Genomic DNA, 55011 nt, shown 5'->3' with positions numbered 1-55011 from the left:
AAGTGCTGATCGAGGCATGGCGCGCCTGGGGCGAGGAATGCTTTTCCCGCTTCAACGGCATGTACGCCTTCCTGCTGTGGGACAGCCACACCGGCCGACTGATCGCGGCCCGCGACCCGTTCGGCAAGAAGCCGCTGTTCGTCGCTGCAACGGATAGCGCTCATGTTTTCGCCTCGGAAATCGAACCTCTGCGCAAATTTCCGGGCGTCGATGACCGGCTCGACCTGGATTCGCTGCGCGAATATCTGAGCTACCGCTATGTGCCGGGCCCCTCCACTTTCTTCAAAGGCATTGTCAAGGTGCAGCCCGGCACCTTCATGGTGCTTGCCGGCGACACCGTCTCCAAGACCCGCTATTTCACCACGCCGTTTTCGCGAACTTCGCCGGACGTCACCGATTTCGACGAGGCGCTGCGCCTGTTTTCCGCACAGCTCGACGAGGCCGTGCAACTGCGGCTGCGTTCGGATGCGCCGTTCGGCGCCTATCTGTCGGGCGGGCTCGATTCCTCGATGATCGTGGCGCTGATGAGCCGGCATGTGAGCAAGCCGGTCTCCACCTTCTCGGTCGGCTTCGATGTGCCGGGCTCTTCCGAATTGCCCTATGCCGCGCAGGTTGCCAAAGCCTTCGGCACCGATCATCACGAACTTTCCGTCGGCCTGAACGATTTCACCTCCGTGTGGGAGGAAGCGGTGCTGCGGCGCGGTGCGCCCGTCGCCGAGCCATCCGATCTGCCGGTGCTGCTGCTCTCGAAAATGGCGAGCCGCAGCGTCAAGATGGTGCTGACGGGCGAGGGTGCCGACGAGCTTTTGGGCGGCTATCCGAAGCATCGCGCCGAGCCATGGGTCGCTCTATACCAGCGGCTGATGCCGGGCTTCCTGCATGATGCGATTATCGCCCCCGGCGCGCGCGCCCTGCCCTATTCGCTGAGGCGCGTGAAGACCGTGGCGGGCGTGGCCGGCATTCGCGATTATCAGGCGCGCATGGTGGCATGGTTCGGCGGCGGCGACGCCGATCTGGCGGAAGCGCTCTACCGGGGAGCACCGGCTTCGCGCCTGCCAGATCCCCTGCCCTTCGATGCTGCCGGCGCTGCCAGCCCCCTGAAGCGGATGCTGCATTTCGACCAGACCTCATGGCTGCCCGACAATCTGCTGGAACGTGGCGACCGCATGATGATGGCCGGCTCGATAGAAGGCCGCATGCCGTTCATGGATGTGAAGCTGGCGGAACTCGTCGCCCGTTTCCCCGATGCGCTCCTGACCGGCGCTCCGAAGGGCAAGCGCGTGCTGCGCGTGCTGGCATCCCGGATGCTGCCCGAGGCCATCGTCACCCGCAAGAAGGTTGGCTTCCGCGTGCCGGTGGAACAATGGTTCCGCACCGGCATGGCAGACCAGATGCGCGACCTTCTGCAGTCCGGCAATTCAACCGTGCGGCAGGTCTGCGAAGCGCGCGAAATCGACCGGCTGATGGCCGGGCACATTGGCGGCGTGCAGAACCATGAAAAGATTCTGTGGGCGCTCGCCAATCTCGAACAGTTCTTCCGCATCTTCCGCCCGACGCTCGCCTGATCTATCGATTCGGAACCGGAACAGATGGGTTAATTGTCCGAAGATCGTTATTTTCGACCTTCAAGAGCTTTGGAATAGATGCTCTTCAGCGCGGCAACCATCGATTCGAGCCCGAAACGATCCTTGTAGATCACGCGCGACGCTTTCCGGAACGTTTCCCTGCGCCCGGCATCGGAAATCAGCAGCGCCAGCGCTTCGGCGATGTTTGCCGGATCGTCCGGTCGGATCAGCAGGCCGTTTTCGCTTTCATGCAACACGTCCGGCACGGAGCCGACGGGCGTCGCAACGAGTGCTGCACCCGCGCATGCGCCTTCCAGCAGGCAGACGGGCAGCACCTCGTTGCGGGAGGGCAGCACGACGATGTCGGCCAGCCTGTAGAGCGGCAGGATCGCATCGCGCGCAATCCAGCCGGTGAATTTTGCCTGCTCCGACAGGCCAAGCTTTGAAGCCTCATCACGAAAGCCCTGCACATCGCCGGTGCCCGCAAAGGTCATACGCCAGCCGGGCAGATCGGCCGGCAAAAGCGACAACGCCTGCAGCAGTGCGCCGGCCCCCTTCGCATCGGTCAGATTGCCGGCGAACAGCAGGCGCACGGGCTCGCCCGCCTCGCGAGGCAGTGGCGCATCCGGTGCGAAATCGGCGACCCCGTTGGCGACCACATCGAAGCGTGAGGCGGGCATGCCATAGAAGCGGGCGACGAATTCGCGCCAGTAGTTTCCGAGCACGATGATGGCCGACGCACGCTCGAAAACCTGCCTCAGAACCGGCACCCAGCCGGGCTGTTTCTCGCCCGATTTCGGGAAGGCCGAACCATGGAAATGCACCACCGTCGCCACGCCGAACAGGCGTGCCACGCCCTGCATCATCCATTTGCGCCACGCCGAAGCATTGGTCGCGGCATTGAGGTGGACGATGTCGTAGCGCCGTGTCGCCACCATCCACGCATAGCACAGGAAGGCGAAAGGAAAATGCAGCACCCAGCCGGCACCGGACGCATCCCCGCGTGATGCCAGAAAGTCCATTTCGAGGCCCAGTTCAGGATGCGCCCGCAATTCCTCGTCGACATGCGAGAACAGCGTTTCGATGCCGCCGCGCCCTCTCAGGCCGCGCGGCACGATGCACAGGACGCGGATCGAAGCGGGCATGGTCACCCTGCCCTGCGCAGCCTGTTGCGCATCATCGGCGAAATGCAGTCGATGGCCTCAAGATGCGCGGTGCTGTTGAGGGTATGAACCCGCGGATAGGGGTTTTTTCCAGAAGACAGAACCGGCACCGGCGGCGTGAGGCGGACCTTGCTTTCGTCGAGTTCCACGAGATCGGCCAGACCAAGCGCCCCACCGTAATCATGCGTCCCGTCCTGAAGCGGCAGCACGATCCGGTCGCCCACCTGCACGAAATGCCCTCCGGGCCGGGCTGCGGCGCGATCTATCCTGACCGGATTTGCGACATGCGGAATCCAGGGGCCGTGCAGGGAGATGGAATGGAACACCGCCATCGTATCGGACGCGCTGCCATAGCCGTCGCGCTGGCTTGCGAACAGCCACAGCCGCCCGCCGTGCTTCAGCAAGGTGGCGTCGAAAATCTCGCAGTCGGGCAACAGCACGGAGTGTCGCACCCAGCGGTCCGGAAAATGCTCGGCCCGGTAGAGAACCAGATTGTTTCCGGATCCGCTCTCCGGCAACATCCAGATCTCGCCGTCATGGGAGAACACCTGCGGATAGGAAAGGTGATAGGGCTCGTCGATGACGCATCTGGGAACGGTCGCCGTGCCATCCTCGAATATCTCGGCCACCGACAACACTGCCTTGTCACTGCCATGGGGGCAGTCTTCCACGAAGATGAAATAGCGTCCCTGCCATTCGAAGAGGAACGGGTCGGCATAGAAGCGCTTGCCATCGTCTGGCAGGGTTATCCACGGCTCTCCGGCCAGAAGACCGGTGTCGGCGACCCGCCTGCCCTTGTGGAACCTGTAGCTGACGTTCCAGCGATGCAGGTGGAAACCAAGCCGCATGAACGCGCCCCGCGCCTGCCTCGGCATCATCGACAGGATGTAGGAGCCGACAATATCGGCACTCGTCGGAGACGGTTCAGCCTGAGCGCCTGGCGGCACGAAGCCCAGCCGTTCGCCGGAAACATAGCGATGCGCCGTATCGACCATCAGCGTTGCCACCCGCGCAAGCACATCGTTGATTCCACGGAAGACAGAAAGGCGGCTATCGACCATCGGTGCGGCGTGGGCGACAGACCGGCCCTCGTCGAGCACGATGTCCACGTCCGGAAGGCGCCCCATCATCAGGAGCCTGGCCGCCTGAGCGATCGAATTGCAGCCGGCGAATTTAGGCGTGAGCACCGGGGATGTGAATTGTTCGCCGCTTCCCGAAAGGTTGATGCGCAGGGCTGCTTCGGGTCGTGCCGGATGAAGCTGCACATCGCGGATGCGCTCCATCAGCTTGTGCGAACGGATGCAAAGCATCCTGCGCTCCAGAAACAATATGTTCTCGAGCACGCCCGGCACGCCCGGCGCGTCCACGCCGACAAGCGCCACATCGTGACCCTTTTCGCGAAGCCGTTCTGCGATCATCAGATGTATACGACATACCGCCTGTGCGGGCACCAAGACATCAATCGTGCTCATAGCAAGACTATCATCGCCCCTCAGAGCCCCGCACGCCCTCCTGGACACGCAAAAACATGCTCCAATACCTTTTTGTTAAGCATCGAACCGTCCAATGTCCGGACTGTTCCAATGCTCCCAACCCCGGTCGATAGTAATGGGCTTCAAATGCTAAGGCCGGCTTAATGCTCACGAGCGGCGCAACCCACCTTTATCTGCTCAGCACGGGCAAGCTGCCCGCATGTAGCGAGCCCGCGACAGACATGAGCCGCTCTGGCCCGACCCGTCTTTGCCGACAATAAAGCCGCCGATAACGGCTGCCTCATAAATTGCTGATAAAAAGCTGGCGCGGGGACCTGAAACGGGGAAGATATCTTGATGCGCCCAATACGGACACTGATCAGCCAGTCGGCCGATCTGCGCAGATTCAGCTTCGGCTTTGTCTGGTCCGTACTCGGCACCGTGGCCGTGCGGCTGACCCCGATGATCACGACCATTCTGATCTCGCACTGGTTCGGCATCGAAGCGGTCGGCAAATTCGGCGTCACCTATGGTACGCTGGTTTCGGCGAGCATGCTGGCAGCCACCGGTGTCAGCCTGATGGCGACCCGCAATGTCGCCGCCTATGCCACGACCGACCCGGAAACGGCCGGGCGGCTGGCCGGCATGGCCCTCATTCTGGTCGCCGCGACCAGCGCGCTTCTGGGACTGGTGATCTTCTGCTTCGCAGACGATATCGCCAACCGCCTGCTCAGGCAGCCGCAGCTCGGCTTCTACCTGAGGGTCATCTCTCCCATCATCGTGGTCAGCGCGCTGAACAGCGTCCAGACGGCCATACTGAGTGGCCTTCAGGAATTTCGGGCGATCGCCCGCCTCAACATCATCATGGGCGCGCTGATGATAGCTGCGGTGCCGGCCGGCCTCTATCTGCATGGCCTGACCGGCGCATTCATCGCGCTTGGCTGCGCCTATCTCGCCGGCTGCTTCATCACCATGCCGACTATGATGCGGGCGCTGAAAGCCCATGGCGTCCCGCTCGCCTTCCGGGGGGCGCTGTCGCAATGGCGGATGATCACGCGCTACGCCATACCGGCCTTGCTGGCCAGCATCCTGTATGAGCCGGTGAACTGGATCTGCACCACCATCGTGGTCAACAAGCCGGACGGGCTGGAGCAGGTCGGCCTCTATTTCATCGCCATGCAACTGGAGACGCTGCTGCTGTTTGCCCCGCAGATCGTGGTGCAGGTGCTGATCCCGATGCTGTCCACCGGCTTCGGCGAGGGCAATCGCCGGCGCGTCCTCAACATACTGGCGATGAGCATCGGCACCAACCTTGTCATCGCCCTCGGCTTCGTGTCGGTGATGATGCTGTTCGGCGACTGGTTCCTCCTGGTGTTCAAGCTCGATCCCGCGCGCGACTGGCCCGTTTTCGTGATCGTGGTCTTCGCCTCGGCGATGATCGCCTGCGCCCTGCCGCTCGGACAGGTTCCCGTCTCATCCGGCCATATGTGGACGGGCCTGACCATCACCGCCGGATGGGCGGCGACCTTCATCATCGGCACGTGGCTTTTGCAGGATCAGGGCGCGAAAGGCATCGTCATCGCCCGCGTTATCGCGTGGCTGATGTCGTTCATTGCCTATGTTGCGTTCGCCGCATTCTCGATCAGAAGGCTGCGGAGCAAAGAATCCTGAAACAGCGAATGGCAAAAGTGGCCATGCTTATGAAATTCGTAAAGCCCGGAGCCTATAGGTGCTCATAACATGGGCCAACAATTTGATTTGCGGGGAGATCAGTTTTTGAAACGCGATCTGGTGTTCGATTTCGGGCTGCACAAGGGCGAAGATACGGCATTTTATCTGGAAAAAGGCTTCCGGGTGGTCTCGTTCGAAGCAAACCCGGAACTGGCTCAGGCATGCCGCAATCGCTTTTCCGCGCAGATCGAGACCGGCAAGCTCATCATCATGGAAGGCGCGGTGGCGCCTGCGTCGGCAGGCGATACGCTGACATTCTTTGTCAACGAACGCTCGGTCTGGGGCACAATCGACAGGGACTGGGTCGAACGCAACGAGAAAGCCGGAGCCGCGTCAAAAAAGATCATCGCGCGACGTATCGATGTTGAGGAAGTCATTCGCGAATTCGGGATGCCTTTTTACATGAAGATCGACATCGAAGGTGCGGATCAGTACGTGCTGGAGGTTCTGGCCAGTTTTCCTGACAGGCCGAAATACATTTCCATCGAATCTTCGAAGGAAGATCTTGGCGAGGTTATCGCAGAATGCGACCGGCTGCGGGCATTGGGCTACAGCCGTTTCAAGGCCGTCCAGCAGGAATACATCCCCGGCAGGCAAGGTGTGTTCACCCGGAGAAACGGCGAGCAGTTTTCATACACGTTCCCCGCAGACTCGTCCGGTCCCTTTGGCGACGATATCAGGCAAAGCTGGGTCAGCTACGAAGGAATTCTGGACGACTATCGAACCATTTTCAGGAAATATCGGTGGCTTGGCAGCGATTCACCGCTGATGCAGCTTCCCGGTCTGCACAAGCTTCTGTGGCATGCTGGCAAGCTGGCGAACATCGGCTTTCCGGGATGGTATGACACCCATGCCGCGCTCGACGACGAGTGAACAATCTGCACATTGCTGCGAGCAGTGTCCGCTTGCTCGCGGGGATGGACGAAATCACCACGGCATGAACCCCGTGGCATCACATCCTTAAGCTAGGCATCAGCCGGGAGGCCGGATCAGGCCACCTTGTCGAGGCGGCTGGCTTCACCGCGGGCCACCAGCGAGACAGTCACGGCACCATCATTTGACAATGCCTCGACCATGCGCTGTTCGCGTGCATCGACGCGTCCGGGATTGACCACAAGAGCCGCGTTGCGGGTCAGTTCGGCAACGGTTCGGGCAGGCAGGCCGTGCTCGGTTTCGAGCTCACCGATATTGACCACGACGTCGTCATATTCGGCTGTGACGGCTTCGATAACGTTGGAAACCTCACGACGGGAAAGACGTTCGACGGCGCGCGAGCGCCCGATGTTGAGGACATGGAGCCCACTGTCCTGATCGGCTTCCACCGCACCGAAAGCGGAAATTTCTCCGAGTGCGATGTCGGCCAGCCCGGGAACCGTTCTGGGTGCGTCTTCGGCCAGATCGATGAAGATCGTGCGCCGGCCACGCGATGCGGCTCCCTGCGCAAGGTCCAGCGCACCCTGACGGGCCGTGACCGGATCATGCAGCGTCGTCACCAGAACGAGGCCGTTGAGCTGAACTTCCGCGCCGGGTCTCGGCATCAGCGCTGCGCTGTTTGCGCGCCGTCCCAGAAGACCCGCGAAAAAGTCGAGCAGGATCGCCATCAGTATGCCGGTGAACAGCCCCATCAAGACGGCGGCAATCAGAAGTGGCATGCGGGGCGGGAACGAGGGAGCGGCTGGCACTGCCGCTTCCGCGATCACGCGGGCGGTGCGCGCGGCAATGCCTTCCTGCTGCGCTGTTTCCTGCGCGCGTACGAGGAAGGATTCGTAGACAAGCCTGATCGACTGCGCCTCGCGTTCAAGCTCGCGCAGCCTGATCAGATCCTGATTGGTCGAGAACGATGCAGTGGTGGCGCTCTGAAGTTCTGCGTTGATCTTGTTCAGCGCATCGACTGCAATCCGCTGATCGTCACGCGCGCTTGCCACCAGCCTGCCGCTTTCTTCGCGAATGGCGGTTTCGGCCTGCGTCACCTCCTGGATGGCGGCGGTGACACGTGGATGACGTGGCCCCAGAACATTCTGAAGATCGGCCAGCCGCTGCCTTGCATCCGCCAGACGGGTGCGCAGCGCGCCCATGGCACTGCCGGCATCGGAAACCGTCGCGCCCACATACCCACGGGTGCGCAGGCTCTCTTCAAGAACCTGAAGGCGGGAATTGGCTTCATTGACGCGTGCCAGCGCTTCCGACTGCCGGGCGGAAAGATCGGTCAGCCGGCGATCGCCGAGGGTCTGGCCTTCGGTAAGCGAGATGTTGTGCTCGCGCTTGAAGGTTTCTATCCCTTCCTCGGCATCGTTCAGCTGCTTCTGCAGCTCGGCAAGCCGGCTGCGGATGGCAGCGCTGATATCGCGTGCGGAATTGGCGGCCGACGAAATCTGATCGGCGACATAAGCAGCCGCAATCGCATTGGCAAGGCGCGCGGACTTGGCCGCCTCACGGGTGGTGACACTGATCTCGATCACATAGGTGTTGTCGCGGCGCGTCACCTCGGTGGCCCGGGCAAGCCCTTCCATCGCGATGTCGGCAGCCGTGCGCCCTCCACCGGGCTGCCCGCCGAACTGGGGATCGTCCGCGAGGTTCATGCTTTCCACGACGCGGCCAAGCACGGCCTCGGAGGTGATCACCTCGATCTGGCTGTCGACCAGCGCCATATCGCCGCCCAGCCCCTGCTGGACGATTTCGTTCTGCACCACGCGCTGCTCGCGCGGATCAATGAGAATGCGCGCCGTGGCGGAATAGCGGGGCGCTATCGTGCTCAGCGCAGCAAAGGCCAGACCGGTCACAGCCACCACGCAAAAGAGTATCGTCCAGCGCCGGCGCAGGAGCGTCCTGCCCAGATCGTAGAGATCGACGGTGGAATCGATCTGTCTGCCGGGTCTGTTGCCCGAAAGAGATGCCATGCGCACGAGCCCCGAAAAGCGATGACGGCAATTTGCCAGATGGTAAACAACCTATGCGCAAACAGACTTAAAATCGCGTTAAGTCGGCGTTTCAGGCACCGGATGCCCCGTCATCCTTTTCAGGAACGATATCGTCAGCCGCGCACCGAATTCATGGTCTGAAGCCGGCGTTCCCAGGAGAGCGCATCGGAAACGATCTGCCCGAGGTCGTCATGCTGCGGCGCCCAGCCAAGTTCGCTGCGCGCCAGATCCGCGTTGGCGACGACCGAGGCCGCATCGCCGGGACGGCGATCGCCATTGCGCACTTCAAAATCGCCACCAAAGGCGCGCCTGACCGCCTGGATGACTTCCAGAACCGAGTAGCCGTGACCATAGCCGCAATTGGCGATGATGCTGTCTCCGCCCGCCCGCAACCGTTGCAGGGCAAGCCGGTGCGCCCGCGCCAGATCGCTGACATGAATATAGTCCCGCACACAGGTTCCGTCGGCTGTCGGGTAATCCGTACCGTAAACCTGCATGAAGGGGCGTTTGCCAAGCGCCGTCTCGCAGGCAATCTTGATCAGATGCGTGGCGCCCGGCGTGGACTGGCCCGTGCGCCCCTGCGGGTCGGCACCGGCAACGTTGAAATAGCGCAGCGCCGTGAACCGCAGATCATGCGCAGCGGCCGCGTCACGCAACATCCATTCGCTCATCAGCTTGGAGCGGCCATAAGGCGATTCAGGGTTGAGACGCGCCTCTTCTCTGACCGGCTCGATGCCAGCATCGCCATAGACGGCGGCGGTCGAGGAAAAGATGAAATTGCCGACACCCGCCTGCACAGCGGTTTCGATGAGGGTGCGCGTCTTGCAGGTGTTGTTCTGGTAATAAGCGAGCGGATCCGCCACGGATTCCGGAACAACGATCGATCCGGCAAAATGAATGACGGAATCCACGCCGTGCTCGCGAATGAGACCGCCAACCAGCGCGGAATCGGCGACGTCGCCCTGTACCAGCAGCGCCTCGGGCGCCACAACCCAGTCGAAACCCTTCGACAGATTGTCGATGACGACGACCTTTTCGCCGGAATCCAGCAGTTCCCACACCATATGGCTGCCGATGTAGCCAGCACCACCCGTCACCAAAACCGTCATACGAGCGCTCTCATCCTCTTGTCTGTAGTGGCATCTCATATCGGTTCCGGCGGATGCTGGAAAGGCCGCGCTCCCAAACCTTGCAATCGTGCTTAGCGCGGACAGACGGAAACAGCGATAAGCCTCTGTTTAACGATAGATGCTACAAGCCATTTACCCGTTGCTGGTAGCCCTGCTGCCGGCAGTACAGGAAAAAGCGCACTTGGGGGATCAATGTCAGGACACCGGCCAGTTTCCGGCCCCTGCATGACGCGGGTGAACTTGCAGGAACAGGTGCGTGCGCAACGGAAATTTGCGTTGCGCGGCGCTTTGGGAGATCGGCATTGAGCACTATCCGTGCATTGACTGAGCAGGATCTTCCCGTCGTGGCAAACATGCTGCAGCAGGTTCTGCGCCACAAGAACAGTCCGGCGCCCGCCTCGCTCGTCGACTACATGCGCAGTTTCTACCTGAGCGCGCCCGGTTGCGGTGATGACATCACCTCACTCGTCCACGTCACGGATGCGGGTGAAGTTTCGGGGTTCATTGGCGTGCATGTGTTGCCGATGGCATGGAACGACCGGAAACTGCGCGCCGCCATATGCAGCTCGTTCATGGTCGCGGAGGGAAACCGCGATCCCATGGCAGGCGCCCGCCTCATGAAGGCATTCATGGACGGGCCGCAGGACCTCTCGTTCAGCGAAACGGCCAATCACATATCCACCCATATGTGGACAAGGTTGCGCGGCATAACCCTGCCCCAGTACAGCCTCGACTGGATCCGCATCATCCGCCCCTGCTCATTTGCGGTGAGCATGATCGGCCAGCGCTTCTCTCCCGCCCGGATTTTCAATCCGCTGGCATTCGCAACAGACAACGTCTGGCGCAAAAGGCTCAAGGCGGGAGAGGCACGCTGGACGGCCACCGCCCTTAGCGGCATGGCTCCGGGTGCGCTGCGCACCCGGGAAATCAGCCGGGCCGAATTTGCGGAGCTGGTGGAGCCTCTGACAGCCCACTTTGCACTGAAACCGCACTGGCCGGCCGTCGCTCTGGACAGGGTTCTTTCGGATGCCGCCGAAAAGCCGGACTGGGGCCAGTTCGTCATGGCCAGCGTGACCACCGCGAGCGGCGCAAGTGTCGGCGCCTTCGCATATCATGCCCTGAAAGGCGGCATAGGGCGTGTTCTGCAGATCATGTCCCGCCCTGGGCAGGCCGGCGCGGTGATCGACTGTCTGGTCGAACATGCAGCAAATCGTGGCGTCGCGGCGCTGCGCGGGCGCACCCAGCCGGAACTGCTGGCCGCAATGCTGACGCGGCGCACGGCCTTTCTGCCAGCAACCGCCACCATTGCCCATTCGCGCGACCCCGCCCTGCTGAACGCCATGGCACACGGCGAGGCGTTTCTGAACGGACTGGCCGGCGAAGAATGGAGCCGCCTGATCGGCGGCCGCTTCACCTGAAGCCTGCCTCCCAAAGGGGGAGCAGACTTTGGGAAGGCGACATACATAAGAATAAGACCTTAAAGCGCGTCGCCTGTTTCTGAATAAAAGCAAAGTGCTTTGGACAAAAATGAGACGGCTCGCTGTGGCGCTTCTGCTGCCTTTGCCGGAAGCCTTCACCGTGGAAGCCGTAGTTGCAGCTTTCGAGGAAGGGAGGCGGTGTCCCAATGACCTCACCTGCGGCGAGGCAGCCAAGCCGGTCATGGGGTATTCGATCGGCGGCTGTATTCAGCATGTCGCGATCGTGGCGGGCGCAATGACATCACAGGCGCTGCATGAATGGCCCGATGAGATCGGGCAGCGGATCGATCCGCTTTTAAAGCTGCGCGTTGCAGCGGCTGCGTGATGTAGTTCCGTGTGGGGCGAGGTCAAATGTTCTCGTCTGGAACATTTGCAAAAGCGCTCCAGACAGAAACGCTTTACCCCTGCTCATATATGGGCAGGGGGGGCGGCTTTGCTGGCAGGAACTATGTATAATCCATGGGGTTGTAATCCACAGCCGAATATCCAGTTTGATTTCCTGCCTCGATTTGGTTTTGCCGTTTGGTATCGCCATCGGGCAACCGCACCGGGACGCTAAAACTTATTCGATTAGCGCTCCCCGCGATATGTTCTGCGCCGCCTCCTACGCCAACGCCGAAGACGGTCAGTTTAGCACCCGCGCCACCTTTGGTTTCTGCCGATACTGACACATCAAAGTCGACACGAGTGGCAACACCATAGTCTCCTACGTTTACTAAGCTCCCACCGAATGTTGCATGGCCCATTGCCGCATTCACGTTTGAGCCGTCTTCGCGCTTCTGCGCTATCCGAACACCTTCTATAATTTGCGACAGCGTTTCCGCGACAAATTCTTTCAATTCCATCTGGTGACCCTCCTCCTCACATCCAAATCGGCTTTGACTTCCCAAGTCAAACCGTTCCGATCTGGAACGGTTTGACCGCCTCCTGAAGGTTTATCGGCAGGAGATCATGAGTCAGATTGATTGGTAATCGCCAATGGAGCGTCCGCAGTTGGCGCTTTCTGCACCGCCAGTTGTGCCTGCTTGTCCTTGGCGATGGATTGGATTCTGGATAGGCGCTCCTGCCTATGATGACGCGCGACATACCACTCTTTGAACAACATCTCGATCAGTTCGATGAGGGTCTGTGCCTCTCCGGGGTCGACTTCAACGATGAGGCTGATGTCCTTCTCCATGTGGGCGCCGATGTTCCCCACACCCCGAATCGCATCAATCGCATCAATCGTTTCAGCTTCAACACCTTTGGGGGCTATTCCCTTTTCAATTCGATCTCGTAGCGTGTTGATCTCGTCAATCAGCCGGTTTTTCGAGATGCCGCAGAAATCGCGGATCATTCCCTGTAGGCATCGGCGTGCGAGTGTGGCTGATGCCTTGGGGCTTTGATCGCGAATAAGGCACGCTTCAATGTAATCTTCTCGTAGAGGCGCCGGAATGTACAACGGTTGCGGTTTGGCTGATGATTGTGGTCGAAGAGGCCAACTTTCTAGCGGGTCTTTATCTCTATTAACTTGCCACTCAGTATAAGGGGAGTAGACCGCGCTCACTAGTCGCGCTGAAAGCGTCAATTCATTGCAATTTGGGTTTGTGCATCTGATTCCCGTGACAATTGCACCAACTTCGCCATCCTTTGTTGCTCCCACCTCAAGAGGTGAAAACTTTTGATCAAAATTGCTGCTAGTCACAACTTGATCGCGGTCACAGTACCGGCAAGTCCATTCAAATGGTTTGATTGACAAATCGCCTCCCACAAATTTACAGCCTGTAGCTGGCTTCATATCAGATCGAAGCTGAAATTTGAATCAATCGGAATGGTTCTTCCTCAACCTCACGCCCGGACCTTCGCCATTCTCCGCAACAAAGATCACGCCGGCTTCTTCCATGGCCTTGCGCATGGCTTCGAGCGTTGATTGCTTCGCATCAGCGCCGTTCTCGATCCGCGTCACAGTGTTGGCAGTTATTCCCGCCTTCTCGGCCAGATCTCTTACGCCCCAACCGAGCGCAGCTCGTGCCATCCGAATTTGAACTGGCTTCATTTGTACAGTGTCCCAATTGGAGTTGACAGATTTACATTCTGTCACTATCCGTAGGGACGTTGTACAAATAAACCGTTACCGGAGCAACCCATGCCGAAACAAGCGTTTCCGGCTGCCGCCGAAGGCATGCCAAGAATCAACCGCCGCGCCATCCTTGGCGGCATCGCCTCTGCGCCTGTCGTGGCGCTGCCTGCTGTCGCGAGTGCGGCATCGGAAAACCCTCGCGAGCGTATTCTGCGCCTTGCGAACGAACTCTCTATGGCGCTGGGCGAGATGGAGGGTGAATATTGGGAATTCAAGGTGCGACCGCCGCATGACGGTGCGCCAAACATTCACGTCGAGTACGGCAACAAGAAACCTCGCCGCATTCTGTTTGAAACCCAATGGGCCATGATCAATGCCTTGCAGGATTTCCATGGCGGGAAGTGGCTTTTCAGGGGCGAGGAAGGGGGCTTCATGTTGTTCTACAACGCTACGGAACTGGCGCGTGTCACGGCGGAACGCGGGGGCAGACCGTCATGAACGCGATTAAGCCGCATATCGTGCACGACAGGCTTAATGATGCCACCCGCATCCTCGACTGCGCATACATGGCGGTCGGTGACGTCGATGATCCTGAACAAGTCGCAGCCATCCAAACGGTGATGGACATAGCTATCACCAATATCAAAATTCTGATGGATGAGATTCACGCCTCAAACAACCTTGGAAAAATTATCGTGCAGGAGGCGGAATGAGCCGGATCGTGCCCCACGGCGACATGACCGCCGCCGAAATCATCCAGTGCAGCTACGACGCCATGGCTATAGTCGCGCTTTGTGAGAACACGGCTTGGGATATCGCAGAGCGCGGCCCAAACGGGACACTCTCTGGCAACATCAGCATAGCATTAAAGCTGGCCCTTGAACTCATGGGCCCAGTGCATGACGCGCTGGAGAGCCATGAAGGGCTTTGAACAGCGACCATCCACAGCAATAAAAAGTTCGCAGCGCAGAATGATTGTCAAAACGCATTTATGCGTGCTACACAGAATAAAGCGAAAACGGTTCTTGTAGCATGGCACGTTCCACGGAACTCATTCACACTCTCTCAGAAGCGGTCGCGGTTGTTCAGCCTGCGACCGTTCTGCTGCATGATCGTGCATTGATGGAAGCTGGTATCCGCACCAAGACCAAGCGTGGTCGCGGCGCTGCGGACATGACCGCGCGGGATGCCGCCAATCTTCTGATTTCCGTGCTGGCTTCACCGATAGCGGGACCGAACGTCAAAGGATCTGTCGATCGCTGGAGGCAGTATGCCGAGCTGCGTAGCGATGGTGGGTGGATGCGCACAGAGGCCGGTACCAAAGAGCTTGATTCGCGCTGGCATTTGCCTGGCTGCGAGATCGGCCACCTGACTGCGCTGCCCGCCGGTCACACGGCGTCGGAGGCACTTACAGCAATCATCGCGTCGATCGCTGACGGCTCTTTTCATCACGCAATCGGCGTCGAGGAGGGAGATAATTTGTTTACGTGGCCATCGGCGTTGCGAGTGCAATTCCGATTCCCTGTGCCGCTTATCGACATCACGTTTCGCACTGTTGTCGCAGGGCGTCCGAAGGTCATCGAGGATCATTCCTATTATTTCGGCGGATCCTCTGACGTGCAGGGTGATGAAGCATTCCGCCGCGCAGAATCCGGGGACATGAGCTGGAGCGGCGACCTGACGGAAACCCGTACGATTACGCTCGAAACACTGCGCCGATTAGGGTTCCTGATCGGAGGCAAGTCATGACTCATCCGAAGTTTGTCCACACCGTGACGGTCATGATGCATGTTTCCCGCATGCTGCTCGTGCTCGTCAAAACTCCGGAGGGTGTTCGCTGATGGCAAAGCGTGAAGCCCTCATTCCCCAGTCTGATGCAACGCGTCTGTTCAAGGCTGCAAGGGCTGCCGGGTATTCGCGCGCGCGCCTGATCAGGCACCCGGACGGGCGCATTGAAGTCGTTGGGGAGGATTCTCTGGACATCGCGGCAGCGGCCGAGATGTCGCCTTTCGAGAAGTGGAAGGCCGAAAATGCGCGCTAGGTTGAAGGGAATAAACCCCGTCAAGCGCACGCTGGCGAGCGGCAAGGAGGTCATCTACTACTACCACCGCGCTACCGGCTCGCGTCTACATGGTGAACCGGGCTCGCCGGAGTTTCTGGCCTCCATTGCCGCTGCCGAAGCAAAATCCCGCACTCGGTCACACGGAACGTTGTCCGGCGTGATTCGGGAATTCGAGGCGACCGCGAAATGGCGTAAACTGGCCGAGAGCACACGCACAGAATACCGGCGCGTCATGACCTTCTGGGAAGACCTCTACGGCACCTGTCCGCATGTGGCGCTTGAAGACAAGGCGTTCCGCCGCGACGTGCTCAAGTGGCACGACGAGTATTCAGCGAATCATCCGCGTGAGGCCGACAACCGAGTGACCATCCTTGCCCGCATCCTTTCGTGGGCCGCGAAGGATGGGCCCCTTGACCGCAACGTGCTCGACAGCTTCGACCGCGCCTATCAGGGCGACCGTTCGGACAAGATTTGGCTGCCGGAGCACGTCGAGGCATTCATGGCGATTGCCGAGCCGGAAATGAAGCTTGCGCTAGTTCTAGCGCTTCACACAGGACAGCGGCAGGGCGATATTCTCCGGTTGGCCTGGTCGAACTACAGCGGCACGCATTTGTCGCTGCGGCAAGGCAAGAGCCAGCGGGCCGACAAGCCCGGACGCCTCGTGACCATCCGCTGCACGAAGGCTCTCAAGGCCACGCTGGACGGACTGGATAAGCGTTCGACACTGATCCTGACCACAAAGACCGGCCGCGCCTTCAAGAAGCGATACTTTGCTGACCAGTGGGAAAAGACCTGCAAGGCGGCAGGTATCGAGGATCTACACTTCCATGACATTCGCGGCACGACCGTGACGATGCTGTTTCAGGCTGGCTGCAACCTCGGTGAGATCGTCTCCATCACCGGCCATTCACTGCGCCGGGCGCAGGAGATTTTGGACAAGTATCTCGCTCGCACGAGTACCATGGCCGACAATGCCATCGCCAAACTTGAGAACGTACTGGAAACGGATTTTGCAAAACGGTCTGCAAAACAGGAGGGTGCGAAACATGCTAAGTAGTGGCGCGCCACGCCGGGCGATGATGATAACTACGTCTACGCTATAGCCCTCTAAAGCCCCTCTTTCGGGGAAAGCTGATCGGCGGCGGTCTTACGACTGGAGGGTGGCGTCTGGCATAAATTTAGGTGACCTGGATATGTGCTTACAAACATCCAGGGACGATGCGTCGGGCTACATCTGCTTCGGCAGAAAATCGGTCGAGGTAGTCGAGGGCCGCGTTGCGCCTTGCACCGATGTGGTGCAAGGTGGTGCAAAGGCAAATCACTTTAGAGCCGCTATGCAAAACGCACCACATGTCCACGATGACAAGTCGGCCCATCGCCTGTCAGTCAGCCTGACAGCGGAGCAGCATAGGGAGCTAAACGAGATAGCCCGCAAGAATCGAGTATCAGTAGCATGGGTCGTCCGCGAAGCGGTTGACCGTCTCCTCAAGGAAGACATGCCTCTGCTTCATATGGGGAAAGAATGACTTCCGCTCGCACCACCAAACCCCGCGCTCCTAAATCAAAGGTTGCCGCCTCTACAGTGTCACCGCGCGGTCGCTTTGCTGACCTAGACAAAGACAAGTTGCGAGGTGGCTACTACACGTCTGCACAGGTCGCAGCGTGGCTTTGTGAATGGGCGATCCAGTCTGCTGATGACACCGTACTGGAGCCGAGCTGTGGTGATGGCGCTTTCTTGGAAGCAGCCGCCCAGAGACTTTTGTCGTTGGGCGTGACACCTGCGAAGATTCCACATCACCTCACCGGTGTTGAGATCGTCACCGCAGAAGCGCGCGCGGCGACGGAACGCCTGCGCCCCGATCTCGGAAAAGCCGCGGACAAAATCGTTTGCAACTCGGATTTCTTCGGTTGGTGGCAGGGAACCGATCAACCCGCTTTCGACGTGATCGTGGGCAATCCTCCCTTTATTCGTTATCAGTCTTTCCCCGAACCGCACCGCGCCCGCGCCATGGCGATCATGGGCGATCAGGGGCTGAAACCGAACCGTCTGACCAACATCTGGGTGCCGTTCGTCGTTGCGGCGACGGCCAGCCTAAAACCGGGTGGCCGCTTGGCGCTCGTCCTGCCGGCGGAAATTCTACAAGTCACCTATGCTGCTCAACTCCGGTCGTACCTGACAGATCATTTCGAGCGTATCGACGTTATCGCCTGCAACGAGCTGTTCTTTGAGAACGCTGAACAGGAGGTTGTGCTGCTGCTGGCAGATGGCGCACTGGCCGCCGCAACCGAAGACAACACCTGCCGGGTCGCGCTGACGGCGGCGGAGACGGTGGCCGACATCACCGACATCCGGCCCGCCCTGCTGCTCGATCGGGCCGAACCGAAGATCATTTGCCATGACAGTGAGAAGTGGCTGAAATACTTCCTAGACAACCGGCAGATTTCTTTCATGCGTGAGCTACGCGATGCGGAAATCACCTCCTCCATGTCCACACACGCAAGTATCGACGTGGGCGTGGTCACGGGTAAGAATGAGTTTTTCGTACTTTCAACTGATCAGGTCAAAGACTTCGGCCTTGAAGGCTACACGACACCTTTAGTGTCGCGTTCCGTGCAGCTCAAAGGAAGCCAGCTCGGCAAGGCCGATTGGATATCCCTTGCCGCCGATGGAAACCGCGTGCATCTGCTCAATATCAGCGCGGCACAGGCCAGCGAATTGAGTGCTAAGTTACGGCAATACATTGAGGATGGCGAACGGAAGGAGTTCCACAAGGGATACAAATGCTCAATCCGCAAACCGTGGTATCTGGTACCTTCTGTTTGGGTGCCGGATGGCTTTGCCTTCCGGCAAATTTATGACTTTCCGCGCATGGTGTTGAATGCTTCAGGGGCGACCTCCACCGACACAATCCACCGGATGCGCAGCCATGGTGCGAAGCCGGAGCGGGTGATCGCCAATACCTATACATGGCTTACAGCCGCTTCGGCCGAGATCGAGGGGCGTAGCTATGGCGGCGGCGTATTAGAGCTGGAGCCGACCGAAGCCGAGCGGCTATTGATGCCGGCGAAGCTCAACGGCGCCATGCCACTTAAAGACGTCGATCAACTTGTCCGCGCCGGACGTTTGGACGCGGTGCTTGAGGAAAACGCGAAAATTATCTTACGCGAGCATATGGGCCTGAGCGCCGCAGACTGCGACCTTCTGAAAAGCGTTTGGACACAGATGAGGGACCGTCGCAATTCGCGCCGGCGCGGTACGCGGAAACAGGCGATATGACCGGTCCAGACCTGAAGGCAGCCGCGCGCGCTCGGGTCGGCGAGCTGGTTCAGAGCTTCAGGCGCAACGAAGCAGACTATCTGCGCGCCGTCTATAACGAGACGCAGGCCCGCACCGACTTCATCACGCCATTACTCGCGGCGTTCGGATGGGACGTGCACAATGCGGCTGGCCAGCCTCTTGGCCTGCGGGAAGTCATTGAAGAGGCCACGGTTGAGGTTGGCGAAGAGCGGCTCTCCAAGAAGCCGGACTATGAACTGCGCCTTGCCCGCCAACGCAAGCTGTTCGTCGAAGCCAAAAAGCCGAGCATCCATATCGACCGCAACCGGGACGCGGCGTTTCAGACGCGGCGTTACGGATATTCCGCCAGCCTGCCGATCGCGGTGCTGACCAACTTCCATCAACTTGCGGTCTATGACTGTAAGCCCAAGCCCGACCTGACCGACGAAGCGAATGTCGCGCGCATTCTGCTGGTGCGCTACGACGAGCTCGAGGCTCGCTTTGACGAGCTGTGGCCGCTGCTCTCCCGCGCGGCGGTCTATTCGGGTGATTTCGACCGGCGTTTCTCCGTCGATGTGACGCGCCATGGGGCGGAACAGTTCGACGATTTCTTCCTCCGCCAGGTGCGTTCGTGGCGCGAGCGGCTGGCGCAGGACATTCACTGCAACACGCCCGGCCTCTCGCCGGAAGAACTTACCTATGCGGTGCAGCTTTTTCTTTTGCGGATCGTATTCCTGCGCATCTGTGAAGACCGCGACATTGAACGCTATGAAACCCTGCGCGACCTCGCTGCCGGCGACGGCAGTTTCAATGCCTTACTGGCGGAGCTGCGGCGAGCGGATGCCTTCTACGATTCCGGCCTGTTCCGGCTTCTCGATGACGCCCGGCTGGGCGTCCGCGTAAGCGATGATGTGCTGAGCGGGATCATCAACGAGCTATATTATCCGCAGAGTCCATATACCTTCGCCGTGGTCGAAACCGAAGTGCTTGGTGAAATTTACGAGCAGTTCCTGGGCGAGATCATCACGATCGACGCTGCCGGCGCGGTCGAGATCTCCAGCAAGCCGGAAGTCCGGGAAAGCGGTGGCGTGGTGCCGACGCCCCGCTACATCGTTGACGCCATCGTTCAGCGCACGCTTGGCCCGCGCCTCGCCGGCAAGGCCCCGACCGATCTGGCGGTGTTCACGGTTGCCGACATTTGCTGCGGCTCCGGCATCTTCCTGCTCTCGGTGTTCGAGTTCCTGACCGACCATTATCTGGCTTGGTATCAGGCCAACGACCGCGCGGCGCATGTCGGTCGGACGATCTACGAAGCCGGGGCAGGACTGTGGCGGCTCACCTTCGAGGAAAAGCGCCGCATTCTGCTTGCCCATGTCCGAGGCGTGGACATTGATGCCAATGCCGTAGAGGTGGCCCGCTTCAGCCTTCTCCTGAAGCTGATCGAGGACGAAGGCGCGGCCGGTCTCCGCGATTACGTTGGGCGCACTGGCACGCCGGCCCTTCCGGAGCTGGACGGAACGCTGCGGGCGGGCAACAGCCTCGTCAGTCAAGCGGAATGGACGGCCGCGCGGGGTGCGCTGCCGGCCCAGTTGCTGGAGAAGGTCAACCCATTCTCGTGGGCCGACGAGTTCCCCGCCGAAACGGCGCGGGGCGGGTTTGACGTGATCGTGGGGAACCCGCCCTATATCCGCATCCAGAACATGCAGGCGTATTCCCCGGAAGAAGCCGCTTTCTATCAAAACGCCGCCTCGCCCTACACGACAGCGCGGCAGGACAATTTCGACAAGTATGCGCTGTTTATCGAGCGGTCCTTGTCTCTTGTCCGACCGGACGGGCGGCTTGGCGTCATCATCCCGCACAAATTCATGACGATTCAGGCAGGGCGTGCGCTCCGCCATCTAGTGACGGCCAACCATATCCTTGAAGAGATCGTGCATTTCGGCGTGCAGCAGGTCTTCGGGCGGCAGGCGGCGAATTACACCTGCCTGCTGATCCTCGACCGGCAGGGCAAGGCCGATGTGATGGTGGAGCGCGTCGAGGCTCTGGAGCCGTGGCGCTACGGGACGCCGGGCCCCCGGAATGTGCTGCCGGCGGCCGAACTGACGGATGATCCTTGGCAGTTCGCGGACGACGACACGCGCGCGCTGTTCGCGCGTGTGCGGGCGGCCTGCGGCCGCGAGCTGGGGAACGCGGCGGAAATCTTCGTCGGCGTCCAGACCAGCGCCGATCCGATCTATATTTTCCGCGCGGCGGCCGAGACGGCCGACACGGTAACGCTACGATGGGACGGCAGGGACTGGCCGATCGAGCGCGGCATTCTCCGGCCCTGCCTGCATGATGCCAAGCTCTATCCCTTTACACGGGCCGAAGCGAACGCATGGATGATCTTCCCTTATGAGATCGTCCATGCTGCCCGCACCACGGCCCGGCTGATCCAACCGGCAGACATGGCGCGGCGCTTCCCCGTGTGCTTCGCGTATCTGACGGCGCGGAAGGCCGAACTGGAGCGCCGCAATGTCGTCGGCGGCACCGCCGCCGATCGGCAATTCTACCAATTTGGCCGCTCCCAAAGCCTGACGAAGTTCGACAGCCCGAAGATCATCCTTCCCATTCTCTCGCTCGAAGCCCGCTATGCTTACGACGAAAGCAACATCATGATGACTGGCGGCGGGAACGGCCCGTATTACATGATCCGCCCGCAGGACGGCGCACCGGAAAGCAATTTCTTCCTGCTGGCGGTGCTGCATCATCCCCTGAGCGAAGCGATGGTCAGGACGCACACAAGCCCCTTCCGGGGCGGTTACTATTCTCACGGCAAGCAGTTCATCGAGCATCTGCCGATTCCGCCGGCGACGCTGGTGCAGCGCACCGAGATTGAAACGCTGGTTCGTCAGCTGATCGACGCCAACGATGCCATACTGGCGGCACGCACACCGCGCCAGAAAACGCTCCATGAGCGCAACGCGGTCGCGCTGCGCGAACGTATTGAAGCCCGTGTCAGCGCGTTGTTTTTACTGTCGGCGACAGATATGGCTCTGGCCAAGGCAGTGCCTGTACCTTCATGATTACAAATCAGCCGTTTCGAGATTGCCCCCGCAGGCATTCGATAGCCGACGCGATGGCCGCATCATCCGGTTTGGCAGATCCCCATTCCTTCCAGAAATCCCGCGTAGCGCTATCGGGTGCCACTTTGGGCATATCGAGCTTGATCCGCGTTGGTAGAAGAACCGCATCACCCAACAACAGCGCCTCACCCGTATCAAGTAACGGCAAAATGCTCGTCAGCCCCGCCAGCGAATCCGGCATCAGGCGCTTGATGACGCCCTGATCGGTTTCATTCGTCAGGCGCAGAGCCAAGAAATTATTGCACTGGCTCAGGATCGTCCGGCTGACATCCGACGGGCGCTGACTCACCACCAACAACGAGAAGCCATATTTACGGCCTTCCTTGGCGATTCGCTCGAATGAGCCGAGGGCTTGACGCTGGACCGCGTCAGCGTCATCGCGAACCGGAAGATAAAGATGCGCCTCGTCGCAGAGCAGCGTAACCGGCGTCCGGGTCTTCCCGCTCATCCAGAACTGAACATCATAAAGTAGCCTCGCCAGCGTCCCCGTCACCACGGGGAGTACGTCGGCGGGCACTTCGGAGAAGTCGATAACCTTGATGCCTGTGTCATCGCCAGATTGCAGCAGTTTGAGCATCTGCGCTGAAAGCCAGTCGTATTTCATCGCAGCAGGTGGCGGTGCGAACATGAAACCGTAGCGACGATCGTCCAGCTTTGCTTCGAGGCGCGACAGGAACCGCGTCAGCTTGTCCTCCCATTCCCCCTTCACCGGTCCAGTCTTACCAACGCCTTTTGTGGTGTTGTCTGTGTTCAGAAGCCCGACCAATTGTTTCACATCGTAGGGTATCGGTGAATCGACGGTGTATGTTTTCTTGATGTTTGCCTTACCCTCGGCGTCGAGGGTCTGTCCTTTTAGAGAGCGGACATGCAGAGTGAACCGTGACGCCTGATTGGGGGCGTTCTGGTCGCTGCGATCGAGGATCATCGACAGCATTTCATCGCGATTAAGCAGCCAGTACGGCAGGAATAGCGTGTCGTCGCCCGGATTTTCCAGATCGCCGGGACCAGCAATGCGGAAGCGCGTGGCAAATCCTCCATTCGCTTTGTCCGCCAAGGGGGCATATTCGCCATGCATGTCGAACACGATGATGTTCGGAAATTTTAGCTTCGCGGCCCGTTCAAGGATCAGCGCAACCGCCCAGCTTTTACCTGATCCAGTACTACCGAGAATTGCTGCGTGGCGCTGGAAGAACTTGTCGCCACTGGCAATCGCGTCGGCCGTGCGATCCGCGACGAACGTGCCGAGCTTGAGCCTTTCATCGGCGGAGAAACCGGCTCCGAGGATGCCCATGAAGCGTTGAAGGTTCCCGCCTTCGATGACGAAGCAGTCTCTATCGATTTGCGGAAAGCTATCGGCACCGCGCTTGAAGGTATTCCTACGATCACCCTCCACCGTTCTGAATGTCCCAATCAACACGCCTTGGATCAGGTCGGTCGGCACCGCCGCCAAAAGCCCGCCATCGGCATCTTCATCGTCCGGGCCGGGCAATTCCTCCCTGACGCTGCGGGTGACGCGCTCGGTCATGGCGATGAGATATTCGCGCTCCGTCGCGCCGCGAATGGCGATGAGCTGTCCGATGCCGATCCGCGTGAGCAGAACGGAGTTCGTCACATCGATCGCAACACGGCTGGTATCGACCGACGCGACGCGTCCGATTTTATCCTCGTCAGCAAATTGGAGAGCGGCTTCAGTCATGGTTCAAGCACCTCTGCAACGAATGAGCCCAGATCCCACAGGTCTAGACCGGGAAAGAATGTCTCGACGCCGGCGACAAAGACGCCAGAGCCGGAAACGCCTGCTTGTTCGGCGCGCTGAATCGCGATGACATTGCCGCACTCGTTTACGAGCTTCACGGCGTTATCCGAGAGTCCGTAGGTCAAAAGGAGCGTGGGCACGCCACTGCGGATACGGGGCGTAAGGTGAGTTTCCAGGTGATCGTCGTTAAAGCCATAGCCGATCACGAGAAAGCGGCTGGCACGGTCGATCGCCGAATTTGCCCGTTCCCGATGGCGGTCGAACGGACTTTCGTAGCCGTTGCGAAACTTGTTCAACCCCGGCGTGATGATGAGCCGCGGTAGATCGAGATCGCCAGAGTAGCGTACGGGCTTCCCGTCGCGGTGATACCAATCGAGACTGCCATGAGGTTTGAAGATATTGGCGCGCGGACGATAACGATATTGTGCTCGTCCGCCTTTCAGCGTCACCTCCCGGCAGAAGCTCAAGCGGCTTTCCTGCTCGTTCAACTCACCTGCAAAATGGCCGACGAACAACGTATCGACGCCGAGGCCTGCTTCTTCCACGGCGACCTCAACCAAACGATCATAGTTGGTGGTAACGACCGGAAGCCCCGTATGAGGTTTTAACAAGTGCTTGACAAGCCCGGTAAAACGAAGCGTGCGGGTCCGCGAGAAAACTCCAGCAACGATTTGGCGCTCACGCATAGCGATCAGTTCAGCCGTGCGCGCAACGATTGCGACTTCCAGTCCTGTCGTCGGTGGCACTTCCAGTAGAGCCGCTTCGAGGCCCTTGGTCGGCAGAAGCGGTGAAATGTCGTTCCACCGATCTACCTCCGCTGCCGCCAAGCCTGCTGTCACAGTCGCATCGAGATGGGTAGCTAATTCGCCCATACCCGGCAGCCCTTCCGCACATGACAGACCCGAGCCGACAACCGTTACTAGGCCGTCTGTAAGATGCTGTTGCAACAGCAGTTTAAGCTCATGAATGTCCAAGCGCGCCCTCTCGCCAGTCTCTTTGGGGACCGATTCGGTTAGTATGGCTGATGATCAATTCCTAAGCGATACCAACGATATCGCGACATAATAACAAAAACGGCGATCAGGATGCTCGGATTCTAGGTTCAGCGGCTTTGCACATCCTGGTCCAGCTTTCTGCCCGCCTCCCGCTACAGCTCACACCGGGCGAGTTGCTTGGGGTGCTGCCCCCCGCGCGGCGCAAGGGATCGCTAACGCTCGGCCGGGACGGTCTCCCCAGCCTTCCTCCACATCGTTCCTCCGTTTCGTGCAGGCCGGGTGATCCCCCTCCGTCCCGGCCGCCCCTGCGCCTTGCACCCCCCAGTCTCGGCGACGGCCAGAAGATCAGGCGCGGCGTTCCGCTTCGCTGACCTTCAGACCCGAGGATCAGAGACATGACCAACATATCCGACAGCAATCTCCGCATCTATGTCGCCTGCCTTGCCGCCTACAACAATGGCTATCTGCATGGGGCTTGGATCGACGCGGATCAGGACGTCGACCAGATCAGGGACCAGATTGCCGCGATGCTTGCCCGTTCACCTGCCACGGAGGCGGAGGAATACGCCATTCACGACTATGAGGGCTTCGAGGGCGTCAGCATCTCCGAGTATGCCGGCATCGACAGCGTGGCGCGGATGGCCGCTGTAATCGCAGAGCATGGCGCACTCGGCGCGGGCCTATTGGAGCAGTTCAGCGGCGACATAGACCAAGCCGAAACCGCCTTGCAGGACTGCTATCATGGTCAGTTTGCCAGTCTCGCCGATTATATGGAGGAACTGACCAACGAGAGCATCACTATTCCCGAGGCGCTGCGCTACTATGTCGATTGGCAGGCGATGGCGCACGACGCCGAGTTGAGCGGCGACCTTTTCACCATCGAAACCGGGCACGGCGAGGTGCATGTGTTTTCCAGCAGATGAGAACATGACTGCCTGTCCGTGCTCATAGGGACAGGCATCGCGGAATCACCGGCTGTCGCCAAGCCAAAAACACCAAAAATGATCGGCTTAGCCGCTCAAGGTATCTGCTTTGAGCGGCTTCTATATTTCCAGTGACCCTTGAACCTCTTTTCGCCGGGCGCTGCCCAGCATCCCGGCTTGGGGAGGTGACGCCATGCTCAGCATCGATTGGCGATCTCCGGCGGCATACGGGCATACAAAGCACATCCCTGCCGCTGGTTTCGCTTGGGAATATTTGCGCCGCAACGATGAATATCGTCAGGACTGCCAAACCATCGCATTGACCGGAGGGACGGCCACCCGCGACCTCGAAGCATTCGGGCATCGCTGGGGTTTGCGATTTCCCGTGCGATCCCGACGCGCCGCATGACCAGCAATCGCCCATCTGGAGTCCGCGCCTTCAACCGCAAGCCGTGATGTTGTCGCCGCTCGACCACAAGAACGACGACACCGAACCCATACTGACGTTGGCGCATCTCGAAGGTCTCGACCTGCGCCGCGCCGCCGATGGCTGGCACGGCATCTGGCAGGTGGATGGCGTCGCGCATCAATTCTGGCTGCCCGAGGCCGCGCCGGACGCCGCCGGCTTCTATGCCGTCACCCTGCCGATGGATTCCTTTCTTGAGTTGCGCGCGCACGCCGCACGCCGTCTTTGGCGGTCCCTCAACGGCCGCGCGCCCGGTCCCGACTTTCGTGCCGTTCCCGCCCAGCTACGGCAATGGCATATTCTGTCCCTGCGCGCGCTTGACGCCCGGCTGCGAGGTGAGAGCTATCGCACCATCGCCAAAGTCCTGCTCGGCTTTCGCGGCACCAAGGAAGACTTTGAGAACGATCGGCGCAAGAACAAGGCCCGCCGCCTGGTCGCGCACGGTATCAAGATGATGCGCGGCGGCTATCGCTTGCTGCTTCATTACCCGATCAAGCCCGGCAAACGTTGATCGTGCGAGTGTTGTCCTCACGCCTTGTTGGCTGCCGCCTGCTCCAGAATCTTGCGATAGCCTTCACGCGATAGCCATTGCGCGCGTTGGAGATGGCTTTGCCAGCAACGGCGGGTGCGAAATTCATCGGCTGCCGGATCGCGGTGCAGCACGATCCGGGCGACTTCCTTCCAGTCTGCGCCCTCAGCCTTCGCATCGAGAAGACGCAGATAGGTGACGTAGTGGCGTTCGTCATAGGCGGTTATGGCGTCGCCGGCTGGTGCTTCGTCATCCACATCGGGATCGAGTTCGACGGGAACCCGCATGGTCATTCCCCGTATCCGGGAGAGCTTTGTCTGCGGTGCGCCCCCGCAAACGATTCTCTCTGACTCTTGGTGATCGGGGAGTTCGAAACCGTCACGAAACGGCCCCATGGCCTTTAGCTCGGAAAGCCTGTTGTATACGCCACAGGCTCCCCGACCATAGGTCAAGGAGTTGGTGCCGTTCTGGCCAGCACCAGCCATTCGTGAGGGGTTTCGACGCCCCAGAGCAGCGCGTCTGCTCCACTCACATTCTTAGACGAACTGCTTGCGAATGTCTTCGCCTATTCAGCGCGACAGGCAACGAGCCGCTGAAATCCCTCATCTATTGGCCTCGCACCGCCCCGAAGGGGGTGCCGCCAGCGCATAGGCGCAAATGCGGCACGCTACGCGCCGCCGATCCCTCGCCATGTTTCGCCACAGTCCGCTGCCGCCCCGGCAGCCCAATCCCGACTGGAGGTGATCCATGCTCAACCCGCTTGCGGGCCTGCCGCCGCGCCTGTTGCGCACCAAGGAAGCCGCACGCTTCCTCGGCATATCCATCCGTACCCTTGAGAAACATCGCACCTACGGCACCGGCCCGACCTATCGCAAGGTCGGCGGTCGCGTCCTCTACACCGTCCGCGATCTGGAAGACTGGAGCGCGGTCGGCGAACGCAAATCCACCCGCGACAAGACCGCCGGGACGGTCTTTCCCGCGCGTCCGCTTACGCCCGAAGAACGGGGCGACTGCTAGATGCTGCGCGAGGACGACCACGACCCCGCACAGCCGACCGAGGACAGCGAGCGCAGCCGCCTAGACCCCTTCGTGGTCGCAACCGGCGACGCGCCGCCGCGCGACCAGCGCGACTTGATGGAACGGCCGTTCTTCTCGCTGGCGAAGACCCCGCGCACCAAGCCGATTCTTTACAAGGCCGCCGACATAGAGGTGCAGGTGTTCGGGATGCCCGAGCACGGCATGGCGACCATATGGGACGCCGATGTGCTGATATGGGCGGCCTCGCAGATCGTTGCGGCCGAGAATGACGGCCTCGCTACATCGCGCTTCGTCCGGTTCACACCCTACCACCTGTTGCGCGCCATCGGGCGGCCGACCGGCAATCATCAATACCGGCTTTTGAAAGCCGCGCTGGCGCGGCTGCAATCGACCGTCATCGCCACCACCATCCGCAACGGCCCGCATTGGCGTCGCCGGCAGTTCTCATGGATCAACGAGTGGGAGGAAATGACGACGCGCGCCGGCCACGTCGAGGGCATGGAGTTCGTCCTGCCCGAATGGTTCTACAACAGCGTCATCGACCGTTCGCTGGTCCTGACCATCGACCCGGCCTACTTCCGCCTGACTGGCGGCATAGAGCGATGGCTTTACCGCGTCGCCAGAAAGCACGCCGGACACCAGCGCCATGGCTGGATTTTCGAGGTCGCGCACCTTCACCAGAAATCCGGCAGCCTCGCGCGGCCGTCCGACTTCGCGCTCGACCTGCGCCGGATCGCGGCCCGCCAGCAACTCCCCGGCTACCGCCTCCAGATCGAGCGGGAAGACGGCCGCGAGCTGCTGCGCATCCGCCCCGAAAACCTGTCAACAGGCACTGTTGATAACCCTGTTAAAGCCATCGGCAGATCAGGCGCACGGGGTATCGGCACATCAGGCGCACGACTATCGGCAGATCAGGCGCACGAACCGCAGCTAACGCTTTGGCCTGAAAAGCGGAATCCGACCGCTAACTTATCTAACAGAGAATCTAACTCTTTTTCTTTGACGCGCGCGCAGGCGAAGCGTGGTGCCGGTTCTGCCGGGAACGGCGAGCCATGACGCCTGCCGTTGACACACCGCACGCGCGCAATCCCCACCAGCACATCGCCGGAGACGCACAATGATCCGTCGCGCCCATCGCAGCGCGCACGGCCGTCCGCTGCCGGACGGGCCTGCGCCCTTCACCACATTGGTCGAGCTGACTTTCGAGACACGCCGCATCGAGCATTGGATCAGGTTCGGCCGCAAGAGCTACGAACAGATCATCGACCGCCGCCGCAGCGTCGTCGGCTTCGCGCCGGGCAGCGTCTTCGCCTTCGTCCGATGGGCGAACGGCGACCATGGCACTGTCGTTTCCCGCATCGACATTGTGCGGGCCATCGGCCGAGGCGAGCCGTTCCAGACATTGCCTTTCGTGCGCCCTGGCGGCGAAATCCTGTTGCGCCTCGATAGCTGGCCCAAGGTGCAGCGCGCGCTTGCAGCCATCGACGCCGTGGATGCGCTCGGCCTCGATCCGGCCGACGCTGCACCGGAACACTGGCGGCACGTCCACAACCGTTTGGCCGCCAATCTGGAGCCGCACGCCTACACGCCCGAGCGACATGCCGCGTGGCTTCACCGCCGAAGGATCGACCCATGACGCGCCGCCGCACCCTCACGGTGACGGCGCTCGCCGTCATCGGCATCGCCGCCGCAAGCGCGATCCAGACGCCGACGAAACTCATCTGGAACGCCACGGCCAGCGCGCCGGTCGGGTTCTACACCGTCGAGCCGGCCGACCGGATCGACGTGCCCGAGCTGGTCGCCATCATGCCGCCCGAACCGCTCGCCGCCTTCATGGCCGAGCGCGGCTATATCGCGCGCAGTGTCCCGCTGTTGAAGCGCGTCCTCGGCCTGCCGGGACAGCGGGTTTGCCGCGCCGGCCGCACGATCACGGTGAACGGGATCGAGATGGGCGAGGCGCTGGAGCGCGACAGCCTCGGCCGCGATCTCCCCATCTGGCAAGGCTGCCGTGTCATCGGCGACGGCCAGCTTTTCCTCATGAATTGGGAAGTCCGCGACAGCCTCGACGGCCGCTACTTCGGACTCACCCCCGCAGCTTCCGTCATCGGCCGGGCGGTCCCGCTTTGGACCGATGAGGAAGGCGTCGGCCGCTACAAGTGGCGCGCGCCGACGCACTGAAACCATCCCCGAAATCCAACCACAGGAGATTTCCCATGGCAGAAATAGGCACCTTCACCCGCACCGAAACCGGCTATGCCGGGGAGCTTCATTCGTTCGGCCTCCACGAAAAGCTGTTCATCGTCCCGGCCAAAGCGAGCGACGTGAAAAACGCGCCCGACTATCGCGTGCGTCTCGATAGCGAGGACGGCCCGGACGCCGGCCCCGCATGGAAAGACTCCAGCGAGAACGCTGGCGAGTTCGTGTCGATGCGATTGGAGGGGCCAATCTTCCCGTTCCCGATCCGCGCCAAGCTGTTCCAGTCCAACGATGATCCATCGGTCTGGACCCTGCGTTGGAAGCACGCCCGGAAGATCGAGGATGAGGAATGACGGCCGCGCGCGTCCGGCCCGCCACCCGGTCAAAGATCGGCATCCCTTTGTTCGCGGAAAAGCCGTCGCATCCCTTCGTCCCGCTCGGCGACCAGACGGCCGGCGCGCGCAGCGAAGGTCAGGGGCGGCCATCGGCCGGCGCTTGCGCCTTGCCCTTGACCGCAGCGAGCACGCTGGCAGGCTGGCGGCGAAGCGGAGACAGGCCGGCATGGCATTGTGCCATCCTGCTGCTGGCGGGGGCGCTTTCAGTCTGCATCGGATTGGGCGTCGCTGTCGCGCAGTCCGTGCCGGTCGAGCGCCCGGCCGCAGCCCATCCCTTTGCGGCGCACATCTCCGAGGCGTCGCAGCGTTTCGGCATCCCCGAGCACTGGATTCGCGCCGTGCTGCGCGCCGAGAGCGCGGGCGACGTGCGTGCGATTTCGTCGGCCGGGGCGATGGGATTGATGCAGGTCATGCCCGACACATGGGCGGGCCTGCGCGTCCGCCATGGCCTCGGCCGCGATCCCTACGACCCGCGCGACAATATCCTCGCAGGCACGGCCTACCTGCGCGAGATGTTCGACCGCTACGGCAATGTCGCGGCGATGCTTGCGGCCTATAACGCCGGCCCCGGCCGCTATGACGAGCACCGCGCGACGGGCCGCCCGCTTCCCGCCGAGACACGCGCCTATGTCGCCGCGCTTGCCCCGATCCTTGGCGGCGCGGCTCCATCGGATGCGCCGTTGCAACCACCGGCACCGCAGCCCGACTGGCGCGAGGCACCGCTGTTCGTCATGCGGCCGGACGACACGCGAGCTGCCGCCGCGCCCCCGTCCGTGGTGCAAACAGGCGACGGCCGCGCTGCCGTTCCGGCGCGCGACCACGCCCGTGCGGAGTCGCAGGACGGCAGCATTTTCGTGGCGAGCGCCAGCGATGGAGAAACGCCATGAGGGCGGCGTTCCCGCGCTCGGCGGCGCTGATTTCGGCATCCAGTCCGGCAGGTTTGCGCCCGGCTGGATTCCCGGCGGGAAGGGCAGAAAAGACAGAAAGGGCGGAGGGCAAGATTAAAGAAGACGGCACCATGTCGGGCCGCTTCTGGAAATTGTTGTTGTCTGCACACTGGTTAGGTTGCCGGTTCCGGCACCATGGTTTTGAGGGGCCGCGCGCCGCGATTTCGCGCAAAGCCTTGGCTTTGCAGGGTTTCGAGCGGCACCATAGGCCCATATCGGCCTGTTTTCGGGGGTTTTGGCTGGAGTCGCGCCCTTGAGCGCCGACGACGAAAACCGCTTCCGCCCGAAGCCCGGCCGCATCCGATCCGACACGCCGAAGGCCGGGAGACCCAAGAGCTTTTTCACGCAGGTCAAGAAGATCACCCGGCAGCATCAGGCGGCAACCTCCCGCGACCCTTCCATGCCGTCATCCACCCGCCCGTCATCGCCGGGGCGGTCCCGTGCCGTGGTCGCCAGCGGCAAGGGCGTGAAGCGCGGCCGAGGCGCGAGCTTCGTGCGCGCCCGCAACATCTCCGGCCAATGGCATCATCGCCAGCCCGGCAGCCGCCGCGTGATCGTCAAGCAGCGCAGCGTCCGGGCCGCGTGGAAGGGCGGACGCGCCCGCGCGCATCTGCGCTATGTGCAGCGCGACGGCACGTCACGCGACGGCGAGCGCGGCCGGCTCTATTCGGCAACCGAGGACCGCGCCGATGGCGACGCCTTCCTTGATCGCGGCAAGGACGACCGCCACCAATTCAGATTCATCGTCTCGCCCGAGGACGGCGCGGAGCTGTCGGACCTCACGGCCTACACCCGCGATTTCATGAAACAGGTGGAAGCGGACCTTGGCACGAAACTCGATTGGGTTGCCGTCAATCACTACAAAACCGGCCATCCCCATGTGCATATCGTCGTCAACGGCCGCGACGATACCGGCGGGGATCTAGTCATCAACGGCGACTATCTTTCGGCCGGCTTGCGCGAGCGCGCCAGCGAGCTTGCCAGTCTGGAACTCGGCCCCGTTACCGAGATCGAGCAGACCCGCAAGCTGTCCGCCGAAATCGACCAAGACCGTTTCACCCGCATCGACCGCGCCATGGCCGAGGAAGCCGATGCCCGTTTCCTCGACCTGCGCCATGAACCGGCAGAGCCAAGGCGGCAGTTCGAGCGGACGCTGCGTTTGCGCCGTCTCGGCAAGCTGGAGAAGATGGGGCTGGCGACCGAACACGCGCCCGCCGTTTGGGAATTGAGCAAGGACATGGAGCCGGCCCTGCGCGAGTTGGGCGAGCGCGGCGACATTATCCGCACCATGCAGAAGGCCCTCGGCCCGCAGGGCGGCGAACGCGATCCCATGAGTTTCCAAATCCATGACGGGGTGCCCGAGACGCCGATCTTTGGCCGCGTCATGGACAAACACCTATCTGACGAGCTGGGCGAGAACCTGACAATCGTAGTGGACGGGATCGACGGCCGCACGCACCACATCGCCGGCATCGCGCTCGAGCGGCTGGAGGATGCCCGCATTGGCGGCATCATCGAGATCGGCCCGGCCGAGGCGGCAGCCCGACCGTCCGACCGCGCCATCACGGCCATCGCCGAGGACGGCATCTATCGGCCGAGCCGCCATCTGGAGCAGGCGAAATTCGAGGGCCGCGTTCCGGGCGGCGACTATGAGGGCTATGTCGATGCCCATGTCCGCCGACTGGAGGCGCTGCGCCGGGCCGGGATCGTCGAGCGGATCGACACCGACCAATGGCGCATCCCCGATGATCTGGTCAGCCGCGCCGCCGTCTATGACGCCGGCCGCGACAGGCAGGCCAGCGTGCGCGTGCTTTCCCCGGTCGATCTGCAAAGGCAGATCGGTTCGGATGGCGCGACCTGGTTGGACCGGCGGCTGATCCATGGCGAAACGGCCGACCTTGCTCCGGTCGGTTTCGGCCAGCAGGTGCGCGACGCCATGGACCAGCGGCGCGAGCATCACATCGAACAGGGCGACGCCACCCGAGCGCGGAACGGCCGCATCTTCTACCGCCGCAGCCTTCTCGCCACCCTGCGCGAGCGCGAGGTTGCCCGCGTCGGCGCAGAGATGGCCGAGAGCAAGGGGCTGCCGTTCCGCGCCGCCACGGACGGCGAGAACGTCAGCGGCAAGTTCACCGGCACTGTGCAGCTATCAAGCGGCAAGTTCGCCGTGGTCGAGCAATCCCATGAATTTACGCTAGTCCCGTGGCGGCCGGTCATCGACCGCCAACTCGGCCGCGAGGTCATGGGCGTCGTGCAGGGCGGATCGGTGTCGTGGCAGTTGGGGCGGCAAAGGGGGTTGGGACTTTAGAGCACCTGAAACGGCGTTGCGACACCGACGCTATTCGGATAGGAGATAGATACTCGTATTGCCAAGTGTGGAGCTATCAGCATGGGAACCGCTAAGTCAGCAGACAAGTAAGCCGCAACAACAAACACTGTTGTTGCGGCGTTCTGTAAGACCAATCCCAATCTGATTGTTGACGAGCAGACGCCGCCCGGAATCCTTAATCGAGCGGTTTATTCGTCATGACTATCACACGCCCCGCGTGGGCCTATACGTTGCCGGCAGCCCTGCTGCTGATGGCTCCCTTCGACATCCTCGCGTCACTGGCGATGGATATTTATCTCCCCGTCGTTCCAGCGATGCCTGGCATCCTGAACACGACGCCATCCATGATCCAACTCACGTTGAGCCTCTACATGGTTATGCTCGGCGTGGGGCAGGTGATCTTTGGCCCAATGTCGGATCGCATCGGGCGACGGCCGATCTTGCTTGCGGGCGGGGCGCTTTTCATCGTTGCTTCTCTCGGAGCGGCATGGTCGTCAACGGCCGCAACCTTCGTCGCGTTTCGCTTGCTACAAGCGGTCGGCGCGTCGGCGGCGTTGGTGGCGACGTTCGCGACGGTTCGCGACGTTTATGCCAGCCGCCCCGAGGGTGTCGTCATCTACGGTCTTTTCAGTTCGATGCTGGCCTTCGTCCCCGCCCTTGGTCCCATCGCTGGAGCGTTGATCGGCGAGTTTTTCGGATGGCGAGCGATATTCGTCACGCTGGCCGCACTGGCTTTGCCCGCACTCTTGAATGCTGGTTTGAGGTGGCACGAAACCCGCCCGTTTGATGAAGCGAAGACTCGCCGGTCCGTTTTGCCTATCTTCGCCAGCCCGGCCTTTTGGGTTTACACGGTCGGCTTTAGCGCGGGCATGGGCACCTTCTTCGTCTTCTTCTCGACAGCCCCCCGTGTGCTCATAGGCCAAGCGGGCTATTCGGAGATCGGATTCAGCTTGGCCTTTGCCACTGTCGCGTTCGTCATGATCGTGACAACCCGTTTTGCGAAGTCCTTTGTCGCCAGATGGGGCATTGCGGGATGCGTAGCGCGCGGGATGACGTTGCTCGTTTGCGGGGCGGCTCTGTTGGGGATGGGTGAATTTTTCGGCTCGCCGTCATTCCTCAGCTTCATCCTGCCGATGTGGGTTATAGCGGTCGGAATTGTCTTCACAGTGTCCGTTACCGCCAACGGCGCACTTGCACAGTTTGATGACATCGCGGGATCAGCGGTCGCGTTCTACTTCTGCATCCAAAGCCTGATCGTCAGCATCGTCGGGACATTGGCGGTAACGCTAATAAACGGTGACACAGCATGGCCCGTGATCTGTTACGCGACGACGATGGCGGTGTTGGTATTGACGGGTCTGGTGCTACTTCGCTCCCGTAACGTTCCTGCCGAGAGATCGCCAGTCGCCTGACCGGCGAGCGGCAGGACGGCTAGAACCCATACAGCGCACTCGCCATCGCGGCCTTACGAATGGCGGTATCCTGTCTGGCAGGATACCGCTAATTATGCCCTGCGCCGGCGAGTCAGAGCCGGTCGCCTTCTCGGTTGTCTGAACTATCGTCATATCGCCACCGAGACGAAGCACGACTTTTCCAGCCCATTTCTGCAATGCCGCCAGCGTTCTTGCCGACCTCACTGGGGTCGCGCATAAGCCTTTAATCTATTGCGGATGAACGCAGCCGCTCGAAACCGGTGATGAGGCTGTCGAGTCCGAAGTTGAACGCAGCATCCATGCCATCTGTTTCCAACTCGTGGAACAGATCGTGCAGGAAGGACGACAGTGCTTGCTCGGACACATCTGGCCTGTCCGAGATTCGCTCATCGGTATCAGATGCCTGCTGTTCGAGAACGGAACCGACCACATAGTGACTGACCGCCCGGAGCGCCCAAACGGCGCGCTTCGGACCAAAACCCGCCGCGCAGAGAAAGCGTATTTGTGTCTCGGCAATGCCAAAATTTGGTTCTGTCGGTCGAGTGCCGGCATGGATACGAGCGCCATCGCGATAAGAGAGCAACGCCGTTCTGAAACTCTGGGCGTTCTCTTTCAGGAATAGCCGCCAGTCTTCGTTCTCTTCGGGTAGCGGGCGGGTGTGGCGTTCCGTCAGCATCGCCTCCGCAAGTGCGTCAAGCAGCGCGCGCTTGCTCTGAAAATGCCAGTAAAGCGCAGGCTGCTGAACCTTGAGGCGTTCAGCGAGCTTTCGCGTCGTCAGGTTGTCCATGCCAACCTCGTTCAGCAGCTCCAGCGCCGCAGCGATCACGGTGCCCTTGTCCAGTTTGGTCATTCACGTTCCTTCGCTAGTGCTTGACAATTTATCATCGATAAGTTCTATGTCCACATCCTTATCGTTGATAAAGTCGCTCGCGCTTGAGCGGCACTGGAGTTTCAGGTGCGCAGCTCTGCCATCATTGCCCTGCTGATCGTGGGTCTCGACGCCATGGGTCTCGGCCTCATCATGCCCGTCCTTCCGACGCTTCTGCGCGAGCTTGTGCCGGCGGAGCAGGTCGCTGGTCACTATGGTGCTTTGCTGTCGCTCTATGCGTTGATGCAGGTCATCTTCGCGCCCGTGCTTGGACAATTTTCAGATGCTTACGGTCGGCGTCCGGTGCTTCTGGCTTCTCTTGCGGGGGCCGCAGTCGATTACACGATTATGGCATTAGCGCCGGTCTTATGGGTTCTCTATATCGGCCGACTCGTTTCTGGCGTCACGGGAGCAACCGGGGCCGTAGCTGCCTCAACCATTGCCGATTCGACAGGGGAAGGTTCTCGCGCACGCTGGTTCGGCTACATGGGGGCCTGTTATGGAGCAGGCATGATTGCCGGGCCAGCACTTGGTGGCATGCTCGGTGGTATTTCTGCCCATGCTCCGTTTATCGCCGCTGCCCTTCTCAACGGCTTCGCGTTCCTGCTTGCCTGCCTCTTTCTCAAGGAGACTCATCACAGCCATGGCGGGACCGGAAAGCCGGTTCGCATCAAACCATTCGTTCTGTTCCGGCTGGATGATGCATTGCGCGGGCTAGCTGCGCTTTTCGCAGTTTTCTTCATTATTCAACTGATCGGCCAGGTGCCTGCGGCCCTATGGGTCATCTATGGCGAGGACCGTTTTCAGTGGAACACCACGACCGTTGGCTTGTCGCTCGCGGCGTTTGGAGCAACACATGCGATTTTTCAAGCGTTTGTTACCGGCCCTCTTTCAAGCCGACTTGGGGAACGGCGCACGCTGCTGTTTGGCATGGCTGCGGATGCGACTGGCTTCATTCTTCTGGCTTTTGTCACACAGGGATGGATGGTGTTTCCGGTTCTGTTGCTGCTTGCCGCCGGGGGGGTCGGCATGCCGGCCTTGCAGGCAATGCTTTCGAATAATGTCAGCAACAATAAGCAGGGAGCCTTGCAGGGAACGCTTACGAGCCTCACCAATTTAAGCGCCATCGCGGGACCGCTTAGCTTCACGGCACTCTATTCTGCCACCGCCGGAGCATGGAACGGTTGGGTTTGGGTTGTCGGTGCGTTTCTTTATGTAATGTGCTTGCCAATACTGCGCAGACCTTTCGCAACGTCACTGTGATTAAGTCACAGCGAGTTGGCATGCGTAGAATTGGGCGAAATCCCTTGCAGATTCCTCGCCGAATTGATCGCGCAATAGTGGTTGCGAAGCTCCGTCCGAGATGAATACGGTTACTGCCATCGCCGGAAAGCGACACTTGCATTAACGCCGCCAAAGCCGAATCCGTTGGAAATGGCATGTTCCATGAGAATGGGCCGCGCAGATTGGTGAACTAGGTCGATACCTGCGGCAACAGGATCGGGGTTTTCTAAATTCCTCGTTGGGGGAGCGACTTGATCCCGTAGGGCGAGTATCGTGAAAATTGCCTCAATGCCGCCTGCGGCACCAAGTAAGTGTCCGGTCGCCGATTTCGTGGCGCTTACCGCCACATCATGATTGCCAAAAACGGATTTTATCGCCGCTATTTCTCCACGATCCCCTACGGGGGTGGAGGTCGAATGAGCGTTCAAATGCTGAATATCGACTGGCTTCAACCCGGCACTCTGGAGCGCGATTTTCATCGCACGGGCCGCGCCTCGACCGTCCTCTGGACCGGCAGTCATATGGTATGCATCAGCGGTAGTGCCGTATCCTACCAGTTCGGCTATGGGCTTGGCACCCCGAGCGAGGGCATGTTCCAGTTCCTCTATGACGATCAGACCCGCCCCTTCGGACATTACGAAACCATCACGCCCGGCGTCGAACGGTCTCGACGCCAGTTTCGGGGTAGTATTGTAGCCGGTGGATAGTGCTCGCGCGGCAGCAAATGCCCCAAGACTAACCTTGTCAATGCATGCCTCTGCCCCGCCGCACAGAGCGATATCGGCCTCGTTGGAGCGTATCAGCCGCGCAGCGTCTCCGATGGCCTGAACGCTGGCAGCGCAGGCGGTTACAGGCGTGCCAATAGGACCTGTAAATCCATGCCTGATGGTAACCTGTCCTGCCGCGAGGTTGGCAAGAAACGATGGCACGGTAAAGGGTGAAAGCCTCCGTGCTCCCCGTGTATCCGTTATGCGAACTGCCGAAGCGATAGCAGGAAACCCGCCTATACCAGAGGCGATAACTGTCGCCGTGCGCTCACGTTCGTAGTCGCTCGCGGGATGCCATCCCGCCGTTTCAAGAGCCTCCTTCGCGGCCGCAAGTGCAAACAGAATGAAGCGATCCATTTTTCGTTGATCCTTTGTGTCAACGATCAAGTCGGGATCAAAACCGGCTTCGGAATCTTCAATCAGGCTAGGAACGATTCCCCCGATCTTCACCGGTAGATCGTTGGAAATTTCATCGGGCAAACTCCTGATTCCCGATTTCCCGTCGAGAAGTCTTTTCCAGCTTGTTTCGATGCCAGAACCAAGAGGGCCAACTAAACCCATGCCGGTTACAACAATTCGGCGCATTGGATTATTCCGTTTCTTTTTCTGAGCTTATTCGCTTCACGCGATTTATGACGCGCATCGTTTCCTCTGTTGCGGCGGGGCCTGCCAGAAGAACGGTGTTTTCAGGAGTGATTGCTTCTCCTGTATTCGCGTCGATGATAACGGCGGTCCTCTCCTGTCCGGTTTTCCTGTCTCCAAGGCGCATGGCTATTTCATTGGGCGCAAGGTTCCGGTTCCCCCATGCGAACAGGGCGATTGCTACCGGATAGAAATCTCGCCCCTTGTCGGTAAGGACGTATTCAAATCGAGGCGGATGATCATTGTATCGTCGCCTTTCAAACAGTCCTTCCGCCGTGAGGTGTTTCAATCGCCTCGCCAAAATGTTCGCGGAAATACCGAGATTCTTCTCGAATTCATCGAATTTGCTCAACCCTTGGAAGGCGTCTCGCAGGATCAAGATGCTCCACCAGTCACCGACGCTTTCCAGCGCTCGGGCTGCGGGACACTCTAGTGACAGAAAGCTTGTTCGTTGCATGACACATCAATAATGGTGTAACTTCCATCATGCAAGTCACTTGTGCGTGGTAGGCGACATAGAGGGAGGGGGCAATCCAATGCGTCATTCTAAGGAGGCCAAGCAACTGCATCCGCTACGGCGTGCCATGAAGCACTGTAGTGGCGTTTGAGCGATGCGACGGCGGCGATCAGCACCGATGAATGGTTGCCCATGGGGCGTGCCGACCACGCTCGGATCGCGTATCCCCCTAGCATCGCTGATCCAGACGCTTGCCGTTGCCGAATATCTGAACTTCCGCCACGCGGCCAATGCGCTCGGCGTGGCGCAATCCAGCGTCAGCGCCCGCGTGAAGGCGTTGGAAGAGGACCTTGGCATCCTCCTGTTCGAGCGTCACGCGCGCGGCGTCCGACTGACCGAGGCCGGACACCACTTCGTCGAGCGGATCGCGGCCGGCGTCGATCAACTCGACCATGCGGTGAAGACCGCAGGCATGGCGGCGGCGGGAGAATGCGGCCGCCTGCGCATCGGTATCCATGCCCTGATTCCGGGCAGCTTCCCCGCCGAATTGATCGGGCAGTATCGGGAAGGCCATCCCGGCATTGAGGTTGAGATTGCCGAGGGCACGGCCCGCGATGCGGTCATGCAGCTTCGCGCCGACCGGCTCGATGTGGCGTTCGTAGCAGGTGCGCCCGAACTGCCGGACTGCCACACCCGCCTGATTTGGACCGAAACGTTGATGGTCGCATTGCCGGAGGGGCATTGCCTTTCCGGGCAGCAGGCAATCACTTGGTCCGATCTGACGGGCGAAACGTTCCTTGTCCGTCATGGTGGCACCGGCCCGCAGGTTCATGACCATATCGTGATGCGCTTTGCCGGGCGCTGGCCTTCGCCGTCGATCCAGCGTTTCGATGTGGGGCGCGGCACGCTGTTATCCATGGTTGGACAGGGCTTCGGCATCACCATCGTCAGCGCGGCCACGGCGTTGCTGCCGACTACCGGCATCGTCTTCCTGCCCTTTGCCGATGAGCCAGAGCCGGTTGCCTTTAGCGCCGTCTGGTCGCCATTCAGTCGCAGCACCGCGCTGAAAAACCTGCTCAACCTTGCAAACACTATAAGGCGTTTCGGCGATTCGCTCGGCCAGTCGCGCGATGGCGCGCGGCCGGCACGATAACAGCAAAGGCAACCCGTCCTATTTGCCGCCGATAGTATCCGGCAGCCCTCCCGCGTCCCCTTTCCTGTTGCCCATCCCGATTCTGACTACTCTCTGATCGGCTCCGTCTCTTTTACCGACTGGAGCCTGAATGCGCGGAGGACGAATCCTTTGGGGTCAAATCGCTGTCGTCTTCACCATCGTTCTGGTGATGGTGTGGGCAGCGACGCAATGGACGGCGTTCCGCCTCGGCTTCCAGCCGCAGCTTGGAGCACCATGGTTCGAGCTAGCGGGCCTGCCGGTCTATTATCCGCCCGCGTTTTTCTGGTGGTGGTTTTCCTTCGACGCCTACGCGCCCGCGATCTTCGTCGAGGGCGGCATCATCGCTGTATCGGGCGGCTTCCTCGCCATCGCCGCCGCCATCTTCATGTCGATCATCAGGGCGCGGGAAGCGCGCAACGTCGCCACATACGGATCGGCGCGATGGGCCGAGGACAAGGAAATCCGCGCAGCCGGATTGCTCGGCCCCGATGGCGTCCTGCTCGGCCGATACGACCGCGACTATCTCCGGCATGACGGTCCCGAGCATGTCTTATGCTTCGCCCCGACGCGCAGCGGCAAAGGTGTCGGGCTGGTGGTGCCGACGCTGCTGACGTGGCCCGCATCCGCCATCGTCCACGACATAAAGGGCGAGAACTGGACGCTGACAGCGGGCTTCCGCGCGAAGCATGGCCGCGTGCTGCTGTTCGATCCGACCAACGCCAGATCGTCGGCCTACAACCCGCTGCTGGAGGTCCGGCAGGGGGAATGGGAAGTCCGCGACGTGCAGAACATCGCCGATATTTTGGTCGATCCCGAAGGTTCGCTCGACAAGCGGAACCATTGGGAAAAGACCAGCCACAGCCTGCTTGTCGGCGCGATCCTGCATGTTCTCTATGCGGAGAAGGACAAGACGCTGGCGGGCGTCGCCAATTTCCTCTCCGATCCGAAGCGCCCCGTCGAGGCGACCTTGCGGGCGATGATGGACACGCCGCACCTGGGCGAAGCCGGGGTTCACCCGGTCATCGCGTCCTCGGCGCGCGAGTTGCTGAACAAGTCCGAGAACGAGCGGTCGGGCGTTCTCAGCACTGCCATGTCCTATCTCGGCCTCTACCGCGACCCCGTGGTGGCGCGCGTCACGGCACGATGCGACTGGCGCATTGCCGATCTGGTCGGCAGCCGCCAGCCGGTCAGCCTCTACCTTGTCGTGCCGCCATCCGACATCAACCGGACGAAACCGTTGATCCGCCTGATCCTCAACCAGATCGGCAGGCGGTTGACCGAGGACTTGAACACGTCCGGCAAGCGCCATCGCCTGCTGTTGATGCTGGACGAGTTCCCGGCGCTCGGCCGGCTCGACTTCTTTGAATCGGCGCTCGCCTTCATGGCGGGGTATGGCCTCAAAGGCTTCCTGATTGCGCAGAGCCTCAACCAGATCGAGCGCGCCTATGGCCCGAACAACGCGATCCTCGACAATTGCCATGTCCGCGTCAGCTTCGCCACGAACGACGAAAGGACCGCCAAGCGCGTTTCAGACGCACTAGGCACCGCGACCGAGCTGCGCGACTCCACCAACTACGCAGGGCACCGCCTAGCCCCGTGGTTAGGTCACTTGATGGTTTCCCGGCAGGAGACGGCCCGGCCGCTGCTCACGCCGGGCGAAATCATGCAGCTTCCGCCCACCGATGAAATCGTCATGGTTGCGGGCACGCCGCCGATCCGCGCGACCAAGGCCCGCTATTTCGAGGATGCACGGTTTCAGGAACGCATCCTGACCCCGCCCGATCTGGTCGCCGCTCCGCTGGCGCCCAGCCCATCCACCGATGACTGGTCCGGCCGCGTGGTCGCGGCGGAAAGCCGTTCCGCGCCGGCCGCCGCAGACGGGGCCGAGGGCGATCCGGCCAATGCCGGCATCCGCCGCGAGCCGGAATTGCCCGAGCATGAGGAAATCGTCGCCCCGCCGCCATCCCCCGAACAGGAGTTCGAGTTTGTGGACGACGAGCCGGACGTTGACGCGGCCAAGGCCCGCGCCATACGCCGGCGCATGAGGATGGTAGCGCGGCAGGTGGCGATGAACCCCGATGATGGAATCGACCTTTGAGGACACGCTTATGGCAACCAGAACCCGCTTGAATCTCTATTTCGACCCCGCGCTCATTCCGCAGATCGAGGCGATGGCGCTGCGTCGCTCGGTGGCGCTGCGCCGCAATGTCTCGAAATCCGCCATCGTGGAGGCGGCGGTCATGTCCTACCTGTCCGGCGATGCCGACGACCAGCTTGAAGCCGCCATGTCTCGCCGCTTGGACAAGCTCGGCCGCCAGATCGACACGCTTGACCTAGATCTCGCCGTCCTCGGCGAGACGGTCGCGCAGTTCATCCATTTCTGGATGACCATCACACCGCCGCTTACGGGAGCCGCACAATCCGCAGCCCGTGCAAAAGGTGCGGAGCGGTTCGAGGGCTTCATGCAGAATCTCGGCCGGCGTCTGGCGACGGGCGACAGGTTCCTCAAGGAGCTGTCGCGCGACCTCGACTCACTTCCCGGCGATCCGTTGCCGGACGAGTCCGAGAACAACGGCGATCAAGAGTAAGTATTCGGACCCGTCCTATTTACCGCCGTTCGCCGCCGATTGCCGCCGCCGCTTAGATACTTGTTGAACCGGCCCAATTCCGGGCTTTCTTAATCGACCCCGTTGCGGGGACCGTCTGTTGCGCCTCGCCAGAAGCCGGGGCCGACATGACAACCAACCACCAAAGACAGGAAGCGATCCAGCGCGGCGCGCGCATGTTGCGCACGGCATTGGGGCCGGCAATCGCGCGACTGCTCGAAGACCCGGCCGTGGTCGAAGTGATGTTGAACCCGGACGGGCGGTTGTGGATCGACCGCCTGTCCGAAGGGCTTTCCGATACGGGCGAGCGCCTGTCTGCCGCCGATGGCGAACGCATCGTTCGGCTGGTCGCGCATCATGTCGGTGCGGAGGTTCATGCCCGCAGCCCCCGTGTCTCGGCCGAGCTGCCGGAGTCGGGCGAAAGATTCGAGGGCCTGCTGCCGCCCGTGGTCGCCGCCCCGACCTTCGCAATCCGCAAGCCCGCCGTCGCCGTGTTCAGCCTCGACGACTATGTGGCGGCGGGCATCATGTCCGCCGATCAGGCTGCGACGCTACGCGCGGCCGTCTCTTCCCGCGCCAACATCCTCGTGGCGGGCGGCACCAGCACCGGCAAGACCACGCTGACCAACGCGCTGCTCGCCGAGGTGGCGAAGACGGAAGATCGCGTCGTCATCATCGAGGACACGCGCGAGCTACAATGCGCCGCGCCCAATCTTGTCGCCATGCGGACGAAAGACGGCGTGGCCACACTTTCCGATCTGGTCCGGTCCTCGCTGCGCTTGCGCCCCGACCGTATCCCCATTGGTGAGGTTCGTGGTCCCGAAGCCCTCGATCTGCTCAAGGCTTGGGGAACCGGCCATCCGGGCGGGATCGGCACCATCCATGCCGGCACCGGCATCGGCGCGCTCCGTCGCCTTGAACAGCTCATCCAAGAGGCTGTCGTCACGGTCCCGCGCGCCCTGATCGCCGAGACTATCGACCTTGTTGCCGTCCTTTCCGGGCGCGGTTCCGCGCGCCGGCTGGCCGAGCTTGCCCGCGTCGAGGGGCTGGGGCCGGACGGCGACTACCGCATCACGCATCCCATCCCTTTGGCAACCCCCACCAGCACAGGAGAATCTTCATGATCCGCACGCTTACGCGCGGCTATCGCTTCGCCGCGACCGCCGCATCCACCCTTGCCATCAGCCTCATGCTCGCCCCGGCCGCCCATGCGTCCGGTTCGTCGATGCCGTGGGAGCAGCCCTTGCAGCAAATCCTCCAGTCCATCGAGGGGCCGGTCGCCAAGATCATCGCCGTCATCATCATCATCGTGACGGGCCTGACCCTCGCGTTCGGCGATACCAGCGGCGGCTTCCGTCGCCTGATCCAGATCGTTTTCGGCCTCAGCATCGCGTTCGCCGCGTCGAGCTTCTTCCTGTCGTTCTTCTCGTTCGGCGGCGGGGCGCTCGTTTGATGGCGGGCGGCCTCGAACAGCTCGACGGGGTGCCGGGATTCTCGATCCCGGTCCACCGGGCGTTGACCGAGCATATTCTGCTCGGCGGCGCACCCCGCTCCATCGCCATCATGAACGGGACGCTTGCCGGGGCCGTTGGCCTCGGCCTGCGCCTATGGCTGGTTGGCATCGCCATTTGGGCCATCGGCCATTTCGCCGCCGTATGGGCGACGAAGCGCGATCCCCAATTCGTCGAGGTCGGGCGCAGGCATCTGCGCGTCCCCGGCCATCTGGCGGTGTGAGGGCGCGGCCATGATGAACCTTGCCGAATATCGCCGCACCGCCGCCCGGCTCGCCGACTATCTGCCATGGGCCGCGTTGCTCGGCTCCGGCGTCGTCTTGAACAAGGACGGCAGTTTTCAGAGGACGGCGAAGTTTCGCGGTCCCGATCTGGATTCCGCTGTCGCCGCCGAACTGGTCGCCGTCGCCGGCCGCATCAACAACGCCGTGCGCCGTCTCGGCTCCGGCTGGAGCATCTTCGTCGAGGCACAGCGCAGCGAGGCCGCGACCTATCCCGACAGCACGTTTCCCGATGCCGCATCGGCGCTGGTCGATGCCGAGCGCAAGGCCGGTTTCGAGGAAGCAGGCACGCATTTCGTGTCGGGCTATTTCCTGACCTTCCTCTGGCTGCCCCCGGCCGAGGAAGTCGCACGCGCCGAAACATGGCTCTACGAGGGCCGCGAGAAAACCGGCGTGGACCCTTGGGAGCTGCTGCGCGCCTTCATCGACCGCACCGACCGCGTGCTGGCGCTGCTCGACGGCTTCATGCCCGAGTGCCGTTGGACGGATGACGGCGCGACGCTGACCTATCTCCATTCCACCATTTCGACCAATCGGCATCGCGTGCGCGTGCCCGAGGTGCCGATGCACCTCGACGCGCTGCTCGCCGACCAGCCGTTGACCGGCGGGCTGGAGCCGCGCCTTGGCGATGCACACCTGCGCGTCCTGACCATCGTGGGATTCCCCACCGCGACGACGCCGGGCCTGCTCGATGAAATGAACCGCCTGCCGTTCCCCTACAGGTGGAACACCCGCGCCATCCTGCTCGACAAGACGGACGCAACCCGACTGCTCACCAAGATCAGGCGGCAATGGTTCGCCAAGCGCAAGAGCATCGCGGCGATTCTCAAAGAGGTAATGACCAACGAGGCGTCCGCTCTTGTGGACACCGACGCGGCGAACAAGGCGCTCGACGCGGACATGGCCTTGCAGGAGCTTGGCGCGGACGTGGCGGGCATGGCCTATGTCACGGCCACCGTCACCGTTTGGGATGCCGACCCGCGCCTAGCCGACGAGAAGCTGCGCCTGGTCGAGAAGATCGTTCAGGGACGCGACTTCACCGCCATGCCCGAGAGCGTCAACGCGGTTGACGCTTGGCTCGGCAGCCTGCCCGGACACGCCTACGCCAATGTCCGCCAGCCACCCATCAGCACTTTGAATCTCGCCCACATGATCCCGCTTTCGGCGGTGTGGGCGGGGCCGGAACGGGACGAGCATTTCGGTGCGCCCCCTTTGCTCTTTGGAAAGACCGAAGGCTCAACCCCGTTCCGGTTGTCTTTGCATGTCGGCGACGTAGGGCACACCCTTGTCGTCGGCCCCACGGGCGCGGGCAAGAGCGTGCTGCTCGCCCTCATGGCCTTGCAGTTCCGGCGCTATGAGGCCAGCCAAGTCTTTGCCTTCGACTTCGGCGGTTCGATCCGCGCCGCCGCGCTCGCCATGGGCGGCGACTGGCACGATTTGGGCGGTGGCCTCACGAAAGGGGACGAGGCGTCCGTTTCGCTCCAGCCGCTTGCCCGCATCCACGACACCTATGAACGCGCATGGGCGGCGGACTGGATCGCCGCCATCCTCATGCGCGAAGGCATCGCCATCACGCCCGAGGTGAAGGAATATCTTTGGACGGCGCTGACTTCGCTCGCCTCCGCGCCGGTCGAGGAACGCACCATCACCGGCCTTGCCGTGCTGCTCCAGTCGAACGACTTGAAGCAGGCATTGCGCCCGTTCTGCGTCGGCGGTGCTTATGGCCGGCTGCTGGACGCCGAAGCCGAACACCTCGGCTCGGCCGATGTGCAAGCCTTCGAGATCGAGGGCCTTGTCGGGACCGGCGCGGCCCCGGCCGTGCTCGCCTATCTGTTCCATCGTATCGGCGACCGGCTCGACGGGAGACCAACGCTGCTCATCATAGATGAAGGCTGGCTTGCGCTCGACGATGAAGGTTTCGCCGGCCAGCTCCGCGAATGGCTGAAAACGCTGCGCAAGAAAAACGCATCGGTCATCTTCGCCACGCAAAGCCTGTCCGACATTGACGGAAGCAACATCGCGCCCGCCATCATCGAGAGTTGTCCGACGCGGCTCTTGCTGCCGAACGAGCGCGCCATCGAGCCGCAGATCACCGAGATTTATCGGCGTTTCGGGTTGAATGACCGCCAGATCGAAATCCTCGCAAGGGCCACGCCCAAACGGGATTATTACTGCCAAAGCCGCAGGGGCAATCGCCTGTTCGAGCTTGGCCTGTCCGAAGTCGGCCTCGCGCTCTGCGCCGCATCCGCCAAATCCGACCAGACCCTCATTGCGCAGATCGTCGCCGAACACGGCCGCGACGGCTTCCTCGCCGGATGGCTGCGCGAGCGCGGCGTCGAGTGGGCGGCCGAGCTGATCCCCAACCTCACCAATCTTGCCGACCGGCCGGAATCCGCCGCACCGGCCCAGCTCGATACCCACCCCACACAGGAGATTCTTCCATGACCTATCCCAAGATCGTCGGGGCCTCGGCCCTCGCGCTGGCGCTTGCCGTGCCCGTCGCGCTTTCGCCCATGCTGGCAACCCCGGCCCATGCGCAATTCGGCTTCGGCCGCATCGTCTATGATCCGAGCAACTATGCGCAGAACGTGCTCACGGCCGCGCGCACACTGGAGCAGATCAACAACCAGATCACCAGCCTCCAGAACGAGGCGCAGATGCTCATCAATCAGGCCCGAAATCTGGCGAGCCTGCCGTATTCCTCGCTCCAGCAGCTCCAGCAGAACGTCCAGCGCACCCAGCAGCTTCTGGGACAGGCGCAGAATATCGCGTTCGAGGTCGGGCAGATCGACCAAGCGTTCCAGCAGCAATACGGCAATGTCTCGCTTTCGACGACCGACGCCCAGCTTGTCGCCGATGCGCGCAGCCGATGGGAGAACACGGTCGGCGGCTTGCAGGATGCCATGCGCGTTCAGGCCGGTGCGGTCGGCAACATCGACAGCAACCGCGCCGAGATGGCCGCGCTTGTCGGCCAGAGCCAAGGCGCGACCGGCGCGCTGCAAGCCACACAAGCCGGCAACCAGCTACTCGCGCTCCAGTCGCAGCAGCTTTCCGACCTGATCGCGGTCATCTCGGCGAACGGCCGCGCCGATGCGCTGACCGAGGCCGAGCGCGCGACCGCCGCCGAGCAGGGCCGCATCCAGCGCGAACGGTTCCTGACGCCGGGCAGCGGATACCAGCCCGGCAACGCGCAGATGTTCAACGGCAACAACTGACCGGGAGGCTCGCCATGGACGGCAAGATGCTGGCACGGCTTGCGGCCGTTGTGTTCATCGCTATCGCCGTCACGGCGACCGCAATCGACATGGCGCGGAAGGATGAACCTTCCGCGCCGCCCCCGGCCTCGGCCTTCCAGCCCCCGGCCGATCCCCTGCGCGAAACCCTGCGCCGTTGCCAGCAGCTCGGCGAGGCGGCGGCGAGCGACGCCGGCTGCCTCGCCGCATGGGCTGAATCCCGCGACCGTTTCCTCGGCCGTGATCGCAGCGAGGCGCGCTGACCATGGGCAACACGGGCGTCATCGACAATTTCCTTGGGGTCTTCACCTCCTACATCGACAGCGGTTTCGGGCTGCTCGGCGGCGAGGTCGCCTTCATCGCCACGACGCTCATCGTCATCGACGTGACGCTTGCCGCGCTGTTTTGGGCATGGGGTGCGGATGACGACATTATCGCGCGGCTGGTGAAAAAGACCCTGTTTGTCGGCGTCTTCGCCTACATCATCAGCAATTGGAACAACCTCGCGCGCATCGTCTTCGAGAGCTTCGCCGGCCTCGGCCTCATGGCGTCGGGCACCGGCTTTTCCGTCACCGATCTGATGCGGCCGGGCCGCGTCGCGCAGACCGGCCTCGATGCCGGCCGTCCGCTGCTCGATTCCATTTCCGACCTGATGGGCTGGATCGCGTTCTTCGAGAACTTCATCCAGATCGCCTGTCTGCTGTTCGCATGGGCGTTGGTGGTGCTCGCCTTCTTCATCCTCGCCATCCAGCTTTTCGTGACGCTGATCGAGTTCAAACTGACCACGCTCGCCGGCTTCGTGCTGATCCCCTTCGGCCTGTTCGGCAAGACCGCGTTCATGGCCGAGAAGGTCTTGGGCAACGTGGTGTCGTCCGGCATCAAGGTTCTGGTGCTAGCCGTCATCATCGGTATCGGCTCGACGCTGTTCTCGCAGTTCACGGCCGGTTTCGGCGGGGCGACCCCCACCGTGGACGACGCCATGGCGATTGTGCTGGCAGCCCTGTCGCTGCTTGGCCTCGGCATCTTCGGTCCCGGTATCGCCAACGGCATCGTTTCGGGCGGCCCGCAGCTTGGCGCGGGTGCTGCCGTGGGAACCGGGCTTGCGGTCGCAGGCGCAGCCGTCGCCGCTGGCGGCGGGACCATGCTCGCCGCCAAAGGCGGTGCCGCTGCCCTGTCCGGTGGAGCCGCTGCCGTTCGCGGCGGCGCGGCAACCGCAGGCGCTGCCTCCGCTGCCTATAGCGTCGGCTCGCTCGGCCAGTCCGGTGCGGCCGGTGTCGCCTCCGGCCTCGGCGGCGTCGCGCGAGCCGCAGGATCGGCGGCCATCTCGCCCCTCAAACGCGCCGCCGCGCGTGCCAGCGAATCCGTCAAATCCAGCTTCTCTGCTGGTGCGAAAGCCGGTTTCGGCGCGTCGGGCGGCAGCTCGACCATGGGCACGGTCGGCGGCGCGAGCGCCGACCCCGCCGCCGCAGCATCCGGCCCGGCCGGCAGCCCGCCCGCATGGGCGCAGCAGATGCGCCGCTCGCAGGCAATGAACCACGGCACCACCATGGCCGCCCATGCGGTGCGGTCTGGCGACAGCCACGGTTCCGGTTCCTCCGTCAACCTTTCCGAAAGTGACCGCTCATGAGCATCTTCAAACGACCAGCAACCCATTACGGCAAGACGCCGGAACCCGAGACACCCTATCAGCGCGCTGCGCAAGTCTGGGACGAGCGTATCGGCTCGGCCCGCGTGCAGGCGCGCAACTGGCGGCTCATGGCCTTCGGCTCGCTGATCCTGTCTGTCGGCTTCGCTTCGGCATTGGTCTGGCAATCGGCGCGCGGCACCGTGGTGCCTTGGGTTGTTCAGGTGGACAATCTCGGTCAGGCGCAAACCGTCGCGCCCGCCAATGCCGACTATCGCCCGACCGATCCGCAGATCGCTTTCCATCTCGGCCGCTTCATCGAGCAGGTCCGCGCGATCCCGGCCGACGCGATCATTGTCCGCCAGAACTGGCTTCGGGCCTATGAGTGGACCACCGACAGGGGCGCGGCGGCGCTGAACGATTATGCCCGCGCCAATGACCCCTTCACCAAGGTTGGCCGCCAACAGGTCGCCATCGAAGTGTCATCGGTCATCCGGGCATCGCCGGATTCCTTCCGCGTTTCGTGGGTGGAGCGGCACTACGAGAACGGCCAGCTCTCCACTACGGAACGATGGACCGCCATCCTGACCATCGTGATCCAGACCCCGCGCGATGCCGAGCGACTGCGCGCCAATCCGCTCGGCATCTACGTCAATGCAATTTCGTGGTCGCGGGAGATGAGCCAATGAAAACCTCAGCTTGCATCAATCACCTCGCTGATCTTTCCCTCGGAGATCATGAAGAACGAGGTGCCCGTCATCTCGACCTCCTGTCCAGCCTTCCAGCCATTGGGCAGGTCGGTTTTGACCTTGGCGCGATAGCCGATGCGCACGGCTGCACGGTCGTCTATCGCGATACAGTCGAGGATCGTCTGTTCTCTTTCAGCAAACAACTGGACGCCCTGTTCCGCCAGCGCGCGAAATGCCTCGATCCCGTGCGTTTCGTTCGTCGTCTCTCCGTTCGATCTGTTGATAAACCGAACGTCGCCCGACAGGCAGTCGAGCATCGCCTGAACATTCATCCTGTTGTAGGCGTCGATATACCGGGCAACAATCGTCGGCACAGAATCCATTCTGTCGGTTCCTCCTTACTGATCCTGAAGTCGCTAACCTATGCGATTTTTGCGACGGCGTTTGCAATTACTTTGGCAGGCTGCGCCACCAACCAGACGCCGCAATTCAGCTACGACGCCAGCGTGCCGCCGCTGCCGACCGTGCAGGCGGCGGCAACCGACAACACGCCCCGGCCGCTGCATGTGCCTCCGGCATGGACCGTGGCGCGCGGCGGCACCGCCGCAGGCACGCCGACCGGCCGCGTCGAGAACGCCAACGCAGCCGCCCGCGTCGAGCCGCGCCGGGAAGGCTACTACAACGCCATTCAGATTTATCCGTGGTCGGAAGGCGCGCTCTATCAGGTCTATGCCGCAGTCGGGCAGATCACGACCATTGCGCTGGAGCCGGGCGAGAGCCTGACAGGCGCGGGGCCGATCGCGGCGGGCGATACGACGAGGTGGATTATCGGCGACACCGAGAGCGGCAGCGGCGCAAGCCGCCGTGTCCTTATCCTCGTGAAGCCCACGCGGCCGGACATTTCCACCAACCTTGTCGTCACCACCGACCGGCGCACCTACATGATCGAGCTGCGCGCGCGGGAATCGCTCTACATGCCGGCCGTGGCATGGGCCTATCCGGCACCGCCTGCCGGCCAGCGCCATACGGTTCCGGCCGCGCCGATCATTCCGGCCGAGGCAGCGCGAAACTATCGCTACGCCTTGCAGGTGCAGGGCGACAGCCCGCCATGGCGGCCGGTTTCCGTCTTTGACGATGGCAGGCGCATCTATGTCGTCTTCCCGGCCGGAATCGTGCAGGGCGAAATGCCGCCGATCTTCGTGCTTGGATCGAACGGCGAGCCGCAGATCGTCAACAGCCGTATCCATCAAAACGTCCTGATCGTGGATCGCCTGTTCGGCGCGGCCGAGTTGCGCCTTGGCAGCGGCAATCGCCAGCAGGTCATCAGGATCGTCCGCACCAACCCGACGCAGGCCGCCGCCGCGCAGCCCGCCAGCGCGACCGGAGACACCCCGTCATGAGCGAGAACACCATCACCGACACCGCCGCACCCATGCGCCTGCGCGCCGAACCGCCCCGCATCACCCGCCTGTCCCGCAAGATGCTGGCAGGCGTCGGAGCCGTCGCGCTGCTCGGCATCGGCGGGGCGCTGATTTACGCGCTCCAGACCCGCGATGCAGGACCGGGCGGCGACGAACTCTATTCGACCGAGAACCGCCCCACGGCGGACGGCTTGTCCGGCCTGCCGCGCGACTACACCGGCCCCGTCTTGGGGCCGGCATTGCCCGGCGACCTCGGCCGTCCGATCCTCGACGCGCAGAACCGGGGGCAGCCGGTTGCGCCGCCCGTTATGGCGACACCCGCCGTCGATCCCGAAGAAGAACGCCGCCGCGCCGAGGAAGAAGCCGCGCGCTTGAGCAACGTGTTTTTCCAGTCCGGCCCGCGCGCGGGAGCGCCGGCAGGAACGGCCATACCCGGCCTTGCCGGGCTTGGCCTCGGCGGGCAGCCAGCTACACAGGACCGCCATGCGGCGTTTCTCAACGGGCCGGTGGACCGGCAGACCGTTGCGCCGGATCGCGTCGCGCCGCCGGCCTCGCCCTACATCCTTCAGGCCGGGGCCGTGATCCCGGCCGCGCTTATCACCGGCATCCGTTCCGATCTGCCCGGCCAGATCACCGCACAGGTGACGGAGAACGTCTATGACAGCCCGACCGGCTCGCTGCTCCTGATCCCGCAGGGCACGCGCATCATCGGCCAATACGATGACGGCGTGACCTTCGGCCAGCGCCGCGTGTTGCTGGTGTGGAACCGCCTGATCCTGCCGGGCGGCCGCTCCATCGTTCTGGAGCGCCTGCCGGGCGCGGACGCGAGCGGCTATGCCGGCCTTGAGGATGGCGTCGATTATCACTGGTGGGATCTGATGAAGGCCGCAGGGTTGTCCACGCTGCTCGCGGTCGGCTCGGAACTGGCGACGAGCGACGAGGACCGGCTGATCCGCGCCATCCGCGACGGGGCGCAGGATACCGTCAATCAGGCCGGCCAGCAGATCGTCCAGCGCCAGTTGCAGGTTGCGCCGACGCTCACCATCCGGCCGGGCTTCCCGGTCAGGATCATCGTAACCCGCGATCTTGTGTTCGAGCCGGCAGGAGGTTGACCATGACCAAGCTGAAACTCGGCCCGCTGCCCGACGAAAAGCCCGTCAAGGTCATGCTGGAGCTGCCCGCGACCCTCAACCGCGATCTGATCGCCTATGCCGAGGTGCTGGCCCGCCAGAGCGACCAGCCCGTCGCCGATCCCGCCAAGCTCATCGTGCCGATGCTTCAACACTTCATCGCTACGGATCGCGGTTTCGCCAAGGCGGCGGAGCACAAGCTAAGCCTATCCGTCAGGGGTGCCGCCAGCGCATAGGCGCAAATGCGGCACGCTACAGGCCGCCGACTGCCCTCCATGGTTCGCCTAATTCCGGGGCCAATAGCGCCCCGGAATCCGCCAAAACCAAGGAGGATTCCATGTGCGCAGAGCGCCGCCGCGCCCGCAAAGGGCGACCGCGACAGTCGATCCCCGAACCACTTCCCGACGATCTGTTCGACTACGCCGACGATCCTACGCCGGACGACCGGACGCGAGCCGGCAACACGCCACTTCTCGGCCCGAACGGCCAGAGGATGCGCGTTACCGACGATTGGCCGGAGGACATTCCTGTTACCGAGGCCGAGATTGACGTGTTCGAGCGTTGGTTCGGCGATGTGTTCGACGAACTCTTGAGCCCGAGAAAGCCGGAAAGCAGCTTGCAATTCCTATCTCAAACTGATAGGAAAAAGACATGAGCGCGGATCGTGATCCGGGCCTTGACACGCTTCTGGACCTCGACGGACAGATGCTCTTTGTCGATCCAGAGGGCGGCCATTGGGTGAAATTCGTCGTCACCCGCGTTCCGGCCTCGCCGGAGAAGCCGCACGGCCTCGATTACTCGCTCACGCTTCACGGGCCTTCGGGCGAACGGCTGGTCGGCTTCGACAATGCCCATCCGGTCGGCCGAGGCAGACGCGGCGAGCCGATGGACCATCGGCACCGCTTTCAGACCGTGAAGCCTTACGCCTACGAGGACGCGGCCACGCTACTGGCCGACTTCTGGCAGGCGGTGGACGCGGTATTGAAGGAACGAGGTGCCCTATGACCACATTGAAAGTCGGGATTGCCGACTATGAAGAAATGAAGGCCCGCACCATGCGGATCGCGCGCGGCGAGGAAAAACCTGCGCCCACCGATCCGAAGGTGTGGTTCACCTCGACCGAATCCTTCGCCAAGGTGCTGTCGGCCGGCAACCGCGAACTGCTGCGCATCATCGCCGAGAAAGCCCCGGCATCGCTGGAGGAACTGGCGGAAATCACCGGCCGGGCCGGCTCCAATCTGTCACGCACCCTGAAAACCATGGAGAACTACGGTCTTGTGCGGCTTGAACCGGGGCATGGACGCAAACTCGCGCCCAAGGTGATGCATGACCGGGTGGAGCTGGCGTTGCCCCTGATCGACCGCCCCAAGGCGAAGAAAGCTATGGGAGGTCGAGCATGAACATACACAGCCCAACCATTACCGCCCGCGCTGCTCTGTATCTGCGCGTCTCGACTGCCCGGCAGGCCGAGCATGATATTTCTATTCCCGACCAGAAGCGGCAGGGCGAAGCCTATTGCGAGCAACGCGGCTATCAGCTCGTTGAGACTTATGTGGAACCGGGCGCAACCGCCACCAACGACAAGCGCCCCGAGTTCCAGCGCATGATCGAGGCGGGCACTTCCAAGCCCGCGCCCTTCGATATTGTCGTGGTCCACTCGTTCAGCCGGTTTTTCCGCGATCACTTCGAGATGGAGTTCTACGTCAGGAAACTGGCGAAGAACGGCGTCAAGCTCGTGTCCATCACGCAGGAGATGGGCGACGATCCCATGCACCAGATGATGCGGCAGATCATGGCGCTGTTCGACGAATACCAGTCGAAGGAGAACGCCAAGCACGTCCTGCGTGCCATGAACGAGAACGCCCGGCAAGGCTTCTGGAACGGCGCACGGCCGCCTATCGGCTATCGCATCGTCGCGGCCGAGCAGCGGGGATCGAAGACCAAGAAGAAGCTGGAGATCGACCCGCTGCACGCCGACACCGTGCGGCTGATCTATCGCCTGTTCCTTGAGGGCGACGGCACGTCCGGCGCGATGGGCGTCAAGGCCATCGCCACTTATCTCAACGAGCGCCGCTTCTTCACCCGTGACGGCGGGCGCTGGGGTCTGGCGCAAATCCACGCCATCCTGACCCGCACCACCTATATCGGCGAGCACAGGTTCAACACCCGCTCGCACAAGGACCGGGAGAAGAAGCCGGAGAGCGAGGTCGCCATCATGGCGGTGCCGCCCCTGATCGAGCGCGAAGTGTTCGACGCGGTGCAAGCCCGCCTGAAAGCCCGCAACCCCATGGTGACGCCCGCGCGTGTCTCCAGCGGCCCCACGCTCCTGACCGGCAT

At 62.0% G+C, this 55011-nt stretch carries 59 protein-coding genes (2 of these 59 only partly in view); 45 read left to right on the top strand and 14 right to left on the bottom strand.

Features of this window, described 5'->3' with window-relative positions:
* A protein-coding gene (gene asnB / locus MIC97_RS13790; RefSeq protein ID WP_239800476.1) for an asparagine synthase (glutamine-hydrolyzing) crosses the window boundary here: on the top strand, positions 1-1565 show its 3' portion. Its footprint begins 316 nt before the window's first position; 1565 of the gene's 1881 nt are visible here — the last part of the coding sequence; its start codon lies off the left edge, out of view; the stop codon is at positions 1563-1565.
* 47 nt (positions 1566-1612) lie between these two features.
* Here the strand turns inward: asnB and MIC97_RS13785 are convergent, their stop codons facing one another.
* Together MIC97_RS13785 and MIC97_RS13780 are read right to left on the bottom strand one after the other, a co-directional pair.
* A complete protein-coding gene (locus MIC97_RS13785; RefSeq protein WP_239800475.1) occupies positions 1613-2710 on the bottom strand; it encodes a glycosyltransferase family 4 protein in 1098 nt (365 codons plus the stop codon).
* A gap of 2 nt (positions 2711-2712) precedes the next feature.
* Positions 2713-4200 carry a hypothetical protein gene (locus MIC97_RS13780; protein WP_239800474.1) on the bottom strand — a complete coding sequence of 496 codons (1488 nt, stop codon included), beginning with the start codon at positions 4198-4200 and terminating at the stop codon, positions 2713-2715.
* 357 nt (positions 4201-4557) lie between these two features.
* Here MIC97_RS13780 and MIC97_RS13775 point away from each other — a divergent pair, with 357 nt between their 5' ends.
* Positions 4558-5871, top strand: a complete 1314-nt coding sequence (locus MIC97_RS13775; RefSeq protein WP_239800473.1) for an oligosaccharide flippase family protein — start codon at positions 4558-4560, stop codon at positions 5869-5871.
* Positions 5872-5976: 105 nt separating this feature from the next.
* The gene (locus MIC97_RS13770; RefSeq protein ID WP_239800472.1) at positions 5977-6804 is read left to right on the top strand and encodes an FkbM family methyltransferase; all 828 of its coding nucleotides are present in this window, start codon (positions 5977-5979) and stop codon (positions 6802-6804) included.
* A 116-nt stretch (positions 6805-6920) separates the two neighbouring features.
* Here MIC97_RS13770 and MIC97_RS13765 read toward each other — a convergent pair whose 3' ends face one another.
* Together MIC97_RS13765 and galE are read right to left on the bottom strand one after the other, a co-directional pair.
* A complete protein-coding gene (locus tag MIC97_RS13765) occupies positions 6921-8828 on the bottom strand; it encodes a GumC family protein (protein ID WP_239800471.1) in 1908 nt (635 codons plus the stop codon).
* A gap of 134 nt (positions 8829-8962) precedes the next feature.
* Positions 8963-9958, bottom strand: coding sequence for a UDP-glucose 4-epimerase GalE (gene galE, locus MIC97_RS13760; protein WP_239800470.1), 996 nt, complete (start codon positions 9956-9958; stop codon positions 8963-8965).
* Positions 9959-10281: 323 nt separating this feature from the next.
* Between galE and MIC97_RS13755 the strand changes: the two genes are divergently transcribed.
* Together MIC97_RS13755 and MIC97_RS13750 are read left to right on the top strand one after the other, a co-directional pair.
* The gene (locus MIC97_RS13755; RefSeq protein ID WP_239800469.1) at positions 10282-11397 is read left to right on the top strand and encodes a hypothetical protein; all 1116 of its coding nucleotides are present in this window, start codon (positions 10282-10284) and stop codon (positions 11395-11397) included.
* Positions 11398-11506: 109 nt separating this feature from the next.
* A complete protein-coding gene (locus tag MIC97_RS13750; RefSeq protein WP_239800468.1) occupies positions 11507-11782 on the top strand; it encodes a hypothetical protein in 276 nt (91 codons plus the stop codon).
* Positions 11783-11903: 121 nt separating this feature from the next.
* Here MIC97_RS13750 and MIC97_RS13745 read toward each other — a convergent pair whose 3' ends face one another.
* From MIC97_RS13745 to MIC97_RS13735, 3 genes are all read right to left on the bottom strand, one after another.
* A complete protein-coding gene (locus MIC97_RS13745; protein WP_239800467.1) occupies positions 11904-12302 on the bottom strand; it encodes a hypothetical protein in 399 nt (132 codons plus the stop codon).
* A gap of 104 nt (positions 12303-12406) precedes the next feature.
* Entirely contained in the window at positions 12407-13234 is an 828-nt protein-coding gene (locus MIC97_RS13740; RefSeq protein WP_239800466.1) for a DUF4145 domain-containing protein, read from the bottom strand.
* A gap of 24 nt (positions 13235-13258) precedes the next feature.
* Entirely contained in the window at positions 13259-13492 is a 234-nt protein-coding gene (locus tag MIC97_RS13735; RefSeq protein WP_239800465.1) for a helix-turn-helix transcriptional regulator, read from the bottom strand.
* A gap of 90 nt (positions 13493-13582) precedes the next feature.
* On the opposite strand from MIC97_RS13735, the gene MIC97_RS13730 reads away from it, so the two are divergent.
* The 9 genes from MIC97_RS13730 (at position 13583) to MIC97_RS13690 (ending at position 21920) form a co-directional block, all read left to right on the top strand.
* The gene (locus MIC97_RS13730) at positions 13583-14014 is read left to right on the top strand and encodes a hypothetical protein (protein WP_239800464.1); all 432 of its coding nucleotides are present in this window, start codon (positions 13583-13585) and stop codon (positions 14012-14014) included.
* The gene (locus MIC97_RS13725; protein ID WP_239800463.1) at positions 14011-14229 is read left to right on the top strand and encodes a hypothetical protein; all 219 of its coding nucleotides are present in this window, start codon (positions 14011-14013) and stop codon (positions 14227-14229) included. Before MIC97_RS13730 ends, MIC97_RS13725 begins: the two co-directional genes overlap by 4 nt.
* Complete coding sequence (locus tag MIC97_RS13720) at positions 14226-14447, top strand: hypothetical protein (RefSeq protein ID WP_239800462.1); 222 nt, start codon at positions 14226-14228, stop codon at positions 14445-14447. The genes MIC97_RS13725 and MIC97_RS13720 overlap by 4 nt, the downstream gene beginning before the upstream one ends.
* A gap of 101 nt (positions 14448-14548) precedes the next feature.
* The gene (locus tag MIC97_RS13715; protein WP_239800461.1) at positions 14549-15265 is read left to right on the top strand and encodes a hypothetical protein; all 717 of its coding nucleotides are present in this window, start codon (positions 14549-14551) and stop codon (positions 15263-15265) included.
* A gap of 91 nt (positions 15266-15356) precedes the next feature.
* Positions 15357-15557 (top strand): transcription factor iiib subunit, encoded by a 201-nt coding sequence (locus MIC97_RS13710; protein ID WP_239800460.1) that lies wholly within the window; start codon positions 15357-15359, stop codon positions 15555-15557.
* Positions 15547-16635: a tyrosine-type recombinase/integrase gene (locus MIC97_RS13705; protein WP_239800459.1), complete on the top strand. Its 1089-nt coding sequence runs from the start codon at positions 15547-15549 to the stop codon at positions 16633-16635. Before MIC97_RS13710 ends, MIC97_RS13705 begins: the two co-directional genes overlap by 11 nt.
* Before the next feature lie 136 nt (positions 16636-16771).
* Positions 16772-17104: a ribbon-helix-helix domain-containing protein gene (locus tag MIC97_RS25225; RefSeq protein WP_308206226.1), complete on the top strand. Its 333-nt coding sequence runs from the start codon at positions 16772-16774 to the stop codon at positions 17102-17104.
* Positions 17101-18855 carry an N-6 DNA methylase gene (locus MIC97_RS13695; RefSeq protein ID WP_066809405.1) on the top strand — a complete coding sequence of 585 codons (1755 nt, stop codon included), beginning with the start codon at positions 17101-17103 and terminating at the stop codon, positions 18853-18855. Before MIC97_RS25225 ends, MIC97_RS13695 begins: the two co-directional genes overlap by 4 nt.
* The gene (locus tag MIC97_RS13690) at positions 18852-21920 is read left to right on the top strand and encodes an N-6 DNA methylase (protein WP_021696255.1); all 3069 of its coding nucleotides are present in this window, start codon (positions 18852-18854) and stop codon (positions 21918-21920) included. Before MIC97_RS13695 ends, MIC97_RS13690 begins: the two co-directional genes overlap by 4 nt.
* Before the next feature lie 7 nt (positions 21921-21927).
* Here MIC97_RS13690 and MIC97_RS13685 read toward each other — a convergent pair whose 3' ends face one another.
* Both MIC97_RS13685 and MIC97_RS13680 read right to left on the bottom strand, forming a co-directional pair.
* Positions 21928-23676 (bottom strand): ATP-binding protein, encoded by a 1749-nt coding sequence (locus MIC97_RS13685; RefSeq protein WP_021696256.1) that lies wholly within the window; start codon positions 23674-23676, stop codon positions 21928-21930.
* Positions 23673-24710, bottom strand: coding sequence for an SIR2 family protein (locus MIC97_RS13680; protein WP_081703375.1), 1038 nt, complete (start codon positions 24708-24710; stop codon positions 23673-23675). Before MIC97_RS13680 ends, MIC97_RS13685 begins: the two co-directional genes overlap by 4 nt.
* Before the next feature lie 416 nt (positions 24711-25126).
* Here MIC97_RS13680 and MIC97_RS13675 point away from each other — a divergent pair, with 416 nt between their 5' ends.
* From MIC97_RS13675 to MIC97_RS13665, 3 genes are all read left to right on the top strand, one after another.
* The gene (locus MIC97_RS13675; RefSeq protein WP_239800458.1) at positions 25127-25654 is read left to right on the top strand and encodes an antirestriction protein ArdA; all 528 of its coding nucleotides are present in this window, start codon (positions 25127-25129) and stop codon (positions 25652-25654) included.
* Positions 25655-25847: 193 nt separating this feature from the next.
* Positions 25848-26063 (top strand): DUF6499 domain-containing protein, encoded by a 216-nt coding sequence (locus MIC97_RS13670; protein ID WP_239800457.1) that lies wholly within the window; start codon positions 25848-25850, stop codon positions 26061-26063.
* 46 nt (positions 26064-26109) lie between these two features.
* On the top strand, positions 26110-26631 hold the full coding sequence (locus tag MIC97_RS13665; RefSeq protein ID WP_239800456.1) for a DUF2285 domain-containing protein: 522 nt from the start codon (positions 26110-26112) through the stop codon (positions 26629-26631).
* A gap of 17 nt (positions 26632-26648) precedes the next feature.
* Here MIC97_RS13665 and MIC97_RS13660 read toward each other — a convergent pair whose 3' ends face one another.
* Entirely contained in the window at positions 26649-26936 is a 288-nt protein-coding gene (locus MIC97_RS13660) for a DUF2285 domain-containing protein (protein WP_239801137.1), read from the bottom strand.
* Positions 26937-27396: 460 nt separating this feature from the next.
* Between MIC97_RS13660 and MIC97_RS13655 the strand changes: the two genes are divergently transcribed.
* The 9 genes from MIC97_RS13655 to floR all read left to right on the top strand — a co-directional run bounded on the left by MIC97_RS13655 (position 27397) and on the right by floR (position 34966).
* Complete coding sequence (locus tag MIC97_RS13655) at positions 27397-27666, top strand: helix-turn-helix domain-containing protein (protein WP_239800455.1); 270 nt, start codon at positions 27397-27399, stop codon at positions 27664-27666.
* Positions 27667-28743 (top strand): replication initiator protein A, encoded by a 1077-nt coding sequence (locus MIC97_RS13650; protein ID WP_239800454.1) that lies wholly within the window; start codon positions 27667-27669, stop codon positions 28741-28743.
* Between the two features lie 61 nt (positions 28744-28804).
* Positions 28805-29323, top strand: a complete 519-nt coding sequence (locus MIC97_RS13645; RefSeq protein WP_239800453.1) for a DUF2840 domain-containing protein — start codon at positions 28805-28807, stop codon at positions 29321-29323.
* A complete protein-coding gene (locus MIC97_RS13640; protein ID WP_239800452.1) occupies positions 29320-29865 on the top strand; it encodes a S26 family signal peptidase in 546 nt (181 codons plus the stop codon). Before MIC97_RS13645 ends, MIC97_RS13640 begins: the two co-directional genes overlap by 4 nt.
* Positions 29866-29900: 35 nt before the next feature.
* Complete coding sequence (locus MIC97_RS13635) at positions 29901-30236, top strand: DUF736 domain-containing protein (RefSeq protein ID WP_021696265.1); 336 nt, start codon at positions 29901-29903, stop codon at positions 30234-30236.
* A complete protein-coding gene (locus MIC97_RS13630) occupies positions 30233-31165 on the top strand; it encodes a lytic transglycosylase domain-containing protein (RefSeq protein ID WP_239800451.1) in 933 nt (310 codons plus the stop codon). The genes MIC97_RS13635 and MIC97_RS13630 overlap by 4 nt, the downstream gene beginning before the upstream one ends.
* Positions 31162-31482 (top strand): hypothetical protein, encoded by a 321-nt coding sequence (locus MIC97_RS13625; protein WP_239800450.1) that lies wholly within the window; start codon positions 31162-31164, stop codon positions 31480-31482. Before MIC97_RS13630 ends, MIC97_RS13625 begins: the two co-directional genes overlap by 4 nt.
* Before the next feature lie 143 nt (positions 31483-31625).
* Positions 31626-33533, top strand: a complete 1908-nt coding sequence (locus MIC97_RS25220; RefSeq protein WP_345773559.1) for a DUF3363 domain-containing protein — start codon at positions 31626-31628, stop codon at positions 33531-33533.
* Between the two features lie 218 nt (positions 33534-33751).
* A complete protein-coding gene (gene floR, locus MIC97_RS13615; RefSeq protein ID WP_239800449.1) occupies positions 33752-34966 on the top strand; it encodes a chloramphenicol/florfenicol efflux MFS transporter FloR in 1215 nt (404 codons plus the stop codon).
* A 244-nt stretch (positions 34967-35210) separates the two neighbouring features.
* Here the strand turns inward: floR and tetR are convergent, their stop codons facing one another.
* Positions 35211-35837 carry a tetracycline resistance transcriptional repressor TetR gene (gene tetR / locus MIC97_RS13610; RefSeq protein WP_185919779.1) on the bottom strand — a complete coding sequence of 209 codons (627 nt, stop codon included), beginning with the start codon at positions 35835-35837 and terminating at the stop codon, positions 35211-35213.
* Between the two features lie 105 nt (positions 35838-35942).
* Between tetR and tet(G) the strand changes: the two genes are divergently transcribed.
* On the top strand, positions 35943-37118 hold the full coding sequence (gene tet(G) / locus MIC97_RS13605) for a tetracycline efflux MFS transporter Tet(G) (RefSeq protein WP_185919780.1): 1176 nt from the start codon (positions 35943-35945) through the stop codon (positions 37116-37118).
* Positions 37119-37228: 110 nt separating this feature from the next.
* Here the strand turns inward: tet(G) and fabF are convergent, their stop codons facing one another.
* Both fabF and MIC97_RS13595 read right to left on the bottom strand, forming a co-directional pair.
* The gene (gene fabF / locus MIC97_RS13600; protein WP_185919781.1) at positions 37229-38491 is read right to left on the bottom strand and encodes a beta-ketoacyl-ACP synthase II; all 1263 of its coding nucleotides are present in this window, start codon (positions 38489-38491) and stop codon (positions 37229-37231) included.
* A gap of 4 nt (positions 38492-38495) precedes the next feature.
* Positions 38496-39005 carry a helix-turn-helix domain-containing protein gene (locus MIC97_RS13595; RefSeq protein WP_185919782.1) on the bottom strand — a complete coding sequence of 170 codons (510 nt, stop codon included), beginning with the start codon at positions 39003-39005 and terminating at the stop codon, positions 38496-38498.
* A 178-nt stretch (positions 39006-39183) separates the two neighbouring features.
* Between MIC97_RS13595 and MIC97_RS13590 the strand changes: the two genes are divergently transcribed.
* The 11 genes from MIC97_RS13590 (at position 39184) to trbF (ending at position 50123) form a co-directional block, all read left to right on the top strand.
* Entirely contained in the window at positions 39184-40158 is a 975-nt protein-coding gene (locus tag MIC97_RS13590; RefSeq protein ID WP_185919783.1) for a LysR family transcriptional regulator, read from the top strand.
* A gap of 130 nt (positions 40159-40288) precedes the next feature.
* Positions 40289-42277, top strand: a complete 1989-nt coding sequence (locus tag MIC97_RS13585; protein ID WP_185919784.1) for a conjugal transfer protein TraG — start codon at positions 40289-40291, stop codon at positions 42275-42277.
* Between the two features lie 10 nt (positions 42278-42287).
* Positions 42288-42767 (top strand): CopG family transcriptional regulator, encoded by a 480-nt coding sequence (locus MIC97_RS13580; RefSeq protein WP_185919894.1) that lies wholly within the window; start codon positions 42288-42290, stop codon positions 42765-42767.
* A gap of 146 nt (positions 42768-42913) precedes the next feature.
* Positions 42914-43909 carry a P-type conjugative transfer ATPase TrbB gene (gene trbB / locus MIC97_RS13575; RefSeq protein WP_239800448.1) on the top strand — a complete coding sequence of 332 codons (996 nt, stop codon included), beginning with the start codon at positions 42914-42916 and terminating at the stop codon, positions 43907-43909.
* Positions 43906-44238, top strand: coding sequence for a TrbC/VirB2 family protein (locus MIC97_RS13570; protein ID WP_021696279.1), 333 nt, complete (start codon positions 43906-43908; stop codon positions 44236-44238). The genes trbB and MIC97_RS13570 overlap by 4 nt, the downstream gene beginning before the upstream one ends.
* The gene (locus tag MIC97_RS13565; protein ID WP_239800447.1) at positions 44238-44519 is read left to right on the top strand and encodes a VirB3 family type IV secretion system protein; all 282 of its coding nucleotides are present in this window, start codon (positions 44238-44240) and stop codon (positions 44517-44519) included. The genes MIC97_RS13570 and MIC97_RS13565 overlap by 1 nt, the downstream gene beginning before the upstream one ends.
* A gap of 10 nt (positions 44520-44529) precedes the next feature.
* Positions 44530-47022 carry a conjugal transfer protein TrbE gene (trbE, locus tag MIC97_RS13560; RefSeq protein WP_239800446.1) on the top strand — a complete coding sequence of 831 codons (2493 nt, stop codon included), beginning with the start codon at positions 44530-44532 and terminating at the stop codon, positions 47020-47022.
* Positions 47019-47792 (top strand): P-type conjugative transfer protein TrbJ, encoded by a 774-nt coding sequence (gene trbJ, locus MIC97_RS13555; protein WP_185919789.1) that lies wholly within the window; start codon positions 47019-47021, stop codon positions 47790-47792. Before trbE ends, trbJ begins: the two co-directional genes overlap by 4 nt.
* Positions 47793-47806: 14 nt before the next feature.
* On the top strand, positions 47807-48073 hold the full coding sequence (gene trbK-alt, locus MIC97_RS13550) for a putative entry exclusion protein TrbK-alt (RefSeq protein ID WP_185919790.1): 267 nt from the start codon (positions 47807-47809) through the stop codon (positions 48071-48073).
* 2 nt (positions 48074-48075) lie between these two features.
* Positions 48076-49437 carry a P-type conjugative transfer protein TrbL gene (gene trbL / locus MIC97_RS13545; RefSeq protein ID WP_185919791.1) on the top strand — a complete coding sequence of 454 codons (1362 nt, stop codon included), beginning with the start codon at positions 48076-48078 and terminating at the stop codon, positions 49435-49437.
* Complete coding sequence (trbF, locus tag MIC97_RS13540) at positions 49434-50123, top strand: conjugal transfer protein TrbF (RefSeq protein ID WP_185919792.1); 690 nt, start codon at positions 49434-49436, stop codon at positions 50121-50123. Before trbL ends, trbF begins: the two co-directional genes overlap by 4 nt.
* A gap of 5 nt (positions 50124-50128) precedes the next feature.
* Here trbF and MIC97_RS13535 read toward each other — a convergent pair whose 3' ends face one another.
* Positions 50129-50506, bottom strand: a complete 378-nt coding sequence (locus MIC97_RS13535; protein ID WP_185919793.1) for a nuclear transport factor 2 family protein — start codon at positions 50504-50506, stop codon at positions 50129-50131.
* A gap of 72 nt (positions 50507-50578) precedes the next feature.
* Between MIC97_RS13535 and trbG the strand changes: the two genes are divergently transcribed.
* From trbG to MIC97_RS13500, 7 genes are all read left to right on the top strand, one after another.
* Positions 50579-51523 (top strand): P-type conjugative transfer protein TrbG, encoded by a 945-nt coding sequence (gene trbG, locus MIC97_RS13530; RefSeq protein ID WP_239800445.1) that lies wholly within the window; start codon positions 50579-50581, stop codon positions 51521-51523.
* A complete protein-coding gene (locus tag MIC97_RS13525; protein WP_185919794.1) occupies positions 51520-52656 on the top strand; it encodes a TrbI/VirB10 family protein in 1137 nt (378 codons plus the stop codon). The genes trbG and MIC97_RS13525 overlap by 4 nt, the downstream gene beginning before the upstream one ends.
* Positions 52657-52658: 2 nt before the next feature.
* Entirely contained in the window at positions 52659-52910 is a 252-nt protein-coding gene (locus MIC97_RS13520; protein WP_185919795.1) for a DUF2274 domain-containing protein, read from the top strand.
* Between the two features lie 101 nt (positions 52911-53011).
* Entirely contained in the window at positions 53012-53329 is a 318-nt protein-coding gene (locus MIC97_RS13515; RefSeq protein WP_185919796.1) for a hypothetical protein, read from the top strand.
* Positions 53326-53679, top strand: a complete 354-nt coding sequence (locus MIC97_RS13510) for a DUF6516 family protein (protein ID WP_185919797.1) — start codon at positions 53326-53328, stop codon at positions 53677-53679. The genes MIC97_RS13515 and MIC97_RS13510 overlap by 4 nt, the downstream gene beginning before the upstream one ends.
* A complete protein-coding gene (locus MIC97_RS13505) occupies positions 53676-54074 on the top strand; it encodes a helix-turn-helix domain-containing protein (protein WP_185919798.1) in 399 nt (132 codons plus the stop codon). Before MIC97_RS13510 ends, MIC97_RS13505 begins: the two co-directional genes overlap by 4 nt.
* Positions 54071-55011, top strand: partial view of a recombinase family protein gene (locus tag MIC97_RS13500; RefSeq protein WP_239800444.1) — the 5' portion only. It continues 718 nt past the right edge of the window; only the first 941 of its 1659 coding nucleotides appear in the window; it begins with the start codon at positions 54071-54073; the stop codon falls past the right edge of the window. The genes MIC97_RS13505 and MIC97_RS13500 overlap by 4 nt, the downstream gene beginning before the upstream one ends.

The sequence above is a fragment of the Aquamicrobium sp. NLF2-7 genome, assembly GCF_022359935.1.
Taxonomy (GTDB): Bacteria; Pseudomonadota; Alphaproteobacteria; order Rhizobiales; family Rhizobiaceae; genus Mesorhizobium; species Mesorhizobium lusatiense.
This window is presented reverse-complemented; position numbering and strand designations above follow the sequence as displayed.

What these genes read in the sequence shown, in the direction of transcription:
- MIC97_RS13510 (WP_185919797.1), top strand. Translation starts at nt 53,326, where the DNA reads ATGAGCGCGGATCGTGATCCGGGCCTTGACACGCTTCTGGACCTCGAC.
- trbB (WP_239800448.1), top strand. Translation starts at nt 42,914, where the DNA reads ATGACAACCAACCACCAAAGACAGGAAGCGATCCAGCGCGGCGCGCGC.
- MIC97_RS13650 (WP_239800454.1), top strand. Translation starts at nt 27,667, where the DNA reads ATGCTGCGCGAGGACGACCACGACCCCGCACAGCCGACCGAGGACAGC.
- MIC97_RS13735 (WP_239800465.1), bottom strand. Translation starts at nt 13,492, where the DNA reads ATGAAGCCAGTTCAAATTCGGATGGCACGAGCTGCGCTCGGTTGGGGC.
- MIC97_RS25225 (WP_308206226.1), top strand. Translation starts at nt 16,772, where the DNA reads ATGTGCTTACAAACATCCAGGGACGATGCGTCGGGCTACATCTGCTTC.
- MIC97_RS13695 (WP_066809405.1), top strand. Translation starts at nt 17,101, where the DNA reads ATGACTTCCGCTCGCACCACCAAACCCCGCGCTCCTAAATCAAAGGTT.
- MIC97_RS13725 (WP_239800463.1), top strand. Translation starts at nt 14,011, where the DNA reads ATGAACGCGATTAAGCCGCATATCGTGCACGACAGGCTTAATGATGCC.
- MIC97_RS13630 (WP_239800451.1), top strand. Translation starts at nt 30,233, where the DNA reads ATGACGGCCGCGCGCGTCCGGCCCGCCACCCGGTCAAAGATCGGCATC.
- MIC97_RS13780 (WP_239800474.1), bottom strand. Translation starts at nt 4,200, where the DNA reads ATGAGCACGATTGATGTCTTGGTGCCCGCACAGGCGGTATGTCGTATA.
- MIC97_RS13785 (WP_239800475.1), bottom strand. Translation starts at nt 2,710, where the DNA reads ATGCCCGCTTCGATCCGCGTCCTGTGCATCGTGCCGCGCGGCCTGAGA.
- MIC97_RS13655 (WP_239800455.1), top strand. Translation starts at nt 27,397, where the DNA reads ATGCTCAACCCGCTTGCGGGCCTGCCGCCGCGCCTGTTGCGCACCAAG.
- tetR (WP_185919779.1), bottom strand. Translation starts at nt 35,837, where the DNA reads ATGACCAAACTGGACAAGGGCACCGTGATCGCTGCGGCGCTGGAGCTG.
- MIC97_RS13720 (WP_239800462.1), top strand. Translation starts at nt 14,226, where the DNA reads ATGAGCCGGATCGTGCCCCACGGCGACATGACCGCCGCCGAAATCATC.
- MIC97_RS13645 (WP_239800453.1), top strand. Translation starts at nt 28,805, where the DNA reads ATGATCCGTCGCGCCCATCGCAGCGCGCACGGCCGTCCGCTGCCGGAC.
- floR (WP_239800449.1), top strand. Translation starts at nt 33,752, where the DNA reads ATGACTATCACACGCCCCGCGTGGGCCTATACGTTGCCGGCAGCCCTG.
- MIC97_RS13665 (WP_239800456.1), top strand. Translation starts at nt 26,110, where the DNA reads ATGTTGTCGCCGCTCGACCACAAGAACGACGACACCGAACCCATACTG.
- MIC97_RS13670 (WP_239800457.1), top strand. Translation starts at nt 25,848, where the DNA reads ATGCTCAGCATCGATTGGCGATCTCCGGCGGCATACGGGCATACAAAG.
- MIC97_RS13590 (WP_185919783.1), top strand. Translation starts at nt 39,184, where the DNA reads ATGAATGGTTGCCCATGGGGCGTGCCGACCACGCTCGGATCGCGTATC.
- trbK-alt (WP_185919790.1), top strand. Translation starts at nt 47,807, where the DNA reads ATGGACGGCAAGATGCTGGCACGGCTTGCGGCCGTTGTGTTCATCGCT.
- MIC97_RS13750 (WP_239800468.1), top strand. Translation starts at nt 11,507, where the DNA reads ATGAGACGGCTCGCTGTGGCGCTTCTGCTGCCTTTGCCGGAAGCCTTC.
- galE (WP_239800470.1), bottom strand. Translation starts at nt 9,958, where the DNA reads ATGACGGTTTTGGTGACGGGTGGTGCTGGCTACATCGGCAGCCATATG.
- MIC97_RS13730 (WP_239800464.1), top strand. Translation starts at nt 13,583, where the DNA reads ATGCCGAAACAAGCGTTTCCGGCTGCCGCCGAAGGCATGCCAAGAATC.
- MIC97_RS13640 (WP_239800452.1), top strand. Translation starts at nt 29,320, where the DNA reads ATGACGCGCCGCCGCACCCTCACGGTGACGGCGCTCGCCGTCATCGGC.
- MIC97_RS13685 (WP_021696256.1), bottom strand. Translation starts at nt 23,676, where the DNA reads ATGACTGAAGCCGCTCTCCAATTTGCTGACGAGGATAAAATCGGACGC.
- MIC97_RS13565 (WP_239800447.1), top strand. Translation starts at nt 44,238, where the DNA reads ATGGCGGGCGGCCTCGAACAGCTCGACGGGGTGCCGGGATTCTCGATC.
- MIC97_RS13660 (WP_239801137.1), bottom strand. Translation starts at nt 26,936, where the DNA reads ATGCGGGTTCCCGTCGAACTCGATCCCGATGTGGATGACGAAGCACCA.
- fabF (WP_185919781.1), bottom strand. Translation starts at nt 38,491, where the DNA reads ATGCGCCGAATTGTTGTAACCGGCATGGGTTTAGTTGGCCCTCTTGGT.
- MIC97_RS13505 (WP_185919798.1), top strand. Translation starts at nt 53,676, where the DNA reads ATGACCACATTGAAAGTCGGGATTGCCGACTATGAAGAAATGAAGGCC.
- MIC97_RS13710 (WP_239800460.1), top strand. Translation starts at nt 15,357, where the DNA reads ATGGCAAAGCGTGAAGCCCTCATTCCCCAGTCTGATGCAACGCGTCTG.
- MIC97_RS13515 (WP_185919796.1), top strand. Translation starts at nt 53,012, where the DNA reads ATGTGCGCAGAGCGCCGCCGCGCCCGCAAAGGGCGACCGCGACAGTCG.
- trbJ (WP_185919789.1), top strand. Translation starts at nt 47,019, where the DNA reads ATGACCTATCCCAAGATCGTCGGGGCCTCGGCCCTCGCGCTGGCGCTT.
- MIC97_RS13525 (WP_185919794.1), top strand. Translation starts at nt 51,520, where the DNA reads ATGAGCGAGAACACCATCACCGACACCGCCGCACCCATGCGCCTGCGC.
- trbE (WP_239800446.1), top strand. Translation starts at nt 44,530, where the DNA reads ATGATGAACCTTGCCGAATATCGCCGCACCGCCGCCCGGCTCGCCGAC.
- trbF (WP_185919792.1), top strand. Translation starts at nt 49,434, where the DNA reads ATGAGCATCTTCAAACGACCAGCAACCCATTACGGCAAGACGCCGGAA.
- MIC97_RS13580 (WP_185919894.1), top strand. Translation starts at nt 42,288, where the DNA reads ATGGCAACCAGAACCCGCTTGAATCTCTATTTCGACCCCGCGCTCATT.
- MIC97_RS13765 (WP_239800471.1), bottom strand. Translation starts at nt 8,828, where the DNA reads ATGGCATCTCTTTCGGGCAACAGACCCGGCAGACAGATCGATTCCACC.
- MIC97_RS13635 (WP_021696265.1), top strand. Translation starts at nt 29,901, where the DNA reads ATGGCAGAAATAGGCACCTTCACCCGCACCGAAACCGGCTATGCCGGG.
- MIC97_RS25220 (WP_345773559.1), top strand. Translation starts at nt 31,626, where the DNA reads ATGCCGTCATCCACCCGCCCGTCATCGCCGGGGCGGTCCCGTGCCGTG.
- MIC97_RS13570 (WP_021696279.1), top strand. Translation starts at nt 43,906, where the DNA reads ATGATCCGCACGCTTACGCGCGGCTATCGCTTCGCCGCGACCGCCGCA.
- trbL (WP_185919791.1), top strand. Translation starts at nt 48,076, where the DNA reads ATGGGCAACACGGGCGTCATCGACAATTTCCTTGGGGTCTTCACCTCC.
- MIC97_RS13745 (WP_239800467.1), bottom strand. Translation starts at nt 12,302, where the DNA reads ATGGAATTGAAAGAATTTGTCGCGGAAACGCTGTCGCAAATTATAGAA.
- MIC97_RS13595 (WP_185919782.1), bottom strand. Translation starts at nt 39,005, where the DNA reads ATGCAACGAACAAGCTTTCTGTCACTAGAGTGTCCCGCAGCCCGAGCG.
- MIC97_RS13740 (WP_239800466.1), bottom strand. Translation starts at nt 13,234, where the DNA reads ATGAAGCCAGCTACAGGCTGTAAATTTGTGGGAGGCGATTTGTCAATC.
- MIC97_RS13585 (WP_185919784.1), top strand. Translation starts at nt 40,289, where the DNA reads ATGCGCGGAGGACGAATCCTTTGGGGTCAAATCGCTGTCGTCTTCACC.
- MIC97_RS13520 (WP_185919795.1), top strand. Translation starts at nt 52,659, where the DNA reads ATGACCAAGCTGAAACTCGGCCCGCTGCCCGACGAAAAGCCCGTCAAG.
- MIC97_RS13715 (WP_239800461.1), top strand. Translation starts at nt 14,549, where the DNA reads ATGGCACGTTCCACGGAACTCATTCACACTCTCTCAGAAGCGGTCGCG.
- MIC97_RS13535 (WP_185919793.1), bottom strand. Translation starts at nt 50,506, where the DNA reads ATGGATTCTGTGCCGACGATTGTTGCCCGGTATATCGACGCCTACAAC.
- MIC97_RS13675 (WP_239800458.1), top strand. Translation starts at nt 25,127, where the DNA reads ATGACCAACATATCCGACAGCAATCTCCGCATCTATGTCGCCTGCCTT.
- MIC97_RS13705 (WP_239800459.1), top strand. Translation starts at nt 15,547, where the DNA reads ATGCGCGCTAGGTTGAAGGGAATAAACCCCGTCAAGCGCACGCTGGCG.
- MIC97_RS13690 (WP_021696255.1), top strand. Translation starts at nt 18,852, where the DNA reads ATGACCGGTCCAGACCTGAAGGCAGCCGCGCGCGCTCGGGTCGGCGAG.
- MIC97_RS13625 (WP_239800450.1), top strand. Translation starts at nt 31,162, where the DNA reads ATGAGGGCGGCGTTCCCGCGCTCGGCGGCGCTGATTTCGGCATCCAGT.
- MIC97_RS13775 (WP_239800473.1), top strand. Translation starts at nt 4,558, where the DNA reads ATGCGCCCAATACGGACACTGATCAGCCAGTCGGCCGATCTGCGCAGA.